At 65.3% G+C, this 55069-nt stretch carries 55 protein-coding genes and 2 tRNA genes (1 of these 57 cut by a window edge); 26 read left to right on the top strand and 31 right to left on the bottom strand.

What is annotated here, in order from left to right; all coding sequences use genetic code 11:
- Window positions 1–599: the 5' portion of a zinc-ribbon domain-containing protein gene (locus AC4FIJ_RS09215; protein ID WP_490336421.1), read on the bottom strand. It extends 328 nt beyond the left edge of the window; 599 of the gene's 927 nt are visible here — the first part of the coding sequence; its start codon is at window positions 597–599; its stop codon lies off the left edge, out of view.
- A 178-nt stretch (window positions 600–777) separates the two neighbouring features.
- On the opposite strand from AC4FIJ_RS09215, the gene ftsE reads away from it, so the two are divergent.
- From ftsE to AC4FIJ_RS09195, 4 genes are all read left to right on the top strand, one after another.
- Window positions 778–1623, top strand: a complete 846-nt coding sequence (gene ftsE / locus AC4FIJ_RS09210) for a cell division ATP-binding protein FtsE (RefSeq protein ID WP_490336420.1) — start codon at window positions 778–780, stop codon at window positions 1621–1623.
- A complete protein-coding gene (locus AC4FIJ_RS09205) occupies window positions 1617–2591 on the top strand; it encodes a cell division protein FtsX (RefSeq protein ID WP_490336419.1) in 975 nt (324 codons plus the stop codon). Before ftsE ends, AC4FIJ_RS09205 begins: the two co-directional genes overlap by 7 nt.
- A gap of 115 nt (window positions 2592–2706) precedes the next feature.
- Window positions 2707–3237, top strand: a complete 531-nt coding sequence (locus tag AC4FIJ_RS09200) for a YdcF family protein (RefSeq protein ID WP_490336418.1) — start codon at window positions 2707–2709, stop codon at window positions 3235–3237.
- Window positions 3238–3246: 9 nt separating this feature from the next.
- Entirely contained in the window at window positions 3247–3942 is a 696-nt protein-coding gene (locus AC4FIJ_RS09195) for a lysophospholipid acyltransferase family protein (RefSeq protein ID WP_490336417.1), read from the top strand.
- Here AC4FIJ_RS09195 and AC4FIJ_RS09190 read toward each other — a convergent pair.
- A complete protein-coding gene (locus AC4FIJ_RS09190; RefSeq protein ID WP_490336416.1) occupies window positions 3930–4886 on the bottom strand; it encodes a prephenate/arogenate dehydrogenase family protein in 957 nt (318 codons plus the stop codon). The two genes, AC4FIJ_RS09195 and AC4FIJ_RS09190, sit on opposite strands and share 13 nt — an antisense overlap.
- Window positions 4883–6007, bottom strand: coding sequence for a pyridoxal phosphate-dependent aminotransferase (locus AC4FIJ_RS09185; RefSeq protein ID WP_490336415.1), 1125 nt, complete (start codon window positions 6005–6007; stop codon window positions 4883–4885). Before AC4FIJ_RS09185 ends, AC4FIJ_RS09190 begins: the two co-directional genes overlap by 4 nt.
- A gap of 115 nt (window positions 6008–6122) precedes the next feature.
- On the opposite strand from AC4FIJ_RS09185, the gene metX reads away from it, so the two are divergent.
- The 3 genes from metX to AC4FIJ_RS09170 all read left to right on the top strand — a co-directional run bounded on the left by metX (window position 6123) and on the right by AC4FIJ_RS09170 (window position 9505).
- Window positions 6123–7262 (top strand): homoserine O-acetyltransferase MetX, encoded by a 1140-nt coding sequence (gene metX, locus AC4FIJ_RS09180; RefSeq protein WP_490336414.1) that lies wholly within the window; start codon window positions 6123–6125, stop codon window positions 7260–7262.
- Between the two features lie 16 nt (window positions 7263–7278).
- Window positions 7279–7869, top strand: coding sequence for a methionine biosynthesis protein MetW (gene metW / locus AC4FIJ_RS09175; protein WP_490336413.1), 591 nt, complete (start codon window positions 7279–7281; stop codon window positions 7867–7869).
- Between the two features lie 115 nt (window positions 7870–7984).
- The gene (locus AC4FIJ_RS09170; protein ID WP_490336412.1) at window positions 7985–9505 is read left to right on the top strand and encodes a replicative DNA helicase; all 1521 of its coding nucleotides are present in this window, start codon (window positions 7985–7987) and stop codon (window positions 9503–9505) included.
- A 9-nt stretch (window positions 9506–9514) separates the two neighbouring features.
- On the opposite strand, the gene AC4FIJ_RS09165 is transcribed toward AC4FIJ_RS09170, so the two are convergent.
- The 9 genes from AC4FIJ_RS09165 to AC4FIJ_RS09125 all read right to left on the bottom strand — a co-directional run bounded on the left by AC4FIJ_RS09165 (window position 9515) and on the right by AC4FIJ_RS09125 (window position 20186).
- Window positions 9515–10297 (bottom strand): acid phosphatase, encoded by a 783-nt coding sequence (locus AC4FIJ_RS09165; RefSeq protein WP_490336411.1) that lies wholly within the window; start codon window positions 10295–10297, stop codon window positions 9515–9517.
- Window positions 10298–10385: 88 nt separating this feature from the next.
- Complete coding sequence (locus AC4FIJ_RS09160; RefSeq protein WP_490336458.1) at window positions 10386–10580, bottom strand: hypothetical protein; 195 nt, start codon at window positions 10578–10580, stop codon at window positions 10386–10388.
- A gap of 149 nt (window positions 10581–10729) precedes the next feature.
- Window positions 10730–11980: an N-succinylarginine dihydrolase gene (locus AC4FIJ_RS09155; protein ID WP_490336457.1), complete on the bottom strand. Its 1251-nt coding sequence runs from the start codon at window positions 11978–11980 to the stop codon at window positions 10730–10732.
- Window positions 11981–11987: 7 nt separating this feature from the next.
- Window positions 11988–13007 (bottom strand): arginine N-succinyltransferase, encoded by a 1020-nt coding sequence (locus tag AC4FIJ_RS09150; protein WP_490336410.1) that lies wholly within the window; start codon window positions 13005–13007, stop codon window positions 11988–11990.
- Complete coding sequence (locus AC4FIJ_RS09145; protein ID WP_490336456.1) at window positions 13004–14260, bottom strand: hydrolase; 1257 nt, start codon at window positions 14258–14260, stop codon at window positions 13004–13006. The genes AC4FIJ_RS09150 and AC4FIJ_RS09145 overlap by 4 nt, the downstream gene beginning before the upstream one ends.
- A gap of 57 nt (window positions 14261–14317) precedes the next feature.
- Window positions 14318–15148: a 16S rRNA (adenine(1518)-N(6)/adenine(1519)-N(6))-dimethyltransferase RsmA gene (gene rsmA, locus AC4FIJ_RS09140; RefSeq protein ID WP_490336409.1), complete on the bottom strand. Its 831-nt coding sequence runs from the start codon at window positions 15146–15148 to the stop codon at window positions 14318–14320.
- Entirely contained in the window at window positions 15145–16161 is a 1017-nt protein-coding gene (gene pdxA / locus AC4FIJ_RS09135; protein WP_490336408.1) for a 4-hydroxythreonine-4-phosphate dehydrogenase PdxA, read from the bottom strand. Before pdxA ends, rsmA begins: the two co-directional genes overlap by 4 nt.
- Before the next feature lie 17 nt (window positions 16162–16178).
- A complete protein-coding gene (locus AC4FIJ_RS09130) occupies window positions 16179–17522 on the bottom strand; it encodes a peptidylprolyl isomerase (RefSeq protein WP_490336407.1) in 1344 nt (447 codons plus the stop codon).
- Window positions 17523–17759: 237 nt separating this feature from the next.
- Window positions 17760–20186 (bottom strand): LPS-assembly protein LptD, encoded by a 2427-nt coding sequence (locus tag AC4FIJ_RS09125; RefSeq protein ID WP_490336406.1) that lies wholly within the window; start codon window positions 20184–20186, stop codon window positions 17760–17762.
- A gap of 258 nt (window positions 20187–20444) precedes the next feature.
- Between AC4FIJ_RS09125 and AC4FIJ_RS09120 the strand changes: the two genes are divergently transcribed.
- The 3 genes from AC4FIJ_RS09120 to AC4FIJ_RS09110 are packed head-to-tail and all read left to right on the top strand — an operon-like array spanning window position 20445 to window position 22886.
- Entirely contained in the window at window positions 20445–21905 is a 1461-nt protein-coding gene (locus tag AC4FIJ_RS09120) for a leucyl aminopeptidase (RefSeq protein WP_490336405.1), read from the top strand.
- An 18-nt stretch (window positions 21906–21923) separates the two neighbouring features.
- Complete coding sequence (locus AC4FIJ_RS09115; RefSeq protein WP_490336404.1) at window positions 21924–22361, top strand: DNA polymerase III subunit chi; 438 nt, start codon at window positions 21924–21926, stop codon at window positions 22359–22361.
- Between the two features lie 30 nt (window positions 22362–22391).
- Entirely contained in the window at window positions 22392–22886 is a 495-nt protein-coding gene (locus AC4FIJ_RS09110) for a hypothetical protein (protein ID WP_490336403.1), read from the top strand.
- Between the two features lie 22 nt (window positions 22887–22908).
- Here AC4FIJ_RS09110 and AC4FIJ_RS09105 read toward each other — a convergent pair whose 3' ends face one another.
- Entirely contained in the window at window positions 22909–23229 is a 321-nt protein-coding gene (locus AC4FIJ_RS09105; RefSeq protein ID WP_490336402.1) for a DMT family transporter, read from the bottom strand.
- 257 nt (window positions 23230–23486) lie between these two features.
- On the opposite strand from AC4FIJ_RS09105, the gene ndk reads away from it, so the two are divergent.
- Both ndk and AC4FIJ_RS09095 read left to right on the top strand, forming a co-directional pair.
- Window positions 23487–23909 carry a nucleoside-diphosphate kinase gene (gene ndk / locus AC4FIJ_RS09100; RefSeq protein WP_490336401.1) on the top strand — a complete coding sequence of 141 codons (423 nt, stop codon included), beginning with the start codon at window positions 23487–23489 and terminating at the stop codon, window positions 23907–23909.
- A 132-nt stretch (window positions 23910–24041) separates the two neighbouring features.
- The gene (locus AC4FIJ_RS09095) at window positions 24042–24302 is read left to right on the top strand and encodes a hypothetical protein (RefSeq protein WP_490336400.1); all 261 of its coding nucleotides are present in this window, start codon (window positions 24042–24044) and stop codon (window positions 24300–24302) included.
- A 7-nt stretch (window positions 24303–24309) separates the two neighbouring features.
- Here AC4FIJ_RS09095 and purN read toward each other — a convergent pair whose 3' ends face one another.
- Window positions 24310–25287, bottom strand: coding sequence for a phosphoribosylglycinamide formyltransferase (purN, locus tag AC4FIJ_RS09090; protein ID WP_490336399.1), 978 nt, complete (start codon window positions 25285–25287; stop codon window positions 24310–24312).
- Between the two features lie 169 nt (window positions 25288–25456).
- Between purN and AC4FIJ_RS09085 the strand changes: the two genes are divergently transcribed.
- Both AC4FIJ_RS09085 and AC4FIJ_RS09080 read left to right on the top strand, forming a co-directional pair.
- Window positions 25457–26524 carry an AI-2E family transporter gene (locus AC4FIJ_RS09085; protein WP_490336398.1) on the top strand — a complete coding sequence of 356 codons (1068 nt, stop codon included), beginning with the start codon at window positions 25457–25459 and terminating at the stop codon, window positions 26522–26524.
- A 116-nt stretch (window positions 26525–26640) separates the two neighbouring features.
- Window positions 26641–27111 (top strand): hypothetical protein, encoded by a 471-nt coding sequence (locus tag AC4FIJ_RS09080; protein WP_490336397.1) that lies wholly within the window; start codon window positions 26641–26643, stop codon window positions 27109–27111.
- Window positions 27112–27117: 6 nt separating this feature from the next.
- Here AC4FIJ_RS09080 and purM read toward each other — a convergent pair whose 3' ends face one another.
- Window positions 27118–28236 (bottom strand): phosphoribosylformylglycinamidine cyclo-ligase, encoded by a 1119-nt coding sequence (purM, locus tag AC4FIJ_RS09075; protein WP_490336396.1) that lies wholly within the window; start codon window positions 28234–28236, stop codon window positions 27118–27120.
- Window positions 28237–28413: 177 nt separating this feature from the next.
- On the opposite strand from purM, the gene AC4FIJ_RS09070 reads away from it, so the two are divergent.
- The 5 genes from AC4FIJ_RS09070 to AC4FIJ_RS09050 all read left to right on the top strand — a co-directional run bounded on the left by AC4FIJ_RS09070 (window position 28414) and on the right by AC4FIJ_RS09050 (window position 32701).
- The gene (locus AC4FIJ_RS09070; protein WP_490336395.1) at window positions 28414–29697 is read left to right on the top strand and encodes a heavy-metal-associated domain-containing protein; all 1284 of its coding nucleotides are present in this window, start codon (window positions 28414–28416) and stop codon (window positions 29695–29697) included.
- A gap of 10 nt (window positions 29698–29707) precedes the next feature.
- A complete protein-coding gene (locus AC4FIJ_RS09065; RefSeq protein WP_490336394.1) occupies window positions 29708–30349 on the top strand; it encodes a P-loop NTPase family protein in 642 nt (213 codons plus the stop codon).
- A gap of 70 nt (window positions 30350–30419) precedes the next feature.
- Window positions 30420–31184: a serine O-acetyltransferase EpsC gene (gene epsC, locus AC4FIJ_RS09060; RefSeq protein WP_490336393.1), complete on the top strand. Its 765-nt coding sequence runs from the start codon at window positions 30420–30422 to the stop codon at window positions 31182–31184.
- A gap of 37 nt (window positions 31185–31221) precedes the next feature.
- Window positions 31222–31560 carry a DUF2794 domain-containing protein gene (locus tag AC4FIJ_RS09055; protein WP_490336392.1) on the top strand — a complete coding sequence of 113 codons (339 nt, stop codon included), beginning with the start codon at window positions 31222–31224 and terminating at the stop codon, window positions 31558–31560.
- A gap of 172 nt (window positions 31561–31732) precedes the next feature.
- A complete protein-coding gene (locus AC4FIJ_RS09050) occupies window positions 31733–32701 on the top strand; it encodes an LOG family protein (protein WP_490336391.1) in 969 nt (322 codons plus the stop codon).
- Here the strand turns inward: AC4FIJ_RS09050 and thiD are convergent.
- The 3 genes from thiD to glmM are packed head-to-tail and all read right to left on the bottom strand — an operon-like array spanning window position 32698 to window position 34992.
- Window positions 32698–33447 carry a bifunctional hydroxymethylpyrimidine kinase/phosphomethylpyrimidine kinase gene (gene thiD, locus AC4FIJ_RS09045; protein WP_490336390.1) on the bottom strand — a complete coding sequence of 250 codons (750 nt, stop codon included), beginning with the start codon at window positions 33445–33447 and terminating at the stop codon, window positions 32698–32700. The genes AC4FIJ_RS09050 and thiD overlap by 4 nt on opposite strands.
- A 10-nt stretch (window positions 33448–33457) precedes the next feature.
- A complete protein-coding gene (locus tag AC4FIJ_RS09040) occupies window positions 33458–33661 on the bottom strand; it encodes a DUF1272 domain-containing protein (RefSeq protein ID WP_490336389.1) in 204 nt (67 codons plus the stop codon).
- Window positions 33661–34992, bottom strand: coding sequence for a phosphoglucosamine mutase (gene glmM, locus AC4FIJ_RS09035; protein WP_490336388.1), 1332 nt, complete (start codon window positions 34990–34992; stop codon window positions 33661–33663). Before glmM ends, AC4FIJ_RS09040 begins: the two co-directional genes overlap by 1 nt.
- A 196-nt stretch (window positions 34993–35188) precedes the next feature.
- Between glmM and AC4FIJ_RS09030 the strand changes: the two genes are divergently transcribed.
- Together AC4FIJ_RS09030 and AC4FIJ_RS09025 are read left to right on the top strand one after the other, a co-directional pair.
- Window positions 35189–36421 carry a dicarboxylate/amino acid:cation symporter gene (locus AC4FIJ_RS09030; protein ID WP_490336387.1) on the top strand — a complete coding sequence of 411 codons (1233 nt, stop codon included), beginning with the start codon at window positions 35189–35191 and terminating at the stop codon, window positions 36419–36421.
- A gap of 108 nt (window positions 36422–36529) precedes the next feature.
- Window positions 36530–37150 carry a superoxide dismutase gene (locus tag AC4FIJ_RS09025; RefSeq protein ID WP_490336386.1) on the top strand — a complete coding sequence of 207 codons (621 nt, stop codon included), beginning with the start codon at window positions 36530–36532 and terminating at the stop codon, window positions 37148–37150.
- Between the two features lie 51 nt (window positions 37151–37201).
- Here the strand turns inward: AC4FIJ_RS09025 and AC4FIJ_RS09020 are convergent, their stop codons facing one another.
- From AC4FIJ_RS09020 to AC4FIJ_RS09010, 3 genes are read right to left on the bottom strand one after another with little or no spacing between them, the layout of a single operon-like run.
- Window positions 37202–38395: an AI-2E family transporter gene (locus AC4FIJ_RS09020; protein ID WP_490336385.1), complete on the bottom strand. Its 1194-nt coding sequence runs from the start codon at window positions 38393–38395 to the stop codon at window positions 37202–37204.
- Between the two features lie 22 nt (window positions 38396–38417).
- Complete coding sequence (locus AC4FIJ_RS09015) at window positions 38418–39011, bottom strand: sigma-70 family RNA polymerase sigma factor (protein WP_490336455.1); 594 nt, start codon at window positions 39009–39011, stop codon at window positions 38418–38420.
- 56 nt (window positions 39012–39067) lie between these two features.
- The gene (locus AC4FIJ_RS09010) at window positions 39068–39268 is read right to left on the bottom strand and encodes a NepR family anti-sigma factor (protein WP_490336384.1); all 201 of its coding nucleotides are present in this window, start codon (window positions 39266–39268) and stop codon (window positions 39068–39070) included.
- Between the two features lie 467 nt (window positions 39269–39735).
- Between AC4FIJ_RS09010 and AC4FIJ_RS09005 the strand changes: the two genes are divergently transcribed.
- Window positions 39736–41415, top strand: a complete 1680-nt coding sequence (locus AC4FIJ_RS09005; RefSeq protein WP_490336383.1) for a CHASE domain-containing protein — start codon at window positions 39736–39738, stop codon at window positions 41413–41415.
- Window positions 41416–41523: 108 nt separating this feature from the next.
- On the opposite strand, the gene AC4FIJ_RS09000 is transcribed toward AC4FIJ_RS09005, so the two are convergent.
- Window positions 41524–42321: a response regulator gene (locus AC4FIJ_RS09000; protein ID WP_490336382.1), complete on the bottom strand. Its 798-nt coding sequence runs from the start codon at window positions 42319–42321 to the stop codon at window positions 41524–41526.
- Window positions 42322–42509: 188 nt separating this feature from the next.
- Between AC4FIJ_RS09000 and AC4FIJ_RS08995 the strand changes: the two genes are divergently transcribed.
- Complete coding sequence (locus AC4FIJ_RS08995; protein WP_490336381.1) at window positions 42510–43286, top strand: Crp/Fnr family transcriptional regulator; 777 nt, start codon at window positions 42510–42512, stop codon at window positions 43284–43286.
- A gap of 303 nt (window positions 43287–43589) precedes the next feature.
- Here the strand turns inward: AC4FIJ_RS08995 and AC4FIJ_RS08990 are convergent, their stop codons facing one another.
- The 9 genes from AC4FIJ_RS08990 to AC4FIJ_RS08950 all read right to left on the bottom strand — a co-directional run bounded on the left by AC4FIJ_RS08990 (window position 43590) and on the right by AC4FIJ_RS08950 (window position 53318).
- Window positions 43590–44024, bottom strand: coding sequence for a response regulator (locus tag AC4FIJ_RS08990; protein WP_490336380.1), 435 nt, complete (start codon window positions 44022–44024; stop codon window positions 43590–43592).
- Between the two features lie 155 nt (window positions 44025–44179).
- The gene (locus AC4FIJ_RS08985) at window positions 44180–45337 is read right to left on the bottom strand and encodes an N-acetyltransferase (protein ID WP_490336379.1); all 1158 of its coding nucleotides are present in this window, start codon (window positions 45335–45337) and stop codon (window positions 44180–44182) included.
- A gap of 13 nt (window positions 45338–45350) precedes the next feature.
- Window positions 45351–46187 (bottom strand): sterol desaturase family protein, encoded by an 837-nt coding sequence (locus tag AC4FIJ_RS08980; RefSeq protein ID WP_490336378.1) that lies wholly within the window; start codon window positions 46185–46187, stop codon window positions 45351–45353.
- Between the two features lie 262 nt (window positions 46188–46449).
- Window positions 46450–46737, bottom strand: a complete 288-nt coding sequence (locus AC4FIJ_RS08975; protein ID WP_490336377.1) for a hypothetical protein — start codon at window positions 46735–46737, stop codon at window positions 46450–46452.
- Window positions 46738–46819: 82 nt separating this feature from the next.
- The gene (lptG, locus tag AC4FIJ_RS08970; RefSeq protein WP_490336376.1) at window positions 46820–47917 is read right to left on the bottom strand and encodes an LPS export ABC transporter permease LptG; all 1098 of its coding nucleotides are present in this window, start codon (window positions 47915–47917) and stop codon (window positions 46820–46822) included.
- Window positions 47907–49202, bottom strand: a complete 1296-nt coding sequence (locus tag AC4FIJ_RS08965; RefSeq protein WP_490336375.1) for an LptF/LptG family permease — start codon at window positions 49200–49202, stop codon at window positions 47907–47909. Before AC4FIJ_RS08965 ends, lptG begins: the two co-directional genes overlap by 11 nt.
- A gap of 110 nt (window positions 49203–49312) precedes the next feature.
- Entirely contained in the window at window positions 49313–49762 is a 450-nt protein-coding gene (gene clpS, locus AC4FIJ_RS08960) for an ATP-dependent Clp protease adapter ClpS (protein WP_490336454.1), read from the bottom strand.
- Window positions 49763–49978: 216 nt separating this feature from the next.
- The gene (locus AC4FIJ_RS08955; protein WP_490336374.1) at window positions 49979–51097 is read right to left on the bottom strand and encodes a phasin family protein; all 1119 of its coding nucleotides are present in this window, start codon (window positions 51095–51097) and stop codon (window positions 49979–49981) included.
- Window positions 51098–51311: 214 nt separating this feature from the next.
- Complete coding sequence (locus tag AC4FIJ_RS08950; RefSeq protein WP_490336373.1) at window positions 51312–53318, bottom strand: PHA/PHB synthase family protein; 2007 nt, start codon at window positions 53316–53318, stop codon at window positions 51312–51314.
- A gap of 211 nt (window positions 53319–53529) precedes the next feature.
- Between AC4FIJ_RS08950 and AC4FIJ_RS08945 the strand changes: the two genes are divergently transcribed.
- From AC4FIJ_RS08945 to AC4FIJ_RS08935, 3 genes are all read left to right on the top strand, one after another.
- Window positions 53530–54720 (top strand): LL-diaminopimelate aminotransferase, encoded by a 1191-nt coding sequence (locus AC4FIJ_RS08945; RefSeq protein ID WP_490336372.1) that lies wholly within the window; start codon window positions 53530–53532, stop codon window positions 54718–54720.
- Window positions 54721–54822: 102 nt separating this feature from the next.
- Window positions 54823–54896 (top strand) — tRNA-Cys (locus AC4FIJ_RS08940).
- A 65-nt stretch (window positions 54897–54961) separates the two neighbouring features.
- Window positions 54962–55037, top strand: a tRNA-Thr gene (locus AC4FIJ_RS08935).
- The last annotated feature ends 32 nt before the right edge of the window (window positions 55038–55069 follow it).

Raw genomic sequence — 55069 nt, 5'->3', positions numbered from 1 at the left:
CATGCAGGCGCGCCGAAATAGCGTACCGCGCCATAGATCAGGGCCGCGGCCAGCACGAGCAATATGCCGCAGATGATCAGCAGGCGCTTCCACCGGGATGTTTCGGCCGGGCGGTCCAGATCCTCGTATTCCGCGTCGATCGGTTCGGCGCCCGGTGCGGCGAAGGCGGGCGCGCGGTGTGCAACCGGCTCATCCTCGATCACGGGTTCGGGTTCGACCGTCTCATCCACCGGGCTCGCGGCGACGGGATCGGGGGTCTGCGTGTCGGCGTAATCGGGCGCGTCGGCATGATCGGCCCATCCGCGCGGCGCGGGCGGCGAGGCGTGCCAGTCGCCATCGGCAGCGACCGTTTCGGCCACCTTCTCGCGCGCGGCAACCGGCTCGGCCGCAGGTTCCGCCTCGGCAGGCTGCGCCGCCGCCGTCTGCTCGGATCTGTTTGCTACTTCGTCGCCCGCCAGTTCATCTTCGACCACCTCGTCGTGACCGGGCTGATACCAGCTGTGCCGACATTTGGCGCAGCGAACGGTGCGGCCATGGGCGCCTATTGCGGTGTCGGGAACCGTATAGCGCGTGTGACAGGCGGGACATGCGATCTGCATAAGGGGAATCTAAGCCCTAGAAGCGAATCAGGGCAAGTGTTGCGCGCCTCACGGTTAACGATCCCCTTGTGTTATCCACATTAACGGTCTGGCATGGCCTCGATTGCGCGTGTCAGATGCTATTGAAGGCGCGAAGGCTTGGCCAGAAACCCGCGCGAACGCGCTGACGAGTGGAACAATGCAGGCAGCAGGCAGCGGATCGTCTCCGCCCGACCCCACAAGCGAAGGCGCTTTCGGCGCGGCCTTGCCGCCTGGAGCCTCCCCGCAGGCACAGGCTGCTCGCCCGCAATCCGCGCGTGAGCCGATCGTGCGGTTCGAGAATGTCGGCCTGCGTTACGGGACCGAGCGCGAGGTGCTGTCCGACATTTCGTTCCAGCTGCATCGCGGGCGGTTTTATTTCCTGACCGGCCCGTCGGGCGCGGGCAAGACCTCGCTGCTGCGGCTGCTCTATCTCGCGCAGAGCCCTTCGCGCGGGGAGATGAGCCTGTTCGGCGAGGATGCGGCGCATCTGGAGCGTGCGGCGCGGCCTGCGCTGCGCCGCCGGATCGGCGTGGTGTTCCAGGATTTCCGGCTGGTCCCGCATCTTACCGTCTATGACAATATCGCCCTGCCGCTGCGGCTGGCCGGGGTGAGCGAGGACGAGATGAACGGCCCGGTCGACGACATGATCGACTGGGTCGGGCTGGGCGCCAGCCGCGATGCGCGGCCCGAGACGCTGTCGGGCGGCGAGCAGCAGCGCGTCGCCATCGCGCGCGCCGTCATCACCCGGCCCGACCTGCTGGTCGCGGACGAGCCCACGGGCAATGTCGATCCCGACATGGCGGTGCGCCTGCTGCGCCTGTTCGGGGCGATGAACCGGCTGGGCACCACGGTCGTTCTGGCGACACATGACATGACGCTGATGGGGCGGATGAAGGATGCCGCGGTGATGCGGCTGGAGCGGGGGCGGCTGACCGATCCCACGGGTGCGCTGCGCAATCCGCCGCACAGCTGGTCGCCGCAGCGGAACGGCGATCCATGGTAGGGGGCGTGTTTTCGCCGGGGCGGAACCCGTGGCGCACGCGGCTGTCGTCGATGAACGTCAATCCGGCGCGCTGGTCGCTGCGCGCCGGATCGGACCCGATCATAAAGCAGCGCGCCATCGCGGGGCCGGTGCCATGGGTGATCGCGATCATGACCGCGCTGACCGTGATCGCGGCGGCGGGCGGGCTGGCGCTCGGCTCTATCGCGGCGGCTGCGGGCAGCGAGCTGGCGGGCGGGGTGACCGTCCAGATCGCCGGACCGCCCGAGGCCGAGGCGGACCGGCAGGCGAACGCGGTCGTCGCCGCCCTGTCGGACAGCGATAACGTGCAATCGCTGCGCCGGCTGGAGGCCGAAGAGCGCGAGGCTTTGCTGGCGCCGTGGCTGGGCGACGCGTCGCTGGAGCGCGAAGGGGAGGGCGGCCTGCTCGTCCTGCCCGAACTGATCGAGGTCCAGCTGGCCGGCCCGGCGGACGATGCCGCGATCCGGCGGCTGCAGGCGCGGCTGGAGCCGGTTGCGCCCGACGCGCTGGTCAATGCCGATACCGACTGGCTGAAACCCGTGGGGCAGGCGATCGAGGCGATGCAATGGCTGGCGCTGGCGCTGGTCGGTGTGCTGGCGCTGGCGACATTGGCGGCGGTCCTGCTGGCCAGCCGCAGCGCGCTGTCCGCCAATCGCGAGATCATCGAGCTGATGCATTTGCTGGGCGCGGCGGACCGGCAGGTGGCGCAATTGTTCCAGCGCGCGGCGGCGGTGGGCGCGGGCGCGGGCAGCGTGACCGGTTTCGCCGTGGCGGTCGCGGTGGCGCTGGCGCTGGCGGGTCGGTTCTCGGCGCTGGGGCCTGGCGAGGTCGGGAGCGGATTGCATGCGCTGCACTGGGTGTTGCTGGCCCTGATCCCGGTGATGGTGACGGTATTGGCGGCGGTCACCGCGCGGCTGACGGTGCTGGCAACGCTGCGCAGAATGGTGTGATGGGCCGGATCTGATGGCGGCAAGGCGCGAAACCGCGTGCATTTGCGGGACGATTCACGACATTTGCAGTCATGCGATTGCCCAGCCGCTTTCCGCGTCCTAAAGCCCGCTTGTCATGATCCGCCGCATCCTGTCCTTTCTGCTGCTTGTCTGGGCGATCGGCTTCATCTGGTTCGCGGCCATTCCGCCCGGCCCAGCGGACGATCGCAAGACCGACGGCATCGTCGTGCTGACGGGCGGCGCGGGCCGGATCGAGCGCGGGGTCGAAGCGCTGCAGCAGGGCTGGAGCGAGGCCATGCTGGTGTCGGGCGTCGGGCGCGAGGTGAAGGATGCAGAGCTTGCCGCGCAATTCGACATTCCCTCGGGCCTGATGAACTGCTGCATCACGCTGGGTTATGACGCGGTCGACACGCGCAGCAACGCGGCCGAGACGGCGGCCTGGATCAAGGCGAACGACGTGCGCAGCATCCGCCTTGTCACCGCCGATTACCACATGCGCCGCGCGGCATCCGACCTGCGCCGCCAGATCGGCCCGGATGTCGAGATCGTGCGCGATGCGGTGCGGACCGAACCGTCGCTGGCGATGCTGTTCCTCGAATATCACAAGCTGCTGATCGGCTGGGTCGCGGCGCTGTTCAACCTGTAGGGCGGCGGCATGGCGTGGCTTCGCACGATCCTGTTCGGAGGCGTTTTCTACAGCGGATCGCTGTTGTTTGTGCTGGGCGCGATGGTGGCAGGCGTCTTTTCTCACGGCGCATTGCTGCGCGCGGCCGCGGGATGGTCGCGCTTCCACCGCTGGTGCGTCACAAACCTGCTGGGCATTCGCATCCGGATCGAGGGTGAACGCCCGGCAGGCCAGGTCTTCTACGTGATGCGGCACGAAAGCTTTTTCGAAGCGATCGATCTGCCGACCTTCCTCGCCCCGTTCCCGGTGGTTTTCGCCAAGATCGAGCTGATCCGCATCCCGCTATGGGGCGCTCTGGCGGCGCGCTATGGCGTGGTGCCGGTGGACCGGTCGCGCGGCGCGTCGGCGCTGCGCGGCATGAAGCGCGCGGCGGATACGCTGAAACCCAGCGGACGGGATTTTGCGCTGTTTCCCGAAGGAACGCGGGTCGATGTCGGAAGCTCGCCGGAGATGCAATCGGGCCTTTATGGCATCTACCGCCTGCTGGGTCTGCCGATGGTGCCGGTCGCGGTGGACAGCGGCCGGCTGTATCATCGCATGCCCAAGCAGCGCGGCACGATCACCTATCGGATCGGCGACGTGATCCCGCCCGGTCTGGAACGGCTTGAGGTGCAGACGCGCGTGCGCGACGCGATCAATGCGCTGAACGTCAATTACCGGGGCTGATCGCCGGACTTTTTATCTTCCGCATCGGCGACATGATCGCGGCGCCCGAAATCGGGGCGCGCATCGTCCTGACCTTCCTCGATGATCGAGCGGCGCACCGCGCGGGTCTGGGTGAAATGGTCGAACAGCACATCGCCGTCGCCCCAGCGTATCGCGCGTTGAAGCGCCGACAGATCCTCGCTGAAACGCTGCAGCACTTCCAGCACCGCTTCCCTGTTCGACAGGAACACGTCGCGCCACATCGTCGGGTCTGACGCCGCGATGCGGGTGAAGTCGCGGAAGCCGCCCGCCGAATATTTAATCACCTCGCTGCGGGTCACATCTTCCAGGTCGGAGGCGGTGCCGACAATGGTATAGGCGATCAGATGGGGAACATGGCTGGTGATCGCGAGCACCAGATCGTGATGGCGCGCGTCCATGATCTCGACATTGGCGCCAAGCGCGGTCCAGAAATCGGCGGTCTGGCGAGCCGCGTCGGCAGGTGTGCCTTCCGCCGGGGTCAGGATGCACCAGCGGTTGCGGAACAACTCGGCAAAGCCCGCGTCCGGCCCCGAATGCTCGGTCCCCGCGACGGGATGGGCGGGGACGATGGGCTGGCCGGGGAGCGCGTCGGCGATCGCGTCGGCGACCGATTGCTTGCACGAACCGACATCGCTGATCACCGCATCGGTTTTCAGCGCGCCCTTGAGCGCCGCCGCCGCTTCGCCCATGGCGCGCACCGGAACGCAGAGCACCACCAGATCGGCGTCGGCCACGGCACCGTGAGGGTCGTCGAACACCTCATGCGCAAGGCCGCGTTCGCGCGCGCGGATGCGCACCGCCTCGTCCGCGTCATAGGCGGTGACGCGCAAGCCGGGCAGGGCGGCCTGCGCGGCAAGGCCGATCGAGCCACCGATGAGGCCCAGCCCGATGATCGCGACCTGTTCGAAAGCACTCTCGCTCACGAGGCGGCCTTTGCGGCGCGGCGCAGCGCATCGGCGATATCGTCCATCTGCGCGTCGGTACCGATGGTGATGCGCAGCGCATGGGGCAGGCCCTGTCCCGGCAGGTGCCGCACGGCATAACCGGCCTGTGCAATCGCCTCCTGCGCGGCCTCGGCCGTCAGCGCGCCTTCGAACAGGACGAGCACGAAATTGGCCTCGCTCTCGACGGCGGACAGGCCGTGATTGCCCAGCGCCTCCACCGCCGCGACGAAACGCGCGCGGCTGGCGGCATTAGCCTCGCGCGAACGGGCCACAAAATCCTGATCGTCCAGCGCCGCCAGGGCCGCCGCCTGACCCGACAGGGTGACGTTGAACGGCCCGCGAATCCGGTTCAGCGCATCGACGATGCCGGGTGCGCCGAATCCCCAGCCGATACGCTCGCCCGCAAGTCCGTAGATCTTGGAAAAGGTCCGCGTGACCAGCACATTGCCATGCGCCTTGGCGAGCGCGATGCCGCCGTCGTTCTCGCCCTCTTCCAGATATTCGCCGTAGGCCTGATCGACCACCAGCAGCACGTCCGCGGGCAATCCGGCATGCAGCCGCGCCATTTCGTCCGCGCCGATATAGCGGCCAGTGGGATTATTGGGATTGGCGACGAACACGACCCTCGTGTTCGGCGTCACGCAGGCGAGCAGCGCATCGACATCGGTGCCGTAATCGCGGTCGGGCGCAACCACGGGGGTCGCGCCGCAGCGGCGTGTGGCGATGTCGTATACGGCAAAGCCATAGCGGACATGAATGATCTCGTCCCCCGGACCCGCGAAGGCTTGCGCCGCGAGGTTCAGGATCTCGTCGCTGCCGGTGCCGCAAACGATCTGGGCGGGGTTCAGGCCATGAAGCTCGCCGATCTTCGCGCGCAGCGCCTTGCAATCGGGATCGGGATAGATCGCGGGGCCAGCCGCGCCGCCGCGCGCCGCCAGCGCCCTTTCGGATGTGCCGAGCGGATTTTCATTGGCCGACAGCTTCACCAGCGGCTTGCCATCCGCGCCCGCGGACTTTCCGGGAACATAGGCATGGATCGCCTCGATCCACGGCTTCATCCTTGGGCCCCTGGCGGCGGTTTCGCTGGTGTCGCTGGTCATGGGGGTGCGCATTAGCTTCCCGCGCCGCTTTCGCCAATCGCGCATTTGACGATTTCGGCCATGGCGCTGTGCCGCTATCGTTGACACGGCCTGCGCTTCGATCCAATCGCGCCCGATGGCAGACGCTGGCATCATCCATACCGAAGGCCATGTGCTGACACTGGCGCAGCCGCTGCTGCTCGACAGCGGACGCAGCCTTGCGCCCGTCGAGATCGCGTATCAGACTTATGGGCGGCTGAACGCGGCCAAGGATAACGCCATCCTCGTCTGCCATGCGCTGACGGGCGACCAGCATCTTGCCAGCCCGCATCCCAAGACCGGCAAGCCGGGCTGGTGGCAGCGCGTGGTGGGACCGGGGCTGCCGATCGACACCGACCGGTTCTTCGTCATCTGCTCTAACGTGATCGGCAGCTGCATGGGATCGTCCGGTCCGTCGAGCGCGGCGGAGGACGGCGCGCCCTTCGCGATGCGCTTTCCCGTCATCACCATCCGCGACATGGTGCGCGCGCAGGTGGCGCTGATCGATCATCTCGGCATCGACCGGCTGCATGGGCTGGTCGGGGGATCCATGGGGGGGATGCAGGTGCTGAGCTGGGCGGCGAACTGGCCCGAGCGTTTCGGCGCGGCGCTGGTGCTGGCCTCCGCCGCGCGGCATTCGGCGCAGAATATCGCATTCCACGAGGTCGGACGTCAGGCGATCATGGCCGATCCCGAATGGAAGGGCGGCGATTATTACTCGGCCAGCGTCGATGATCCGCGCAAGGTCGGCCCCGAAAGCGGCCTCGCCGTGGCGCGCATGGCGGCGCATATCACCTATCTGTCGGAACAGGGCCTGACCGAGAAATTCGGCCGCCGCCTGCAGGACCGCGAGGCGAAGACATTCGGCTTCGATGCGGATTTCCAGGTGGAAAGCTATCTGCGCTATCAGGGGCTGGCGTTTACCGACCGGTTCGATGCCAACTCGTACCTCTATATCACGCGCGCGATGGATTATTTCGATCTGGCCGAGGAGCACGGCGCCAATGGGAAACCCGGCAGTCTGGCAGAAGCCTTTGCGGGGCTGAAGGCGCGCATGTGCCTCGTCAGCTTCGATACCGACTGGCTTTATCCCACCAGCGAATCGCGGCGAATCGCCTATGCGGTGAACGCCGCGGGCGCGCCGGTCAGCTTCGTCGAATTGTCCGCGCCGTTCGGGCATGACAGCTTCCTGCTGGATGTGCCGGCGCTTGACCGCGTGATTGCCGGATTCTTGTGATGGGGCGCTTTCTCTGATGGCGACACTGCGTCCCGACCTTGCCGTCATTGCGCGGCACGTCGCGTCCGGCAGCCGTGTGCTGGATGTCGGCTGCGGTGACGGCGAACTGATGGCCGCGCTGGCTGCGGACGGATGCGATGCGCGCGGGCTTGAGATCGATGCGGCCAATGTCGCGACCTGTGTCTCGCGCGGGCTGTCGGTGCTGCAGGGCGATGCCGACAGCGATCTGTCGTACTATCCCGACAACAGCGTCGATGTGGCGATCCTGTCGCAGACGCTGCAGACGACCCGCCGCCCCGATCTGGTGATCGAGCAATTGCTGCGGATCGCGCCGCTGGGTTTCGTGTCGTTTCCCAATTTCGCGCATTGGCGGGTGCGTGCCAGCCTGATGTTCGGCGGTCATATGCCGGTGACGCGGCTGCTGCCCGAGACATGGTACGACACGCCCAATATCCACCACGTGACGATCGACGATTTCCGCGCGCTGGTGGACCGTCTTGGGCTGGCGGTGGAACGCAGCTGGTTCCTGAAGGGCGGGCGGGTGACGTCGCCGGCAGCTGCGAATCTGCGCGCCGAACATGCGGTGTTTCAGCTGGCGCGAAAATAATTCGGCGCCCCGGCAAGCGCTTCACATGCGGTTCCACGCTTCCCCACAGGGGGTGGATAAATCGCATCTCGCGGCCGCTTGATGCTTCGGGGTCTGATAGGCATTACGCTGCGCTATGAATCAGTACGATCCCGTTCCCCTGCACCCGATCCCGTCAGACCGTGACGCCACGCCGCGCGCTTTGCCCTCGAACGTAGAGGCGGAGGCCGCCTTTCTGGGCGCGGTGCTGATCGACAACCGGGTGCTTGAGGAGCTGCCGGTCAATCTGACCCCGGATCATTTTTTCGAACCGCTGCACGCGCGAATTCTCGAACGCATCATGGTGCTCATCGACCGCAAGGCGGTGGTGACGCCGGTGACGCTCAAGCCCTATTTCGAGGAGGACGAGGCGCTCAAGGAACTGGGCGGCATTTCCTATCTCGCGCGGTTGACCGCCGATCCGCATGCGCTGCTTGCGCCCAAGGAACTGGCGCAGCAGGTGTTCGATCTGGCGCTGCTGCGCGAACTGGTTTCGGTCGGCCGACAGCTGGTGACCGACGCGATGGACACGTCCGACACGGTCGAGCCGATGCAGCAGATCGAGCGGGCCGAAAGCTCGCTGTTCAAGGTCGCCGAAGGCGCGTCGACCGGCAGCGAGACGCAGAGCTTCGCCGACGCAACGCGGACCTCGATCAAGATGATCGAGCAGGCGCTGAATTCCGGGGGCCATGTCTCGGGCACCACCACCGGCTTCACCTCGATCAACGAGAAGACGGGCGGGCTGCATAATTCCGACCTTATCATCCTTGCCGGACGTCCCGGCATGGGCAAGTCGTCGCTGGCGACCAATATCGCGTTCAACACCGCGAACCGGCTGCGCCGCGATTTGGCCGACGGCATTTCCGAAGAGGAATCGGTCGGCGCGGCGGTCGCGCTGTTCAGCCTTGAGATGAGCGCGGACCAGCTCGCCACGCGTATCCTGGCCGAAAATTCGGGCATCAGCTCGCACAACCTCCGCATGGGCAAGATCAGCCGCGAGGATTTTCAGGCCCTGTCGCGCGCGTCGCAGGAGCTGAACGAGCTGCCTTTGTTCATCGACGATTCGCCGGGCCTTTCGATCGCGGCCCTGCGCGCGCGTGCGAGGCGGCTCAAGCGGCGGCACAATATCGGGCTGGTCGTGGTCGACTATCTGCAACTGCTGCAGGGATCGGGCCGCGCCAACGACAACCGCGTGAACGAGATTTCCGAGATTTCGCGCGGCCTCAAGACGCTGGCCAAGGAAATCCAGGTGCCGGTGATCGCGCTGTCGCAGTTGTCGCGCGCGGTCGAACAGCGCGACGACAAGCGCCCGATGCTGTCGGACCTACGCGAATCGGGCTCGATCGAGCAGGATGCCGACATGGTCTGGTTCATCTACCGCGAGGATTACTATGTCGCCTCGCGCGAGCCGAAGCGCCCGCTGGAAACCGACGAGGCCAAGGTGCATGAGGCCCACGCATCTTGGGCGGCGGAAATGGAGCGTGTGTTCGGCCTGGCCGAGCTGATCGTCGCCAAACAGCGCCATGGTTCGACCGGTAAGGTGCGGCTGCGGTTCGAACCGCGCATCACGCGGTTCAGCGATTTGGCCGAAGACGACTACAACAGCGACTACGAGTAAACCGCGGGATCAGCGCGCGGCCGCGATCTCCTGCCGCGCCAGATCTGCCTGCATTCTGAATGTCGGATCCGCTTGAAGACGCGCGAATGTGGCAGAGGCGATGTTCCGGCCCGACACGGTGTCGCTGTACCAGTGGACCCGGCAGACGACCCGGCTCTGCCCGAAATCGTATCCACGCTTGAGGAGAGCGTCCTGCTGCGCCGGGACCAGTTCGGTCAGGACCAGCGCCAGCATCCAGCCTATCGCCGTGTGACCCGACGGATAGGACCCATCGCCGCGCAATGCCGCTTCCTCCGCGGGCGTGCAGCTGCCGGCGTTGTTCTCCACGAAGGGGCGTACGCGCTGGTAATGGTTCTTGGCGCGATAGGTGGAAAGCCCAGCGTCGGTCATCGCGCGGCGCAGCAGCATTTCGGTATGCGGCTTCGACCCGTCGGACAGTGACATGCCTACGATCGGCTCGAAGGACGAGATGACGTTCGGCCAGCCGAGATCCGCATCCGAAGCAGCCAATGCCTGACGGTCGGCCGACGCGGAAAGTGCCTCCACATACGCCTGCTGGTCCGCCGCTTTCAGCGCAGAACCTGCGGTAGGCGGCGGCGGTAACAAGGCGAGGCTGTCGGGCGCGGCGGCAGGGTCGAGGTAACCCTTCGGCAGGGGAATCTGCTGGCTGATCACCCCGACCGCGTCCACGCTGGTGGGCGGGACCATCGCCGTTTCCGATGGCATGGTGGCGCAGGCGGCCGGCAGCCATGCCGCCGCGATGATCAAAGTCGTCTTGAAAAACCTGTCCACGGCAAGCCCCCGATGAAAAGCTGTCGGGGCATGGGCTAATTCGGGCGGAACAGTCTGCCCATCGGTATTTATCCCGATCGCGTGCGCGTTATTCGGCGGCGACGGCTGCCGCCGCCTCTTCCTTTTCGCGCTCCATCCTCACGCAATCGAGCATCTTGGCCCCTGCGAGGAACACCGATCCGGTACAGGCTAGAAACAGCAGATAGCCGCCATAGCCGGGGTATTGTTCGAGGTAATGCGTCCCCCGCTCCGCCGCGCCGAGGCCCAGCGCGTAAATGACCATATAGGCCTCTACCCGCGTCTTGATGACAAACAGCCGGCCCAGCTTCTTGAGTTTGGCGGCGAACAAGATCTAGCATCTCCTCTTCGGCTGTCGGGCGAATCCTTGCGTTAAGAACTTGGTAACCTTTGCTCCGGTTCCCGGCAAAAGCGTTAACCAAGTTCCTTAAGATTCAGCGCCTCGCACAGCGCCGTACGGGCGTCCGCAACCTGTCCGGCCAAGGCCTCGCTACCGATTTCGGGGGAGGAGATTTTTTCAGGCCAATGCTTTGAAATCACGCGTTCCAGCAGATCGGCCTTGTCCTCGTCGAGCATGAAGCGCGGGTCCACCGCCGCCGGGTCCGCGACCACGCGAAGGCGCAGGCAGGCAGGGCCTCCGCCATTGGCCATAGACTGGCGCACATCCACCGGCAGCACCTTGCGGATCGGTCCGTTGCCCTCGATCATCGCGTCGAGGAAAGTGCGTACCGGCTTGTTTTCCCACGCTTCGGTGGGAACGATCAGGGCCTGCACACCCTCGGGCAAAGTGACCAGCTGCGCATTGAAGAGGTAGCTCGAAATCGCATCCTCAAGGCTGACGGCGCTGGCCGGAACCTCGACGATCTGCGCTTCGGGCAGCTTGCCGCGGATCGCTTCGTGAAGCCCTTCGCGGTCGGCGAAGGCCTGTTCGTGGCAGAACAGCACATGCTCGTTCGCGACGGCGACGACGTCATTGTGGAACGCGCCAGCCTCGATCGCTTCGGGTGCCTGCTCGGCGAAGATGCAGCGCGCCGGGTCCAGCCCGTGGCGGCGCGCGATGGCGCGAAACGCCTGTTCGTGCTGGCGCGCGGGGAAGCGGCCGCCGGGACGGCCATAGATGAAGATCTCGACCCCGGGCCGGTCATGCGAAGCGCCCATGCGCATGTGATTGGCCGCGCCCTCGTCGCCGAAGGTCGGCGGCACGGGGCCGTGCACCGCGAAATGATCCTGATCGGCGAATACGGTGCGAAGCTGGCGCAGCGTATCGGGCCATTCGATCGAGCGGTGCGGCATGGTGACCAGATTGGCCACCGTCAGGTGGCACCGCCCGTCCGCCGTGTCGGGCGCGGGCGAGACGGTGGCGGCATTGGCGGTCCACATAGAACTGGCCGACCAGGCCATCGCCGTCAGCGCCGGATCGAAGTCGCCGGTCGCGCCGACATCGGCAAGAAAGCCTTGATTGGGGCGCGGCAGCGGCAGGAAGAAGCCTTGCGCCAGACCCAGCCGCATGTTGTGCCGCATCTTGGCGACGCCTTGCAACGCGGCCTCACGCGGGAAGGCGGTGTCGCCTGCGTGGCGCGTCGCAGCCAGATTGCCCAGGCTCAGGCCTGCGTAATTATGCGAAGGGCCGACAATCCCGTCGAAATTGATCTCGCGCAGCATGATTGGTCCTTTATCGGGGTGCCCAGCACAGGCGGTCGCCAGGGTTCAGCTTCAAGGCCGAGGCCGCCTCGGCGTCAACCGCCAGCGCGCCGTCATCCAGCGTTTCGACGCGCGCCACGGCGCAGCGGAAATCCCGCAATTCGCCTGCCGCGACGAGCGCTCGCTGTCCCTTGCTGGCGGGAGAGGCGGCCAGCGTCGCGGGTTGAGTTTCAGCGATGGTCTTCACCTGATCGGTCCGCGCGATCATGGTGGGGCCCGCGTCGAAGATGTCGACGTAGTTCTCGAACCGAAAACCCTCCGCCTCGAGCATGCGGCGGGCGGGGCGGCCGCTTTCGTGGGTCACGGCAATGGCCTCGCGCGCCTCGTCGCTGATCATGTTCACATAGATCGGGTTCTTGGGCATCAGGTCGGCGATGAACTGGTTGCCATGCAGCGCGTTGAACTCGTCGGCGTCGCGAAAGCTCATCCCGAAGAAGCGGCCCGCCACGCCGTCCCAGAAAGGCGCGTTGCCCTGCGCGTCGACCACGCCGCGCAATTCGGCCAGCAGGCGTTCGCCGAAACGCGCGCGGTGCATGGCGATAAACAGGTAACGGCTGCGCGCCAGCAGCATGCCGAGCCCGCCTGCGCGCGCACCCGGATGCAGGAACAGCCCGCCCACCTCGCTCGACCCTTCCAGATCGGTGACGAGGTTGAGCATCTGATTGCGGAAGGTGCGATCAAGCTCGCGGCTGTGGGTCGTCAGCGTGGTCAGGCGATAGGAATAGAACGGCAAATCGCCGCCGATCCGGCTGAAGATCTGGCAGGTGCCGAGGATGCGGCCGGTCTCGACATCCTCCAGCATCAGCACGAACAAATCGTTCCCGATCTCGGCATCGGCGGGGCGCGCAAAGGCACGCGCGCTGGCGCTGAGCTTGGCGGTCAGCGCGGCGCGGTCGGGCGGAAGATTGGTGAAACCGCCCCCCGTCAGCTTGGCCATTTCGTACAGGGCCTCAAGGTCGTCGGGGCGGGACGGACGGATGATATGGGTCATCGATTCTCCGAGATATCGAACGCGGCGCCATCCAGATCGCCGGAGGCCAGCCGGTGCAGCACGAGCGCGGACAGCCGCGCCCGCTCTGCCAGCGATTCGACGATGAGATATTCGTCCGGCGAATGGATAGATCCGCCGCGCACGCCCATGGTGTCGACCACCGGCACGCCGCAGGCCGCGATATTATTGCCGTCGCACACCCCGCCTGTATCGCGCCGCGCCGCGACCAGCCCCAGTGCGCGCGAGCTGTCGTCGACCAGCGCGAACAGCCGCGCCGCCTTTGGATCGATCGGCTTGGGCGGGCGTGATATCGCGCCGTGGAGATGGGTCTGCACCTCATGCTGCGCAGCAATTTCGGCCAGCAGCGCAGGCAGCGCCGCCTCGAATTGCTGCGCCACTTCACGCGACTTGGGCCTTATGTTGAAGCGCAGCACGGCGTGGTCGGGCACGACATTGTTGGCGCTGCCGCCCTCGATTTTCGCGGGATTGATCGGCAATTCGTCGTTCTGCATCGCCTTCAGCCGCAGCACCAGGTCGCTGGCCGCGACGATGGCGTTGCGCCCGTCCTGCGGATTGCGCCCGGCATGGGCCGACTTGCCGGTGAAAATCACCGAATAATTGCCCGACCCGCCGCGCGCGCCCGCCATGGTGCCGTCGGGCATGGTCGCGGGCTCATAGGTCAGCGCGGCCAGCTTGCCCGCGGCCAGACGCTCGATCAGCGGGGCGGAGGACTGGCTGCCCACTTCCTCGTCCGAATTGATCATTACGTCATAGCCAAGCGATGCGGCCATCGAACTGCTCTCGAACGCCATCAGCGCCTCGGCGATGACGGCGATGCCACCCTTCATGTCGGCAAGGCCGGGGCCGTTGAGGACGCCGGGTTCAAGTTCGCGGATCGACTGGAACGGGTGGTCGGAGGGGAACACCGTGTCCATGTGCCCGGTCAGCAGCACGCGCTGCGGCGCATCGGGCCTGACCGAAAGGACAAGATGCTTGCCGCGCTCCAGCGCGATCTCCTCGCCCGCCGCGTCGATGGCGCTGACGGTGGCGGGATCTTCCAGCTGCACTTCGCCCGGCAACTGGCCGAAACAGTCCGCCAGCAATTGCGCCTGCCGCGCCAGCCCGTCCAGATTGCCGGTGCCGGTGTTGACGCTGCTCCATTCCAGCGTCCGGTCCAGCATGCGCGCGGGATCGATGCGGTCCAGCATGGCGGCCTGTTCGGCGCCGATCGGTGATGTGTCCTCTCGTTTCATATGCAACAAGAGGTAGATCAGGCGGCGGCGGAATACCACCCATCAGGCCATGGAGAATCAGGAAAGAGCGCGGGCGACGGCGCAGAATTCGGCGATCGAAATTGTCTCGGCGCGGCGCGCGGGATTGATGCCCAGCGTTTCCAGCGCGTCCAGCGCGCCCGGCACGCCCTTGAGCGACTGACGCAGCATCTTGCGGCGCTGGCCGAACGCCGCCTCGGTCACGCGGGCCAGCACGCGCATCGATATGCCTTCGGGTGCGGCGGCGGGGGTGACATGGACGATCGCGCTCATCACCTTGGGCGGCGGGGTAAAGGCGCTGCGGTGCACCTTCATCGCGATTTTCGCATCTGAGCGCCACTGGCCCAGCACCGCCAGCCTGCCATAGGCACCCGTATCGGGCTGGGCGACGATGCGCTGCGCCACTTCCTGCTGGAACATCAAGGTCAGCGATGTCCAGCGCGGCGGCCAGTTTTCCGATCCCATCCAGCGGGTGAACAAGGCGGTGCCGACATTATAGGGCAGGTTCGCGGCGACCGCGTAGGGACCGTCGAACAGGCTGTCATGGTCGATGGCCATGGCATCGCCCTCGATCACTTTCAGCTGACCCGGAAATGCCTCGCCCAGTTCGGCCAGCGCGGGCAGGCAGCGGCGGTCCATCTCGATCGCGGTGACATTGGCGCCAGCCCGCAGCAGGGCGCGGGTGAGGCCGCCGGGGCCGGGGCCGATTTCCAGCACGTCCTGTCCGGCGAGCGGACCCGGACCAAGCTTTTCGGGAAGCGCGGCGATGCGGTCCAGCAATTGCTCGTCCAGCAGGAAGTTCTGGCCCAGCGCTTTGGATGCAGAAAGGCCGTGCCGCGCGATGACTTCGCGCAAGGGGGGCAGGTTCATGCCGCGACCTTTCGCCGTTCGGCGCAGCGGGCGGCCATGCGGATCGCGGCGAGCATGGGGCCGACATGCGCCGTGCCGGTGCCCGCGATGTCGAAGGCCGTTCCGTGATCGGGCGAGGTGCGGATGATCGGCAGGCCCAGCGTGACATTGACGCCCTGATCGAAGTCCAGCGCCTTCAGCGGGATCAGCGCCTGATCGTGATACATGCACACCGCCAGATCGTATTTCGCGCGCGCGGCGGCGTGGAACATGGTGTCGGCAGGCAGTGGGCCGCGCACGTCGAGGCCATCGGCGCGCAGCCGCTCCACGGCAGGGGCGATGATCGCGGCATCCTCGCCGCCCATGCGTCCGTCTTCGCCCGCATGGGGATTGAGGCCGGCGATGGCGATGCGCGGCTGCGCGATGCCGAAATCGCGCATCAGGGCCTGCGCGGCAATCGCCGTGCGGCGGTAAATAAGGCCGGCGCTGAGCAGCGTGGGCACGCGGGCGAGGGCGACATGCACCGTCACCGGCACCACCCGCAGCGAGGGGCCTGCCAGCATCATTACCGCATCATCGGGCGCGATGCCGCAGGACGCGGCGACGAATTCGGTCTGGCCGGGATGGTTGAAACCGACCTTGGCCATTTCCGCCTTGGCGATGGGCGCGGTGACCAGCGCCCCCGCTTTGCCGGAAACCGCAATAGCGGCGGCGCGGTCGAGACTGTCCAGGCCCAGCCGCGCGCCCCGTTCGGATGGCGCGCCCGGTTCGTAAGGCACATCGCCCAGATCGATGACGGGAAGCGCGTCCGCAAAGGGTTCGGCCGCTTCGGACAGTTCCGTGATACGGCGCACCGGCAGATCGATACTGGCGCTGCGGGCCGCCTGTTGCAGCAAGGCGGCGCTGCCGACGCAGGCAAAGACCGGAACATCCTCGCTCTCGCGCAGGCTCCACGCGCGCGCGATCAGTTCGGGGCCGACGCCCGCCGGATCGCCGATCGACATGGCAAGCGGTGCCGGCACGGGGTCAGCCATCCGCCCGCCCATGCGGATCAGTTATACTCGACGATGGCGTCGCGGCGCAGGTCGCGCAGGTAGTTCTGGGCGCGGCGCTCGATACGCTCGTTCTCGATCTGGTCCATGACCTGGTCGAAGGTCGGGCCGTTCAGCATCGGCGGATCCGACCGCCCGCACACCATCATCGCGCGCAGCGGCTGGCTCGCGTCGCTGGCGGCGACGCCATAGGGCCGGGTCACGCCGCCGTCGGGCGTGCTGAGGACCATTTCCTGCAGCTGGCTGGGCAGCTGCCTGATCGACACCTGATTGACCAGCACCGCCTCGGCCCCGATCTTCGCAGCCTCGGCCTCGACATTGGCGCAGCCGCCGCTGAAAGCCTGCGTCTGCTGGCCGAACTGCGCGGCGAACTGGTTCATCTCGTTCATCGACAGGCCCGCGGGCATGTTGATGGTGATCTGCGCCAGCGCGACCTGACCGTCGCGCGGGTCGGCGACCATCACCTGCCGCTTGTCGCGCATATACAGGATCGAATAGCCGCCGCAGCAGGGGATCGGGCCCTGCAACTGGCCCACTTCCATTTGCGGAACGACCGAGGCGAGTTCGGGCGGCAGCCGGTCGAGCCGCACGAAGCCGAGATCGCCGCCGCGCGCCGCGGTGGAGGCCTGCGAATATTGCGCGGCGGTCGCGGCGAAGTCGCCGGTTTCCTTCAGCTGCTCCATGATCGCCTGCATGCGCTGTTCGACCTGCGCATCGCCGCCCGCGGGGGCCGCGACATAGATTTCGCCCAAGCGGTATTCGTTCGTGCCCTTGTCGGCCTTCATCCGCTCGATCTGCTCGTTCACCTCGCGCGCGGAGACATTGACCATCGGCGCGACATTGCGGCGCAGCAATTGCTGCCACGCGGCCTGTGCCAGCAGCAGGCGGTGCAGCGACTGAGGGCTGGACCCGACCGAACGGGTCAGGTCGTCCAGCTCTTTCGCCGTCACGCCCAGTTCGCGCTGGGCATAGCGGTCGTACATCTGGGTTACTTCCTCGGCGGTGATCGTGATCTCCGCCTCGCGTGCGTTCTGGATCTGGATCAGCTCATCCACCAGCTGCTGGACCACCTGCTCGCGCTCTTGCGGCGTCAGGGTGCGCTGGGTGGTCGCCTCGATCCAGGCCACGCGGTGGTCGATGTCGGTCTGGGTGATGATCTCGCCATTGACCTTGGCGCTGGCGGTGCGGACGTCCGAATCGGCTTGCGCCGCATCGTCCATGCCGATCGAGGGCGCGGCGCTTTGCGCATGGGTCGCGGCCGGTACGGCGGCGACCAGCGCGGCGGCGCAAAGGCCGGTCGCGGCGCGCTGCAGATTGGCAATCATCACACTCTTCGTCATCATCAGCATCCCTTGCCGCGATGCGCCCGCAAGGGTCGCCGTCGCGCAAAAATCCGTATCAAATGTCACTCCCCGGCCCGCCGCCTGCCGGATATGCGGCACGGGCGATCCCGGACATGGCCCGCTCCATGTCCTGTCCCGGCTGAACAATCGCTGAGCCGCATGGCCGTTTAGGGCCGCCACGGCGCAAGGGCAATGGTGCGATTCCCGAGCGGAAAGCCGCCCTCAAAAGCCAAGGCGTCAGAAGCCGAGCCCTTTCAGGCGGACGCGCAGTAGAAACGTGTCGCCCGCCTGTGCGTCGCCGGTCGTGCGGGTGTCGCGCCGCCACGTCAGGCCAAGCTCGATGCATTCATCCTCATACGCGACGCCCAGCCGCGTGCGCAGCGGATCGAACCCGTCCGAGGTGTTGCGCGGGTCCTCTGCCCGGTCGGTGAGGTTGATGACGGTCGATCCGAATACCGACATGTGGTCGAGAAAGGCGACGCGGCCCGCAAGGCGGATTTCCTCGCGGTCGCGCAGATCTTCCAGCACCGCGGGAATGTCGCGGTTGAGCCTGAGATAGCCGGCCTCCAGATAGGTCTGGCGCGATCCGATCGCGACGTCCCACTCGTTGCGGCGAACGGCCAGCGTGTCCTTGTCGACCCGGAAGCGATGGGCGAATTTCACAAATTCACGCCAGCGCACGTCGACGCGTCCGACGATATCCGAAGTGCGCCCGGTCAGGCCGGTGCCGTCCGGGAACAGCGCCGGCGCATCGGTCAGGCGATAGCTTTGCCCAAGACTGGCATCGACGCGCCATCCGGGCGCCGTCCAGCGCCAGTCGAACCCATAGGTAAAGCGCAGCCCTTCCTCGAACCGGTCGTATCCGGGGAAGCGGTTGAGCGAGAACAGGTTCGTGTCCTCCAGGTCGATGGCGCGCGAATCCTCGTTCGGGAGGGCAAGGTTCTTGATGTCGGGCGTGCCGACTAGCTGTACATGCGGGGTGAGCACCTGCGTCCCGCCGAGGAAGGTGCCGGTCAGCGGATAGGTTACATCCACCGCGCCCAGCGCGATGCCGCGGCCCTGCCAGCCCGACTGTCCGCGATAGCGGTCGACGCTGGTCAGGAAGTTCTCGTCCGAATGATAGGCGTCGCCGCGGGCCAGCGCGGTCAGTTCGACGACCTGTCCCCACGGCGTCAGGCGGCGCAGGCTCCATTCCGCCTTGGCGAAGGCGCGCTGCGTGTCCTGTCCGTCGGTGCGGAACAGCGCCATGCTGTTCGCCTGCAGCATGATCTGCCCGCCCAGCAGCGGATCGGCGACGCGGCGGCGATAGTCCACGGCGGGCAGGGCATAGGGCACGAGGCCCTGATCCTCGTCCCGGCGCAGCGTCTGCGTCGCCCAGCCCGCGAAGGACAGGTAGGAATCGTCGTCGATCCGCTCGACATTGACCATCGAGCGCAGCCGGTCGTCGCGGCTGATGTCATAGCGGCGCAGGAAGGTGCGGTCGGTGGTGACGCGGATCGAGCTGGTGACGCTCCAGTTCGGGTCGAGCTGGAAGCGCCCGTTGGCATCGAAATAGCCGCGCAGGTCGCGCTGCGATTCGGCGACGCTGGCCGACGGATCGCCGATCGGCACGCGCGAGGACGAGGTGATGTAACCGGTCAGCTGATAGGCGCCGTTCCCGGTCAGCGCCGCATAGCGGGCCGACGCCATCGGCAGAACCTCGGTATAGACGGTGCCCTTCAGCGTCAGCTCGCGATTGGCCGCAATGCGCCAGTAATACCCGCCTTCCATTTCGAGCCCGTTCGACGCGGACACGCGCAGATCGGGCGTGACGACGCCCGACACGGGCTGGCCGTCGGCGCGAATCTCCATGAAGGGCAGCGGCACCAGCGACAGGCCGAACAGTTCCAGCCGCGCGCCGCGAAAACGGATCAGCTGCGTATCGGGATCATAGGACACGCGCCGGGCGGTGATCCGCCAGCTGGGATCCTGCGCGCAGCCCTCGGCGCTTTCGACAGGGCAGGGGCTGTAGGCGCTGTCGATCAGCGCGACCTGTCCGCCCTCCGTCCGCTCGCCGCGGCGGGCCGCCATGCGGCCGCCCTGCGCCAGCACCAGCAGCATGTTCTGCATCGCGCCCGCGCGCAGCTCGTCGGTCAGTTCCAGTCGGTCGGTGTAGAGGATATTGCCCGCGTCATCGACCAGCCGGATGTCGCCCGTCGCCACGATCTGGCCGGTCGCGCGGTTCCAGCGCACCTCGTCCGCGCGCAATTGCTGGTCCTGCCGGCGCAGCATGACATTGCCCGATGCGACCACCGTCTCGTCGTCGGTGCCATAGCCAAGCTCGTCCGCCTCGAACGCGATCTGGTTCTCGTCCACCGGCGCTTCGATCGCGAAGGGCGATTCCGGGGTTCCGGCGGGCGGCGGGGGCACCTCCTCGATCTGTTCGGGATAGAGCGCCTCGTCGATCTCGTCCCAGAACTGCGGGCCTTCGGGCACGCCCGGATCCGCGTCCTCCAGCTCTGGCGGCGTTTCCTGCTGGCCCTGCAGCTGCATGGCACCGGGCCGGTCCTGCGCCAGCGCGCTGTCCGCAAACGCGGATGCGGCGGCCACCGTCAGCGCGGCGCAGGCCAGCAGCCGAGCCGCCAATGTCATGTCGTGGGCCGAACCGGTCGCAGGGATTCGCATGGGACGCTGATGCTCGATCTAGTCTTTTATGTGCAGGGTGGACATTCGCATGAACATGCGCTGCGAAGGGTTCGATACGCGGCACCGCCGGATCTGTCGGCGCGCACCGGGGCGGCATGGCTTGCCTATCGCATCGCCGCTCCCTAACTGCAATCGCGTAAAAACAACCCTTGCCGGACCCGCGCGCCGGTTCGTCCCGCCGCGACGCCGCCCCGGCATCGCCCGATCGCAAAAATTGCAGGATAAAGGCCCAGCCTCATGAAGATCAGTTTCACCGAAACGCTCGCATCCGACATCACCACCATCGTTCTGCCCGTGAACGAAGGCGCGATGCCCGATTCCGTTCCCGCGGTGCTGCGCGAAGGAGCCGGAGCCAGCCGGTTCAAGGGCAAGACCGGGCAGATCTTCGACGGCTTTGCCGAGGTGGACGGCAAAGCGCATCATTTCGTGCTGGTCGGCGCGGGCAAGCCCGATGCGGCAACGCGTCCTGCCGCGCTTGAAAAGGCGGGCGCAGCCGTTGCGGCCAAGTTCCTGACTTCGGGCAAGACGGCGCTGGGCGTCGATTTCGCGGGTTCGAATGTCGACGCGGCGGGCGCGGCGGCCTTTCTGCTGGGCCTGCGCCTGCGTTCGTGGCGGATCGACACCTATCGCACCAGGCTGAAGGACGAGCAGAAGCCGTCGCTGAAAGACATCGTCGTCACCGGCGCGCCTGCGGGCACCGATGCGGCATGGACCGATGCCGCCGCGGTCGCAACCGGCGTCGAATTCACGCGCGAACTGGTGAGCGAGCCTGCCAACAAGATCTATCCCGAAAGCTTCGTCGAACGCTGCAAGGCGCGGCTGGAAGGCACGGGGATCGAGATTACCGTGCTGACGGTCGAGGAAATGACCGAACTGGGCATGGGCGCGCTGCTGGGCGTGGCGCAGGGCAGCGCCGACCGCCCCGCGCGCATCATCGCAATGCACTGGAAGGGCGGCGGTGACGAGGCTCCGCTGGCGTTCGTCGGCAAGGGCGTGACCTTCGATTCGGGCGGCATCAGCATCAAGCCCGCCGCCGGCATGGAAGAGATGAAGTGGGACATGGGCGGCGCGGGCGCGGTCGCGGGCACGATGCTGGCGCTGGCCACGCGCAAGGCCAAGGCGAATGTCGTGGGCATCTGCGGCCTGACCGAGAACATGCCCGACGCCAATGCCCAGCGCCCCGGCGACGTGGTGACGTCGATGTCGGGCCAGACGATAGAGGTGATCAACACCGACGCAGAAGGCCGGCTGGTGCTGTGCGACGCGCTGACCTGGGTGCAGCAGACATACAAGCCTGCGCGGATCGTCGACCTTGCCACGCTGACCGGCGCGATCCTCGTCTCGCTGGGCAAGGAGCATGGCGGGCTGTTCTCGAACAATGACGAGCTGTCCGATGCGCTGACCAAGGCGGGCAAGACCGTGGGCGAGAAGCTGTGGCGTTTCCCGCTGGCCGCCGAATACGACAAGCTGCTCGATTCGCAGATCGCCGACATGAAGAACGTGGGGCCGCGTTACGGCGGTTCGATCACCGCGGCGCAGTTCCTGCAGCGCTTTATCGAGAACGATACGCCGTGGGCGCATCTCGACATCGCGGGCATGGTCTGGGCCGACAAGCCCGGCGCGACATGGGACAAGGGCGCGACCGGCTATGGCGTGCGCCTGCTCGACCGGCTGGTGCGCGACACGCTGAACGGATGAACGGCTGAGCTGGCGCTCGTGGCGCGGGTCGATTTCTATCATTTGACGCGCGACAGCGCCGAGGGCGCGCTCGCCATGCTGGCGGGCAAGGCCCTCGGCGCGGGTCAGCGCATGATGGTGGTGAGCAGCGACCCCGCCCAGCGAACGGCGGTTTCGCGCAGCCTGTGGGAAGCGCCCGGCTTTCTGGCCAATGGCGAAGCCGGCGGCGGAGACGACGCGCGCCAGCCGGTGCTGATCGGCGAAACCCCCGCCAAGGCCAATGAGGCCAGCATTATCGCGCTTGTCGATGGTAAATGGCGCGACGAAGCGCTGTCCTTCGACCGGGCGCTTCTGCTATTCTCCGAATCGACGATCGCCGACGCGCGCAATTGCTGGCGCGCCCTGGGCCAGAACGCCGAGGTGGCGCGTCATTACTGGAGCCAGGACGCATCGGGACGCTGGCGCGAGGGGCCCTGATGCCGATGGCTTGACGCACGGGGGCAAGCCATGACCAGATTTCCGATGACTGCATTGTCCGTTCTGGCGCTGACCGCTTGCGGCGGCAGCGACGATAATTCCACCACCATCGCCCCCGCCGACGGCACCATGACCATCGACAATGACGACGACGGGACGATGACGATCTTCGGCGACGACGCGCAGGCGGTGGTGAAGACCGGCGCTGCGGCAAATGGCGGGACGGCCGACAATCTGCCCGACGGATTCACCGCCTATCCGGGCGCGAAGATCGTGCTTAGCGTCGAGGGGAGCGAGGGTGAAGGCAAGCAAGGCGGCATGATCGCGATGGAAACTTCTGCCCCGCCCGGCAAGGTCATCGCATTCTATCGCAAGCAGGCCGAGAATGCGGGCATGGAGATCGAGAGCGAGGGCAGGTTCTCGGGCAGCGAGGTGATGGGTGCGCGCGGCGACGGGCTGGGCGTCAATGTCGTCGCCAACGGCGGGGACGACGGCACCCAAGTGCAAATCGCCTATGGCGACTAGCCGGGGAGAGTGGCCAGGATGATCAGGCCGGTGAGGACAGCTTCATCAGCACCAGCCCGCCGACGATCAGCATGGCCGCCGCGATCCGCGCGGCGCTGAGCGCCTCTCCCAGCCATATGATGCCCACGACGAATGCGCCCACGGCGCCGATGCCCGACCAGATCATATAGGCGGTGCCCAGCGGCAGCGATTTCATCGACCATGCCAGCATCGCAAAGCTCAGCACCAGTGCGGCCAGCATCACGATGGTCGGCAGCGGGCGCGAGAACCCGTCGGACTGCTTCATCGAAGTCGCCCAGACGATTTCGAAAAGACCGGCAAGAAACAGGATGATCCACGGCATGGCAGCCTCCACAAGAGCCGCCGGGCCGTCCCGGACTTGAATGACCGATGGCGGGAACGTGGTCGCCGCGCCCGTCTGATAGATGCGGGGTCATCAAGGGTCAAGCCGCGCCCCGATCGCGCGCGCCATTCGGCCCGCCCGCCGCAGCCGCGAATTTCGACCTTGTGCCTGCGCGCCCGCGCGGCTAGGGGCGCTCGCGTCATGCGCCCGATGCAACTGGCCGGGCGCGCAGCGATTTCACGCAAAGGATATATGTCATGGCGGCCACCCGCACCTTTTCGATCATCAAGCCCGATGCCACGCGCCGCAACCTGACCGGCGCCGTCACCAAGATGCTTGAGGAAGCCGGCCTTCGCGTCGTCGCGTCCAAGCGCATCCAGATGACGCGCGAGCAGGCCGAGGGCTTTTACGCGGTCCACAAGGAACGCCCCTTCTTCGGCGATCTGGTCGAGTTCATGATCAGCGGCCCCGTCGTCGTGCAGGTGCTGGAAGGCGAAGACGCCGTGAAGCGCAACCGCGACGTGATGGGCGCGACCAACCCGTCGGACGCCGCCGAGGGCACGATCCGCAAGGCCTATGCCGAATCGATCGAGGCCAACTCGGTCCACGGCAGCGACAGCGACGAGAATGCTAAGATCGAGATCGACTATTTCTTCAAGCCCGAAGAGATCGTCGGCTGATCTTCCCGTTTCGGGACAATTGACCGAACAACAGGCCGCCTGATTTTCATACGGTCTTTGTAATTTCGCACGGCCCCTCGATTTGCTATCGTTTTTACCGGAGACGGGACGATAGGATCGGGGGGCTTTGTCGTGTTGCGCACATTGGCGCTGATCTATCTGGTCGTCGGGATCGCGCTGGCCACCGCGCTGGGCCTGCACTTGATCGGTACGCTGGTCTGGACGGACCCGCTGGTTCCCGAAGTGCTTCACGCGATGACCGTGCCGCTGTCGCTGCTGACAGGGTTTACCGCGCCCGACCAGAAATGGATGCACCTGCTGGTCTGGGTGGGATCGCTTCTGATCAATTTCGGGCTGCTGAGCTGGCTCGCCGATAATGTGGGCAGCCGCTAGCGGCGCTTCAGAATTCGTCCGCCGCGGATCGCAAGGCAGACAGGCGTTTGGGCGCCACCGCGTGCCAGCTGCGCTCTACCCATTCGGCGACGTGGTCCCAGTCGACGCCGGGCCGGTTGAGGATCAGGCCCGCCCAGCCGCTGGCGCCGTAATAGGCGGGGCGGAACCAGATATCGGGATCGCGCGCCACCATCGCGGCCAGCTCGTCCGGGCCGGAGGTTTTCACCAGCACGGCGACATGCGGCTCGCCATGATGCTGGTCGTTGAAATAGGCGAAGAATTTCCCGCTCTTGCCGCCGGTGTGCCAGCCGGGCGCGCCATGCGATTCGCGGGCCTCGGCCTCGGGCAGGGCCAGTGCGATTTCGCTCACCCGTTCCAGCAGCCAGTCGGCGCAGTAGGGGCGGGTCACCAGCTCCTCCAGCGCGCGGGCATACAGCTGGTGTTCGGCAAACAGCACCCGTGCCGCCAGCGTGTCGGGCGTGTCGTGTGGCAGGATCGCGACCGGGATCTGGCCAAGGATCGGCCCGTCATCCAGCTCTGCGGTGACGAGGTGGACCGAACAGCCGCCATGCGCATCGCCTGCCTCGATCGCGCGGGCATGGGTGTCCAGCCCCTTGTATTTCGGCAGCAGCGAGGGGTGGATATTGACCATGCGGCCTTCCCATCCGGCCACGAAGTCGCCCGTCAATATGCGCATGTAACCCGCCAGCGCGACATATTCCGCGCCCGCCTTGCGGATCGCGGCGTCCATTGCCGCATCGTGATCGGGGCGCTTCATGCCCCTGTGCGGCAGTGCAAAGGTCGCCACGCCCTCGGCCTCTGCCAGCGCCAGCCCCTTCGCGTCGGGATTGTTCGACGCGACCAGCACGATCTCATACGGGCAACCCTCGCGCCTGCTGGCATAGAGCAGCGCCGCCATGTTGCTGCCCGTGCCGCTGATCAGCACCGCGACGCGCGCCTTGCGGGGCGGGGAAAGCGCCGTCATCGGCCCGATTGCAGGAACGGCCTGCCCCCAAAGATCATTCCGTGATGCAATGCCATCGCCCGAACCCGATTTTCACGCCCCTTGCGCTGGCTCTCCCTATTGTCTTGGATATGGCTGGGCAAGCCGGACCGACCGGGTTCGCGCCGGCACACGGGGGTAGCGCATAAAAATGACCAGACCGATTTTCCGCCCCCGTCCCGAGGATTACGCCTTTCTGCGGCGGCTCGCCTATACGATCACGATTGCCGCGCTGCTGATCATCTTCTGGCGCGCGGGGCATCTGCTGATGCTGGCCTTCGGATCGGTGCTGGGCGCGGTGGCGTTCCGGGCGACCGCGGGACTTTATCGCCGGTTGGGGGTGCGTCACAAGGGACTGTCGCTGGGGCTGGGTATTGCGACCTGCCTCGGCGTATTGGGCGTGCTGGGCTATCTGCTGACGGTGCAATTCGGCACACAGCTGGCCGACATGGTCGAACATCTGCCCGAGACGATCGAGGCAATAGAAGCGGCCTTGTCGCGAACCCCTGTCGGTGAGGCGATCGTCAGCGCCGCCCGCGCGGCGCTTGCAGGCAGCACCATCGCCCACCGACTGGGCGATCTTGCGCAGGGCGCGGGCGAGGTGGCGCTGAACTTCGTGATCGTGCTGGTGGGCGCGATCTTTATCGCGACCGACACCGGACCCTATCGCCGGGGCATATTGCTGCTGACCCCGCCGGGCGCGCGGCCCGCGATGCAGCGCGCCATCGGTGAAATGAGCATGGCGCTGCGCCTGTGGCTCAAGGCCAAGCTGGTGACGATGAGCGTGATGGCGGTGCTGATCGGCGGATCGCTGTGGGCGGCAGGCGTGGACCAGTATATCGCGCTGGGCCTGCTCGGCGGGCTCAGCGAATTCGTGCCCTATGTCGGACCGGCACTGGCGATGGTGCCCGCCATCGGCATCGCGGCTTCGCAGGGCGGCGACGTACTGGCCTATGCGCTGCTGGCCTTCGTCTTCGTTCGCGTGCTCGAGGCATGGCTGATCACCCCGCTCGTCAACCGCGAGGTCGTCAGCATTCCGCCCGCGCTGACGCTGTTCGTGATCCTTGGCGCGGGCGCGGTGTTCGGCGTCTATGGGCTGTTCTTCGCCGGCGCGCTGCTGGTGGTGCTGTTCGTCGGCGTGCGCGAGATCTATCTGCGCGACACGCTGGGAGAGGATGTCGAGGGCGTTCCAAAACCGCTGAAGGAGCGGGCGGAATAGGCGGCGCCTCAGGGTTTCCCCCGCCGCAAGCAGGGTGCGGGCCCGATGCTGCGTGCGGACGATTGCTCTAGGTCTGGTCGAAACGCCGCAGACGCAGGCGTTCACCGGAGGTAATCATGATGCGTGGCACAGGACTGGCAATCGCCGCCCTTTCGCTCGGTTTCGCTGGCCCCGTTCTTGCGCAAGAGGGAGAAGGGGACGCCGAAGGGCCGCATCATCTGTCGCTCGTCGTCGCGGCGACCGATATCAGGGACGAGGACGAGACTGCCTTCACCCTTGGCGTCGATTACGAATACCGGGTCAGCGAATTGCTGGGGGTCGGATTTGTCGCGGAGCATGCGTTCGGGGATGTCGATTCGACCACGCTGATCGCGGCGGCGGACATCCATCTGTGGCAGGGCTTTGCCATACAGCTCGGCCCCGGCGTCGAATTCGCCGAGGGCGAGGAATTCCTGATGGGCCGCATCGGCACGATCTACGAATTCGAACTGGGGGGCGGCTTCACGCTCGCCCCGCAGGTGCACTACGACTTTTCGGACGGCGAGGACGCCTTCGTGTTCGGCGCGGCGTTCGGGCGCGCCTTTTAGCAGTGCCTATTGCGTGTGCGTGGCCGACCAGTCCGCCTTGGCCGACCATTCGCCCGCCTTGCCCGATACGGTGCAGCCGCGCGTGCCTGCGCGGATGTCGCCGATACGGAATACGCTTTCGCCCGCGGCTTCCAGATCGGCGGTCAGCGATTCGGCTTCGCCAGCGGACACCGCCAGCACCATGCCGATGCCGCAATTGAAGGTGCGCGCCATTTCCTCTGGCTCGATATGCCCCTGCGCCTGCAGGAATGCCATCAGCCCCGGCTGCTCCCACGCGCCTGCGTCGATATGGGCGTGGAGTCCTTCGGGCAGTACGCGCGGCACGTTTTCAAGCAGGCCGCCGCCGGTGATATGTGCAAGGGCATGGATGCGCCCCGCGCGGATCGGGCCCAGCAGCGTCTTCACATAGATCTTCGTCGGCGCGATCAGCGCATCGATCAGCAGCGTTTCGTGATCGAACAGGGCAGGGCGGTCGAGCTTCCACCCCTTGTCCGCCGCCAGCCGCCGGACCAGGGAATAGCCGTTGGAATGCACCCCGGAACTGGCGAGGCCCAGCAGCACGTCGCCTTCCGCGACCTTGTCGCCGGTCAGCTGCTCGCCGCGTTCGACCGCGCCGACGCAGAAACCGGCCAGGTCGTAATCGCCCGCCGCATACATGCCCGGCATCTCGGCGGTCTCGCCCCCGATCAACGCGCAGCCAGCGATCTTGCAGCCCTCGGCGATGCCGGCGACCACGCGGGTCGCGACGCCGTTCTCCAGCTTGCCGGTTGCGAAATAGTCGAGGAAGAACAGAGGCTCCGCGCCCTGCACGATCAGGTCGTTGACGCACATGGCGACAAGATCGATGCCGATATGGTCGTGCCGGTCGTGATCTATGGCCAGCTTGACCTTGGTGCCCACGCCGTCGTTCGCCGCCACCAGCAGCGGATCGGTGTAGCCTGCCGCCCGGGGATCGAAGAACCCGCCGAACCCGCCCAGTTCGCTGGTCGCGCCGGGGCGCGCGGTCGATTTCGCCAGCGGCGCGATCGCCTTGACCAGCGCATTGCCCGCGGCGATCGATACGCCTGCCTGTTCGTAACTATAGCTCTTCGGCCTGTCGTCCGGCCCGTCGCTCTTGTCGTTCATCGCAAATCCCAGATCGTCGTCCGCGGTGCGCCAGGATGACGGTCATGCACCGGTGAAGCGGCAGCGCCTATCGCTTTCCGGCTTGGATTTCCACGGCCATTTCGGCAAAGAAGCGGGCATGACCTCCAACATGCTTCTTGTGCGCTGCCGCTAGGCCGCCCTAAGCCCTTTCCCGATATGTCGATTTCGCTTTCGAATCCTGTCCGCGCCGCCATGCCGCCGCGCGCCATTTTCACGGCGCTGGTGCTGGCCGCGCTGGCGCTGGCGGGCTGGCGCGTCGCCGCGCAGGTCGAAGGCGACCGCGGCATCGCCCCCATTGCGAGCAGCGGCGATTTCGAGGTCGACGGGATCAGCGTTAACGCCACCGGCAAGACGGCAGAGGAAGCGCGCACCAACGGTTGGCTGCAGGCGCAGCGCAAGGCGTGGGACGTGCTTTATGCGCGAACCCATGGCGGCGCCGAAGCGCCCGAAGTGCCCGATTCGCGCCTGTCGCAGATGGTCAGCGCCGTGGTGGTGGAGCGTGAGGAGATCGGTCCGCGCCGCTATGTCGCCAGGCTGGGCGTGATCTTCGACCGCGCGCGCGCAGGCGAATTGTTCGGGCAGAGCGACGCGATGGTTCGTTCCGCCCCGATGCTGGTGCTGCCGGTGACCTATTCGGGCGGGGTCGCGCAGCTTTACGAACATCGCACCCCGTGGCAGCGCGCATGGGCGCAGTTCCGCACCGGTTCCAGCCCCATCGATTACGTGCGCCCCTTCGGTGCGGGCGGCGAATCGCTGCTGCTCAATGCAGGACAGGCGAATCGCCGCAGCCGCAGCTGGTGGCGCAACATTCTCGACGAATTCGGCGCGGCCGACGTGCTGATCCCGATTGCGCGGCTGGAACGGCAGTGGCCGGGCGGGCCCGTCGTGGGCACCTTCACTGCGCGCCACGGGCCCGACAATCAATTCCTCGGCAGCTTTACCATGACGGCGGCGGACGATTCCGAATTGCCCGCCATGCTGGAACGCGCGGTGGACAGGATCGACGCGATCTATGCCGCCGCCATGGCCAGCGGCCGCCTGCGAGTCGACAACACGCTGAATGTCGAGGAAGCGACCATCGATCCCGAATTGCTGGAAGCCCTGACGCGCGAGGCCGCACCGGCCGAGCCCGCGGCCCCGGCACCCCAGCCGGGCACGGCCACGCCGACCACCAGTCCCACTGCGCCGCCGCCCGCAACCGCCGCGTCGCGCTTCACGGTGCAGGTGGCGACGCCCGATCCGGCGGCGCTGGATGCCGCGCTGACCGGGATAAACGGTACGCCCGGCGTATCCGGGACCACGGTGGGCAGCCTGGCGATCGGCGGCACCTCGGTTCTCTCGGTCGGCTATGCGGGCGATCTCGACGCCTTGGCCGAGGCTTTGCGCGCACGCGGCTGGCAAGTGACCCAAGGGGCCGACGCGCTGCGCATTTCGCGCTAGTATCGGCGCCATGTCCCCGCCGTCCAAACCATTCGCAGGCCAGATCCCGCTGCCGCTGACGAGGGCGGGCGGATCGACGCGCATCGTCGTCGGCCCCGCGAACGAGGGCGTGTTCGACGCCTGCCGCCACGCCGACGGCTGGCCGTTCCGCACCGCGCTGCTGTGGGGCCAGCCGCGCTCGGGCAAATCGCTGGTGGCGCGCTGGTTCACCGAAAGCGGGCTTGGCGATGCCATCGACGATGCGCAGGCATTGGACGAGGATGCGATCTTTCACCGCTGGAACCGGGCGCAGGAAGCGCGCCGGCCATTGCTGATCGTCGGTCCGCCGGTGCCCGATGGCTGGAAGGTGACGCTGCCCGATCTTGGGTCACGGCTGGGCGCGGCGCTGAACCTGCGGATCGACGCACCGGGCGACGCGATGATCGAGGGGCTGATCGAGGCGCATGCCGAAACGCGCGGTCTTGCATTGGCGGACGGCGCCACCACCTATCTTGTGCCGCGCGCGCCGCGCAGCTTTGCAGGGGTAGAGGCCCTTGTGGCCGAGATCGACCGCATCAGCCTTGAACGCAAGATCCCCGCGACACTGGCCGTCTGGCGCGAGGCGCTGGACGTACTGGGCGGCGGTACGGGCGAGCAGGGCGATCTGCTGTAGATCGGCCTGCCGCAAGGGGACATGACCGGCCCTTCTTGCGATAGGGCGCTGCAAATGCGAGTATACAGCGATGTTTGAACGGCTGATCGCCTATCTCGATTCCGTGGCGGATCGCGATCCGTCCCCCCGCTCGCGCTGGGAAGTGCTGCTGTATCCGGGCGTGCTGGCGCTGGGGATGCACCGCATCGCGCACTGGCTGTATGGCGGCGGCTTGTTCTTCCTGGCGCGCGTGGTCAACCACACCGCGCGTTTCCTGACCGCCATCGACATTCATCCGGGCGCGCAGATCGGCCGCAATTTCTTTATCGACCACGGTTTTTCGGTCATCGGCGAGACGGCGGAGATCGGTGACAATGTCACCATCTATCAATGCGTCACGCTGGGCGGCACCAATCCGACCAACGGCATTCCCGGCAAGCGCCACCCGACGCTGCTGGACGGGGTGATCGTGGGATCGGGCGCACAGATCATCGGCCCCGTCACCATTGGCGAGCGTGCGCGCATCGGCGCGGCGGCGGTGGTGATCGAGGATGTGCCCGCGGGCGCGACCATGATCGGGCAGAAGGCGCGCTCGACGCTGGTGCCGGCGGAAACCTATCAAAGGCAATTCATGCCCTATGGCACGCCGTGCAAGGACCCGTGCGAACCGGTCATGCCGCGCGTGGACGAGCTGGAGGAACAGATCGCCGCGCTCAAGGCCGAGATCGACCGCCTGCGTGCGGGCGAGGGGCAGGGGCCGCTAGTCCTGCCGCGCCGCAAGGAAGAGGCCGGGCACCTGGACGACACCGCCGGCAGCCCCGACGATACGCTGAGAGACGAGGTCGGAAACGGATGATGGCAGGCCATTCGCGCTCCGTATGGGGGAGCGTTCTGTGAGCAATGTCGTCCCCATTCCGCGCCGCGGCGCGCAGCAGATCGGTTTCGACCGGATCGAGCTCAATCGCATTCTCGACCTGTATGGCCGCATGGTCGCTGCGGGCCAGTGGCGCGACTATGCGATGGATTTCGGCAAGGATGCCGCCAGCTTCTCCGCCTTTCGCCGCGCCGCCGAACGCCCGCAGGTCCGGATCGAGAAATGCCCGGCGCTGCGCAACCGGCAGGGCATGTGGACCCTGTTCGGCGAGGCGGGGCAGGTGCTGAAGCGCGGACAGGAACTCGGCGGCGTGCTGTCCCTGCTGGAACGGCGCTTGATGAAGGTGGTCGAGGACTAGGACCGCAAACGGATCTGCGCATCACCGCCGATCCGGCCCGGCAATAACTTCCTCTGCCCGTCCCTTGCGGCCAGCACGGTTCGCCCCCCATATCGGTCTTGCAGGCAGGGGTCGGCGGCGTCACGGCATGATGGCGCATGGTTCCCCCTGCGCAAGGTTTGATGGAGATGGAATGACCGATCGCAAGGAACCGCCGGTGGAGCCGGGCAAACCCGGCCCCCACGGCAAGCCCGAAGACGCCGACCGCGCACTGACCCCGCGCAAATTCTATAAGGCAGAGGACGAGGCCGCGTTCAGCGAGGCATCGCCGCGCGACACGGTGCAGACCCGGCATCCCGCCTATCGGCTGGCATTCCAGGACACCGATTTCCTGCTGCGCGAGGATCTGCGGCCCGTGCGGTTCCAGCTGGAACTGCTGAAGGCCGAGACCATGCTGGAGGAAGCGGGCGTCGGTTCGACGCTCGTCATCTATGGCTCTGCCCGCATTCCCGCGCCAGACATGGTCGAAGACATGCTGGCCAAGGCCGACAGCGATCCGCGCGGGCGCAAGGTGATCGAGAATCTTGCCGCCAAGGCCAGGTACTATGACGAAGCGCGGCGCTTGGCCTATATGGCCAGTTCCTGCGCGGTGATCGAGGATGGGCAGCGCCAGTTCGTCGTCACATCCGGCGGCGGCCCGGCCATCATGGAGGCCGCCAATCGCGGCGCGGGCGAGGCGGGGGCGGAGAGCATCGGACTCAACATCGTGCTGCCGCACGAGCAGGCGCCCAATGAATATGTCACCCCGCGCCTGTCGTTCCAGTTCCATTATTTCGCATTGCGCAAGATGCATTTCCTGCTCCGCGCCCGTGCGGTGGCGGTGTTTCCCGGCGGTTTCGGCACGTTCGACGAATTCTTCGAGCTGATCACGCTGATCCAGACCGGCAAGATGAAGCCGATCCCGATCTTCCTGTTCGGCAAGGATTTCTGGAGCAAGGTCGTCAACTTCGACGCGCTGGCCGACGAGGGCGTGATCAGCCGCGAGGACCTCGAATTGTTCCGCATCGTCGAGACGGCGGAGGAAGCGTGGGAGCGGATTGTCGGCTTCTATAAGCTGTCCTGCCCGGTGAAAGTGCCGATCCCCGAGAAGATGGCGGTCTAGAGCCGCACCGCCTGTTGGCCCAGCGGGCCGCTGCCCTGCCCAAGGCCGGGCGCGGCCAGCATGGCGGCACGGGTGAAGGCGCGCGCCTGTTCGATCGCGGCGACAAGATCGAGGCCCGCGCCCAGACCCGTTGCGATCGCGCTGGCCAGCGTGCAGCCGGTGCCATGGGTATGGCGCGTGTCGATGCGCGGGCTTTGCCACGGCAGCGGATCGTGGCCGGGCCGGTAAAGCGTGTCGGTGACCGGATCGTCCGGCGCATCGCCGCCCTTGGCAAGGAAGGCGATGCCCTTGCCCGACAATGCCTCTGGCCCGCCCAGCGCGGCGAGTTCAGGCACGTTGGGGGTGGTCAGCGCGGCCAGCGCCATCAGTCTCTGAAAAGCCGCGACGGTCGCCTCGTCCGCCAGCACCGATCCGCTTGTCGCCACCATCACCGGATCGAATACCGCCGGCGCGTCCATATCCTGCAGCAGATCGGCAACCGCTTCGGCAATCGCGGGCGAGCCCAGCATGCCGATCTTGACCGCGTCCACGCCAATATCGTCGATGCAGCTGCGCGCCTGCGCCAGCACCATGTCGGGCGGCAGGACTTCCACCGCCTGAACGCCCAGCGTGTTCTGCGCGGTGATGGCGGTGATCGCGGTCATCGCATGGCCGCCCAGCATGGTGATCGTTTTGATGTCGGCCTGAATGCCCGCTCCGCCCGAACTGTCGGACCCGGCGATGACCAAAATACGCGGGGTTTTCATTCGGGAATGCTCATTTGCGGGCCAGATGCTCCTGCACGTGCTTGCTGCGCGTGGGGCGGTCGGTGAGCTCGCCGTCGCAATTGGGACAGCTGTCGTCCAGCGCCTCGGCACAGGCTGCGCAGAAGGTGCATTCCAGGCTGCAGATAAAGGCGCCATGCGCCTCGGCAGGCAGTGCCTCGCCGCAGCGTTCGCAGGATACGCGCATTTCCAGCATCAGTTCGCTCCTACCGCGTCGCAGATCGCGTCGACGACGCTGTTGACTTCGCCCTCGTCGTCGCCTTCGGCCATGACGCGGATGACTGGTTCGGTGCCCGATTTGCGGATCACCAGCCGCCCGCGGCCTGCCAGCTGCGCCTCGGCATCGGCGATCAGTTTCCGGACCGCATCGCTCTCCAGCGGATTACCTGCGAAGCGCACGTTCTTCAGCACCTGCGGCACCGGGTCGAACAGGTGCAGCATTTCGCTTGCCCGCTTGCCCGATCCGACCAGTGCGGCCAGCACCTGCAGCGCTGCGACCGTGCCGTCGCCGGTGGTCGCATGGTCGAGCAAGATCATGTGGCCCGACTGCTCGCCGCCCACGTTGAAGCCGCCGCTGCGCATTTTCTCAAGCACATAGCGGTCGCCGACAGCGGTGCGGATCAGCGAGAGGCCTTCGCCCTCGAGAAAGCGTTCGAGCCCCAGATTGCTCATCACCGTGGCCACCACGCCGCCGCCGCGCAGCCGCCCGTCGCGGTTCCAGTCGCGCCCGATCAGCGCCATGATCTGGTCGCCGTCGACCGTGCGGCCCTTTTCGTCGACCACGATCAGCCGGTCGGCATCGCCGTCGAGCGCGATGCCGATATCCGCGCCTTCGGCCACCACGCGTTCCTGCAAGGCCTTTGGGCTGGTCGAGCCCACGCCGTCATTGATGTTGAGGCCATCCGGCTCCACGCCCATGGACACGACTTCCGCGCCCAGTTCCCAGAGGGCAGGGGGCGTCACGTCATAGGCCGCGCCATTCGCGCAATCGACGACGATCTTCAGCCCGTCGAGCCGGATATCGGTCGCCAGCGAGTTCTTGACCGCATGGATATAGCGCCCGCGCGCATCGTCGATCCGCCGGGCGCGCCCGATGTCCTTGGATGGCACGAGCAATTGCTCCTGGTCCAGCATGATCTCGACCGCCATCTCGTCCTCGTCCGACAGCTTGAAGCCGTCGGGACCGAACAGCTTGATGCCGTTATCCTCGAACGGGTTGTGACTGGCCGAGATCATGACGCCCAGATCGGCGCGCATCGACCGTGCGAGCAGCGCCACCGCAGGCGTGGGCATCGGGCCCAGCAGCACCACGTCCATGCCCACGCTGGTAAAGCCCGCGACCATCGCGCTTTCCATCATGTAACCCGACAGGCGGGTGTCCTTGCCGATCACCACGCGGTGCTTGTGATCGCCGCGCAGGAAATAGGTGCCCGCGGCCTGACCCACCTTCATCGCCATGCTGGCGGTCATGTTGCCGGTGTTGGTGCGGCCGCGAATGCCGTCGGTGCCGAAATATTTACGTCCCAAGTCGAATGCCTTCAGATCGGATCAAGCGTCTTGCACGCGGGGCCGCGCGCCTGCATGGAAAACCTCCCATGAAATCGCTTCATGTCACCTGCGGGCAGCGCAGGAAAGGGGGACCATCATTCCGGACGACATCGCGCAGCACGAGTCAGGTGCGAAACCGCGCCATTCGGCCACGCTGGAGACGCCCGATATTCGCATGCCCACCTGGCTGACGCTGGGCGGGCTGCTGGGCGGCATCGTGCTGGGCGCCTATGCGCGGCGTGCGGGGGGAGAGGGCTGGATCGAGCAGGTGCTGAGCCCCATCGGCACATTATGGCTCAATGCGCTCCAGATCACGATCGTGCCGCTGGTCGCCTCGCTGGTGATCACCGGCATGATGCACATGGCCCGCGCGGCGCAGGCGGGCCGCATGGCTGCGCTGACATTGGGCACATTCGCCGCGATCCTGGTGGGGGGCGCGGTGATGGCCGCCTTCCTGACGCCCGCGATCCTGGCGGCCTTTCCCGTGCCCGAAGGGGTGGCGGAAGGCTTCGCCGCCGATCTCGCCAATGTCGAGGCGGGGCCGCTGCCCGCGTTCGGCGATTTCGTGACTTCGTTCATTCCCACCAACATCTTCGCCGCCGCGGCGGAAACCGCGATGATACCGGTGGTGATCTTCGCTGCCGCGCTTGCCGTCGCGGCGACGCGGCTGGGGCCGATCCAGCGCGATGCCATTGCCCTGTTTTTCGCCAGCATCGCCAATGCCATGCTGGTGATCATCGGCTGGGTGCTGAAGGTCGCGCCCATCGGCGTGTTTGCGCTGGGCGCGCGTCTGGGCGCGAACGTCGGGCTGAGCGCGGTGGCTACGCTGGGGCATTACATTCTGGTCGTGTCGGCCATCGGCGTGGCGGTGTTCGCGGCCGCCTATCTGATTGCCGCGGTCAAGGCGAAGGCGGGTTTGCCTGCCTTCGTGCGCGCGATCCTGCCCTCGCAGGCCGTCGCGCTGTCGACGCAGAGCTCGCTCGCCAGCCTGCCGCCTATGCTGGCGGCGGCGCGTCGGCTGGGCATAGCCGAGGATACGGCGGATTTCGTGCTGCCGATGGCGGTCACCGTGTTCCGCGCAACGGGCCCCGCGATGAATCTGGCGGTCGCGATCTATACCGCGCATTTGCTGGACATCGAACTGGGCGCCACGGCGATCTTTGCGGGGATCGTCGTCGCCTCGCTGACCACGCTGGGATCGGCGTCGCTGCCGGGTTCGATCAGCTTCGTATCCGCCATCGGTCCCATTTCAATCGCGATGGGCCTGCCGGTCGCACCGCTGGCGATCCTGGTCGCGGTCGAGGTGCTGCCCGACATCGTGCGGACCATCGCGAACGTCACGATGAATGTTGCGGTAACTGGCGCGATAGATCGCCATGCGCCCGCCGGAGCCCCCGATCACGCATGATGATTTCAAAAACTTGCCAGAAAACCCTTTCTCGCAACTCAATCGGCCCTTGTGGATTGGTATAACGAGCCCCAAGTCCCTCCCCGCGAGATCAACAGGAGAAAACACATGGCAATTGCCTTTCCCGACCTTCCCTATTCCCACGATGCGCTGAGCCCGGCGATTTCCGACGAGACGCTGAAGACGCACCACGGCAAGCATCACAAGGCCTATGTCGACAAGACCAATGCCGCGATCGAAGGCACCGACATGGCCGATGCCTCGCTGGAAGAGATCATCGCCAGCGCCGATTCCAAGGGGGACAAGGGCCTGTTCAACAATTCGGCGCAGAGCTGGAACCACGCGTTCTACTGGCATTCGATGGCACCCAGCGGCGGCAAGCCGTCGGGCGATCTGGCTTCGGCCATCGACAGCGCCTTCGGTTCGCTCGACGCTCTGGTCGAGAAGCTGCAGTCGGCAGGTGCCGGCCACTTCGCCAGCGGCTGGGTCTGGCTCGCCGCCGATTCCAGCGGCAAGCTGTCGATCGAGGAAACGCATGACGCGGGCACGCTCGCCATCGGCGACAAGAACCCGCTGCTCACGCTCGACGTGTGGGAGCATGCCTATTACCTCGACCACAAGAACGTGCGCCCGGATTATCTGAAGGCGGTCACGACCGGCCATATCAACTGGGACTTCGCGGCCGAGAACATGGCTCGCGGCAGTACCTGGACATATCCTTCGGCCTGACGCCGGGATCTGGAACCGAGGAAAAGGCCGGGTGGAAACGCCCGGCCTTTTTCAGTTGGTTTCGTCCTCGCTCGGCTGGATGAACAGCGACTCTCCGAACAGGAAGCCGACGATGTTCGGATGGCCAAGGTGCTGGAAGATCGCGATGAGCGTGATCAGGATCGGCACCGACAGCAGCGCGCCCAGCGCGCCCCAGATCCATGTGAAATAGCTGATCGCGATCAGGATCAGCACCGGATTGACGGTAAAGCGCTTGCCCAGAATGGCCGGGGTGACGACATTCGCCTCCACCGCATGCAGCCCGAGATAGGCGCCTGCGGGCACAAGGCCCAGCAGCAGGGTCTCTGCCGTGCCCATGCCGACAAGCAGCAGGATGCCTGTCATGATCAGCGGGCCGACATAGGGCAGGAAGTTGAGCATGGCGGCAAGCCCGCCCCACATCACCGGCGCATCGAGGCCAAGCGCCCATGCGCCCAGCGCGGCGACCACGCCGACGCCCAGATTGATGAGCCCGACCGTCAGAATATAGCTCGCCACCCGGTCCTGCACGTCGCGGATTGCCCGTGCCGCGCGCAGCGAAGAGGTGAATTCGGCGCGTTCGAGCAGCAGCCGGCGGCGCAGGCGCACGCGCGCCTCGATCATGAAGAACGCCATCAGCAGGGTCAGCAGCGTCTCCAGCACCAGCAGCGGGGTCGCCAGTGCGACGCGCTCGACCATCGACGGCGTCGCAAGCACGACTTCCCTGCCCGTGGTACGGCCCGCCAGATTGCCGATCCGCTGGTTCAGCTCGTTGATCCAGTCGAGCTGGCCGCGAAACTGGGTGAAGGTTTCATCGATCGAGGCGACGAGAACCGGGATCCTGTCGAACAATGCGATGGCGGGATTCAATATGGTCGCCAGTGCCAGCACGACGATGGCGATGAACAGGATCACCGCCATGAAAGAGGCGATGATATTGGGCACGCCCATGCGCGCCAGCCGGTCCGCCAGCGGAGAGAGAACGATCGTCAGTACAAGGGCGGTGACCAGCGGCAGGAACAGCACCGCGCCGATCGACAACACGAAGGGCAGGGCCAGAAACAGGCCCAGCCCAAGGATCAGCAACAGCGCGGAGGCCAGCCGGTTGAGATCGCGCGACACCCGGATGACGGTCCGGCTCGGCTCGTCATCAAAGCGGTCGATCACGATGGCTTCGGTGCCGTCGTCTGCCTGTCTTTCGGTTTTCGGTTCAACGGAATCGTCCATGGCGGCCCCCGGCCCGCGCGAATCAACTGTTTCCGTTTACCTGCGGTTCGGCCATCGCGTCGAGTTCGCCCATGATTGCGTTGTGCGCAACTGCATCGTCGGTCGAGCGCTGGGGGATGTCGCCGTCGTCCAGCATGGAATTGAGCGCTGCGCGCGCGCGTCCCACACGGCTCTTGATCGTGCCGACCGCACAGCCGCAGATCTCCGCCGCTTCCTCATAGCTGAAGCCGCCTGCGCCGACGAGAAGCAAGGCCTCGCGCCGTTCGGGCGGAAGAGTGAGGAGAGCGCGGTGCATGTCCGACAGATGCAACGGTCCTTCCTGTCCGGCCGGGGCCGTCAGGATGCGTTCTGCCACCGTCTCGTCGTAATCGGCGCGGAACCGGTTGCGGCGCATGTCGGTGAGGTAAGCGTTGCGCAGGATCACGAAGGTCCATGCGCGCATCGACGTGCCGGGCTGGAAACGCTCCTGCGCGGCCCATGCCTTCATCAGCGCTTCCTGCACCAAGTCGTCGGCAAGGTCGGGCCGTCCACAGAGGCCGCGAGCAAATGCACGAAGATGGGGGATAACGTCTGTCAATTCGCGTTTGAATTCGCGCTGACGCTCTGCCTCGCTCATCACGGGGCCTTCGCCGGCATCATTGCCGCCAGCAGCGGCATCGGACTTGTAAGCCATCAGGCGCCTTTACCCTTCGACCGGGCGTCACCCTTCTTGCTCGGATCGGCCGCGGATGCTTCGCCGCCTGCGTCGTCGAACTGAGATAGAAGATCGCTGAAAGTGTCCGGCAAGGGTTCTTCGACAACCGAATCGTATAGCTGCCGCAGTCCAGCCGCCCATTCCGGGCGTTTGCGACTGCGCGTCGGTTCATCTGGCATATGTTCCTGTTTCACCCTGCTCTGACCTGTCATTTCATTCAGTTATGGACGGCGCCCGTCCGGCGCCCTCCGCATTCGGTTCAAAAACTGCGCCCCGCACGAGATGGATCCACCTGATCGCGGTCCCATCGCAATCGCCCCGGGCCTCCCGTTTCCGCGATATGTTCCGGAGGCGAAAGACCGCCGCGGAGCGCCCTTATGCGATTGTGGCTAACCCGAGGAACGAAAGCGGACGAGGATGGTTCCCGCCGGAACATAAGTTTATGGCAACCGTTCACAATGCGAGAGACAACCGGGACCCAATCTGGGGCCGGTAAATCGGTTTCATCGAGAATTCCCGGGCGTTGGCGTAACCGGTGAGAAAGCTTGACCGGATAAAACCGGAATTAAGGGGCGGGCAAATCGCCAATGGAATGAAAATGGGGTTGGGCCGGCAAGGAACGCGATTGCCGCGAATGGACCGGAGAATGGGCAAGACCCTGCGCTGGTTCTCGCGCTTTCCGCGCGCTCTTCCCCTCGCGATTTTCCTGACGATATTCGCCATGACGCTGATGGGTGTGTGGGCGATCGAAAACGCCGAAAGCGACGCGCGCCGCGCCGATCTCGAACAGCTGGCGGTAGAGGCGAGCGCCGCGCTGGAACGGCGGGCAAATGCGAATGCCGCCTATCTGCGTTCGGGCGCCGCGCTGTTCGCCAGCCAGCAGAGTGTGCCCGCTCCGCTGTTCCAGACATTCATCGGCCAGTTGCGGCTCGATTCCGATTTCCGCGGGGCGGACGGCATCGGCTGGGCGGCACGCGTCGATGCGAATGACATCCACGACTTCGAGCAATCCATGATCGAATCGGGCGCGTCCGGCTTTGAGGTTCATCCGCTTCCGCGCCGCGACCAAGTCTATGCGGTGCCGGTCACCAATCTTCAGCCTGAGACCGACCGCAATCGGCGGGCCATCGGATATAACATGTTTTCCGAACCGGTACGCCGCAGCGCGATGATGGAGGCGGAGGAAACCGCGCGGCCGACCGCTTCGGGGCGTGTCGTCCTGATGCAGGAAGGCGGCAAGGATGCGGCGGGCTTCCTCGTCTACATGCCGGTATTCGACATGGGGCCAGACGGTCGGCGGGCTCTCAAGGGCTATATCTACAGCCCGTTCAATGCGCAGGACTTCGTCAATTCCGCGCTGGAAGGGCTTGAAAACCGGCAAGTCCGAATGAGCATCTATGACGAGGTCGTCGCACCCGACCGCCTGATGGCCGAAATGGTGTCGGGCGACGCCGGGGGCGAAAAGGTGAGCAAGACGGTGCATATCGCCAATCGCGATTGGGTGCTGGTGCTGCAATCCATACGGCCCGCAGCCCTCAGCCGTCTTTCGATGATCGCGCTGATCGCGGGACTGGTCTGCTCGACACTGGCGCTTGCCATCGCATGGCTTCTGACGCGGCAGGCGGTCGAGGCGCGGCAGGTCATCGAATTGCTGGAGGAGCAGGCGGCGATCCGCAATTCGCTGACCCGCGAGCTGAACCACCGCGTCAAGAACACGCTCGCCAATGTGCTTTCGATCGTGTCGCTGACCCGCCGCCGTGCCGATTCGATAGACAGCTTTGCCGAATCGCTTGATGGGCGCATTCGCGCGCTATCCGCGACGCACGATCTGCTAACGCAGTCGGAGTGGGGGACGACGCCGGTGCGGTCGGTGATCGAGGTCGAAATGGCGCCCTATGCACAGGGGCGCGATTCTGTCGTCGAGATGGACGGCCCCCATGTCGAACTGGCGCCCAACGATGCGCTGTCGATGGGGCTTGCCATTCACGAACTGGCGACCAATGCGGCGAAATATGGCGCACTCTCCGCCGCCGAGGGCAAGGTTGAGGTCAATTGGGACCTCGTCTCGGACAATCTGGTGCGGGTGCAGTGGCGCGAATCGGGCGGGCCGCCGGTTCCGCAGGACCGCAAGCGCGGCTTTGGCACCGACCTCATCGAAAAGATCGTGGCACACGAATTGCGCAATCCCGTCGAACTGATCTTCGAGCAGTCGGGCGTGCGCTGCACCATGCTGATCCCCGTCCGTTCGCCGGGCGAGTTCATGTTGCGCGCCAAGGCGATGAAGCAGCGGATCGACCGGGCGAAGAAGGACGTGGCGCCGGACTGACGCCTTCTGACGATCAGCCCGGCGCGGCACCGATCGATCAGACAGTCACACGCAAAAACGCCCGAAACCGAAGTTCCGGGCGTTCGGGCGTAGATCAGTTTGAAACGATCAGGGCAGCGGTCGGCTCGATCCGAAGAACAGCGCCTGGCTGATCGCGGCGCGCACCGTGCTTTCTTGGAACGGCTTGGTGACGAGATAGGTCGGTTCCGGCCGGTCGCCCGTCAGCAGGCGCTCCGGATAGGCGGTGATGAAGATCACCGGTACCGAATCGATGGCAAGAATATCGTCGACCGCGTCCAGACCCGACGAACCGTCGGCAAGCTGGATGTCGGCCAGTACGAGGCCGGGCATGTTTTCGGCAATGACGTCCTGCGCCTGCGTCCGCGTCGCCGCGGTGCCGCAGATTTCGTGACCCAGCGAACGGACCAGATCCTCAAGCTGCATCGAAATCAGCGGCTCATCCTCGATGATGAGGACGGTGGTCGACGATTCGCGATCGATCTCGCTCACCGCTTCCTGCACCAGACCTTCGACATCGCCTTCGGACAGATCCATGATCTCGGCCGCCTGCGCGATCGAGAAATCCTCGAGCGTGGTGAGCAGCAGCGCCTGGCGGTTCAGCGGCGTGATAACCGCCAGCCTCTCCTGCGCGGCGGTTTCGTGATCGCCGATCATATCGTCGCCATCCGCAACCTGCAGGAATGCGCTTGACCAAAGCTTGCTGAACGCCCGGTACAGCGGAACGCGGCCGCCCTCAGCAAGGCTTTCCTTCAGTTCGGCATCGGCAAGGATCGCTTCCAGCGTGGCGCGCACGAAGGCGTCCCCCGTGCTCTGCGATCCGGACAGTGCGCGCGCGTAGCGGCGCAGATATGGGAGATTGGCGGCGATCTTGGCCCCAAGTGACATGAAAACCCTTCCCTATTTGGCAGTTCCGGCATCAACGAACGCCTCATGCTTCGGTTCCCGAAGCAATGTCGTCAACGATCGCTTTCCCATATGTTATTGCGGTTAAGCATGGAAACAATAAGGAGATAAGGCAAAATTCGCGAATGCGCCGATTGGGCGGCGCCGAGATAGGCTTGGGACGGGCGGTAATGGGGACTGACAGCGAAACGAACGGACGCGGCGTGAAGGTTGGCGCCGCGATGACGCCCTGTACGGATTGTCCACTGCTCGACTGCCCGGGGCTGCGCCAGATGGAGCCGGAGAGGCGCCGGGAGGTCGAGGCGTTCAAGCAAGGCGAGATTTCGCTGGAACGCGGCGGTCAGGTATTGACGCAGGGCATGCGAAGCAACGAGATCTATACGGTGCTGTCGGGCGTGCTGATCCGTTTTCGCCTGATGGAGGACGGGCGCCGCCAGATCATCAATTTCCTGTTCCCCGGGGACCTCGTCGGCCTGCAGTCCATGCTGGACGAACCGATGACGCATGGGGTCGAGGCGCTGACCCCGGCCCAGCTGTGCGTTTTTCCGCGCGACCGGTTCATCGACTTCGTCGGCCAGAACCCGGATATGGGCTATGACGTGATCTGGCTCGCCGCCAAGGAAGAGTCCGCGCTGGAAGAGCATCTCGTCGCCCTGGGCCAGCGTAATGCGAAGGAGCGGATCGCCTATCTCGCGCTGTTCATCCTCAGACGCGCGGAAGGAACCTGCCTGGCAGCGAACGGACGCGTCGAACTGTCGATCACGCAGGGCCAGATCGCGGACATGCTGGGCCTGTCGCTCGTCCATACCAACCGGTCGATGCAGGCGCTTCGCCGTGACGGGCTGGTGCGCTGGTCTCTCAACGCGATCGAGATCCCCGATCCCGAGGCGGTCAGCCAGTTCGTGCGTTACGATCCCCATTTGTCGAACCCGCGGCCCTATCTTTAATCGCCCTTAAAAACAGCGGGTTGGGCCGAAAACGACCGGCGGCGCAAATTTTTTCGATCCCGCAGGAACCGCATCGCGGGCCGTTCATTATAGGCTTGTCACCCACCGAGACCCCCTCCCGTCCAAAGCGGTTGGTGATACGATCCCGAAAGGCCTTCGCCCCACCCAAGGGGGCGGAGGCCTTTTTAATTGCCCCATTTTTAACTGTCCCGTTGCGGATGACGAAAACGGACCCATAGGCGGGCCCGCCGCATGCGCGGTCACCGACCTGTCGGCCTAAACCGTCAAGTCCTCAAAAATATCTCAGTCGTGAGAGATGGCGCCGCGAAGCCGCTGGAACAGGCCGGTGCGGCGCGTGTCCCTGACCGCTTCCAGCAGCGCCTCGGGGGCGTAGGGCTTGACCAGCACCTTGCCCATTTCCTTGATCCCGTCGGGTATGGCCTGCGGGTTGCCCGTCGAAAAGACGATACGCGGAACCTGCGGGCCCAGTTCCGTGACCAGTTCGGCCACGGCCCAGCCGTCGTCCCGATCGACCAAGTGGACATCGAGAACGAGGACTTCGGGACGCTTGCGTTCCAGCGCGGCCAGTGCCTGCCGCGTGCTGGAACAGACGGTCACTTCGGGCGATCCGCCGCCCAGCAGGATATCCTCGATCGACAGGGCCAGAATGGGATCGTCCTCGACAACCAAGGCCGTGCCGATCCGGTAATCGGCCTCCTTGGCGGGCGTGTTCGACATTGGTGGCGGATCCCTGAACATGGTCTTTGCGACCTGTGACTATCGCGCCGCTATCGGACCCCCGTGCAGATCGGGAACTGGTCTTGCCCAGCTACGCTCTCGCTCAACGCGTTGCCGCCCGCCGAAGTTCCCGATTCAAAGGAGGAAATATGGGTTCAGCGGGACAGCGCCTTGCCATAGATGGTGTATTCGCGATTGACCTTCGCATCGATCGCCTCGGCAATGGCGTTCATGCCCTGGTTGTCGTCGAGGATCCAGCCGATCTCGCCGCGTATGGCGGCATAATCCTCGACCGCGGCGCGGCGGATATATTCGATCATCATGAAGGCCAGCTGGCTGGCAAGCCGCGAACCCTGCAGACGCTTGCGTACCCCCATCAGCGGCACGCGCATGTCGGCGGGATAGGGCCTGCGCAGCCAGCGCAACAGCTTGAACCAGCCGAAGGGGAACAGCCTTCCGCCCACTTCCTTGATCGGGCGGTTGAGGTTGGGCAGCGTCATCATGAAGGCCACCGGCTCACCCTCATATTCGGCGACACGGATCAGATCCTCGAACACCAGCGGCTTCAGCTTCTTGCCTGTATGCGCGACTTCCGCATCGGTGATCGGCACGAAGCCCCAATTGTCCGACCATGCGTCGTTCAATATGTCGAGGATAAGGGCCGCTTCCTCGTCGAAACGGCTCTTGTCCACCTTGCGGATGCGGATCTTCTCGTTCTTTTCGCCCGAGGCGATGACGCGCTGGATCAGCCGTGGATATTCGACCCGCACATCCAGATCGAAGGTGCGCAGCATCTTCGCCGCTTCATAGCCCAGCGCTTCGATCCAGCCCTGATAGTGCGGGTTGTGGTGACCCATCATCACCATGGGCGGGTGATCGTGGCCCATGGTCAGCAGGCCCGGCTCTTCCCAGATCGACAGCGAGATCGGCGCGAGTACGCGGTCCATGCCCTTGTCGCGCAGCCATTGCTCGGCGCGCGCGATCAATGCGTGGCAGACGGCTTCGTCTTCGGCCTCCATCAGGCCCCACTGGCCGCAGCCCGGACCGAACCCCTGTTCGACCGGCATGGACAGCGCCAGCCGGTCGATATGCGCCGAAATGCGTCCGACGATGCGGCCATCGCGACGGGCAAGGAACAATTGCACGTCGGCATGCTGGAAGAACGGGTTCTTCGCCGGATCGACCATTTCCGCCGCTTCGGCGCGAAGCGGCGGCACCCAGTTGGGATCGCCTGCGTTCAACCTGTAGGCGAGATCGACGAATTGCTTGCGCTCGGCACGATTGCCCACCGGCGCGACGGTGATCTCACCCATGTAACGGCAGTCCTCAGGCGACGGTATTCTTGGAGGCGTTCGGATCGAACCCTTCCTTGCCGCGAACACGGCGGCGCGGATGGCCCGAGGCGATGCCGCCTGACAGGTCCTTCACATAGGGCCACTGCGCCGCAACCGTTTCGTCATAACCGAGGTTGAAGACGGTCGGCGAGCGCTTGGGACGGTCCTTCTTTTCGTAATAGGTGCCCAGCATGCGGTCCCAGAAATAGTTCGTGATGCCGTAATTGCCGTCCTCGTCGAAATAGTGATGCTCGACGTGGCGCTGCTTCATCGTCTGCACCCATTTCCACTTCGGCTTGAAGGCAAGGTGCTGGATGCAGTGCATGAATTCGTAATAGCAGGTCGTCAGCAGGCCGCCCGCAAACGCCGCCGCGGCCCCGCCGATGCCGCCGATCGCATAACCGATGGGCGCGGTGGCAAGGAAGATCGTCGGCACGGTGGTGTGCAGCGCGCCGAACAGCACTTCCAGATGGTTGGGATCCTGGTGGTGATCGTAATGGATCCGCTTCCACGTCGCGGCCAACGGCTTTATCTTGTACATCCATTGCCCGTGCAGGACATATTGATGCAGCAGATGCCAGACGAGCGGATAGACGACCAGCGCCACGGCAAATGACGCCGCGGCGCGCAGGGCCGTCGTGGGATAGATCGCGAACGCCACGACGCACAAAGCGGTCAGGCCCAGATAGGCGATGATGGTGTAGTGCTGGAAATAGGCGAAAACCAGCTGCCGCAAACTCATCCGGTCAAGGTAGTGCGACCTTTTCCAGAAGGGGAGCTTTTCGGTATCGCCCTGCGAAGCGGCGATGGTGGTGTTGCTGTTTGCCATGTCTAAAATGCTTTGTGACGGACTTGCGCAATCGAAACGCTTTCGTCCTGGAACGCGCGGCCCTTAGCACAGGGGACGCGGCACTGGCCAGCAAGGCCCGGCACCGCCCCGATGCAAGAGATGCCGGGCGTAACTAAGATGCAACGCCTGAATATCAACTGACCTTTGGGCCATGGATCAGAAAGGGGCCATGCGAACCGGCAATGCAAAAAGGGCCGCCCGCATGGTGCGGACGGCCCCTTCATCTCGTTGTTCGAGGCGATCAGTCGCTTTCGACGCTCATCGACGGGTTGTCGTCGACATCGACGGTCGTGGTGGTGCCGCCATCGGTAATGGTCGCGTCCAGGCCGTTCTCGTCGATGCTCATGCTGTCCCCGTCGACCGTGTCGGCCGACGGGCCGGGGACGACGGGTTCGGTCATCGCCGGATCGGTCATGGCGGGTTCTTCCATCATCGCCTCCTCCTCGGCAACCGGATCGGCCGGTTCGCTGCAGGCGGCGAGGCCAAGCATGGTCAGGCCGGCGAGGGCGGGCAGGGCAATCTTCTTCATCGTGCGTCTCCAACAATATGGCGTAATTGTGGCAAGGGACGCACTAATGACGGATTGGTTCCGCGGCCTGCGACGAAGCGTTTTATTCCTCGGTCTTCAAAAGCACCGTTTCGCCGATCAGCAGAAACAGCAGGAACGGCGCCCAGGCGGCCAGAAACGGCGGATAACCGCCAAAATTGCCGATTGCGATGGCCGCGTTATCGACCACGAAATAGGCGAAACCCAGCCCCATGCCGATCACCGCGCGCACGAACAGCTGGCCCGACCGGGCAAGGCCGAACGCGGCGACGGCCCCCAGCAGCGGCATCAGCAAGGCCGACAGCGGGCCCGAGATCTTGTGCCACCATTCGCCCTTGATCTCCTGGGTCCGGCGGCCAGCCGCCTCCAGCGCATCGATCGATTCGGTCAGATCGATCAGGTTCTGCGACTGCGCATCGACCTTGCTGATCGCGATCTCGCGCGGGGTGATGCCTTCCGCCACAACGGCCGATGCGAAGCGTTCCTGCGTCGCGGTGGCGATGTTGAAACGGACCGGATTTTCCAGTCTCCAGCCCGGATTGGCATAGGTCGCGCGGTCGGCGCGCCATTGTTCGGCCAGCATCAGCTGCGGATCGCGGCGATACCAGGTGACCCCGACCAGCTGCATCGCATTGCCGGTGCCGACGGCGGATCGCGCCGCAAGGATGGCGTCCCCTTCGGCAAGGTAGATATTGCTGCGCGTCTGCTCGCCGCTGGGGATCGCGCCCCATTCGGCGTCCTCCCACGCGGACAATGTGGCGGTGGCGCGGGTCACGACCCGTTCGTTGAATATGAAGCTGCCGACTGAAACGAGCGCGGCGGTTGCGACCAGCGGAGCGAGGATCTGATGCGCCGACAGCCCCGCGGCCTTCATGGCGATGACCTCGCTGTTCTGGTTCAGCGTCGCCAGCGTGATGATCGTCGCCAGCAGCACCGAATAGGGCAGAAAACGCGCCACCAACTGCGGCGCGCGCAGCGAGACATAGGTCCAAAGCTCTCCCTGACCGTTGCCGGGGGCGGCCAGAATGTCGCCGCTGGTGCCCAGCAGGTCCAGCATCTGCAGCACCAATACCAGCATCGCCAGCACCGCGAAGATGCGTACCGAGAACATCTTGGCGAGATAGATCGTCAGCCGCTTCGACGGGAAGAAATCAAGACGCATGCGGTTGCTCCGCATTGCGGGCGTCGGCGGCGCGGGCCTCGGCTTCGGCGGCGCGGGCCTTGGCGGCCAGTTCGCGGTTGCCGGTGAAGCGCAGCAATCTGAACAGCACCATGAACCGCTTCGACACCCATGCCGCGCCCTTTTCCAGCCAGGCGATGGCCTGTCCGCCGGGCACATAGGCGACCCGCCAGTACATCCAGATGATCAGCGCCGCGAACAGCACGAAGGGCACCCACAGCGACAGGATCGGGCTGACCAGCCCAAGCGCCGCCACGTCTTCTCCGTACTGGTTCACCTTGTGATAGGCGACCACCATCACGATCGACACGAAAACGCCCAGCGTCGAACTGGACCGTTTGGGCGGAATGGCGAGCGACACCGCCAGCAGCGGCAGCAGCAGCATCATCACCACCTCGACCAGCCGGAAATTCAGGCTGGCCAGCGTCTGGTTGCGCATCTCCTCCGACACGCTGTCGTTCCAGCCGAAATAGAGCAATTCGGGCAGGATATATTCCTTCTCCGCTCCGCCGCGGGTGCGGAAACGCTCGATCTCCGGCAGGTCGATGGGCAGGTCATAGCTTGCGAAACTGAGCACGCGGGGGGTGGGGATCGAGGCCTGGTCCTGTACGATGGTGCCGTCGGTCAGGCGCAGGATGATCGTGTTCGGCTCTTCCTCATTGGCAAGGAACTGTCCCTGACGTGCAGAGATCGACAGCATGTCGCCGTCGGGCTGGGTGATGCGCGCGAATATGCCCGAAAGCTCGCGCCCGTTGTCGCGGCTTTCCTCGATCCTGAGCGCGGTGCGGTCCTCAAGCGTGGTGAACTCGCCCACCTTGATCGATGCGCCGAGGGCACCCGACTGCAATTCGAAGGCCAGCCGCGAATAGTCGTACCGCGCCACCGGCTGGACGAAATAGACCAGCAGGAAATTCAGCCCGACCAGCGCGATGGTGATGAGATAGGGCACGCGCAGCAGCCTTGTGTATCCCAGCCCAACGGCGCGCATCACGTCGAGTTCGGAACTGGTCGCCAGCTTGCGGAAGGCGAACAATATGCCCAGCATCAGGCCAAGCGGGATCGCAAGGCTCATATACTCGGGCAGCAGGTTCGCCAGCATGCGGAAAATGACGCCGATCGGGCCGCCTTCGTCGGCGACAACCTCGAACAGGCGCAGCATCTTGTCGAGAATCAGCAGCGAAGCCGCAAGCGCCAGCGTCCCCAGCATCGGCATCAGCACGAGCTTGAAGATGTAGCGGTCGACGTCGGTGATGAAATTCTTGAACAAGTCCGGTCGGGCTTTCGGGCGGCTGTGGTTGCGCCCGCCATAGTCGGATCAGGCAGGAAGGTCACGCCCCGTCCGGCATACCCTCTCCAAAGCGCTACCGGGGCGGGGGATCAGTCCTTTTCAAGCGTGCATTGCAGCGGATGCTGATTGGCGCGGGCGAAATCCATCACCTGGTTCACCTTGGTCTCGGCAATTTCGTAGGGATAGACGCCGCAGACACCGACGCCGCGCTGGTGCACGTGGAGCATGACGCGCGTGGCCTGTTCCATGTCCATGCGGAAGTAGCGTTTCAGAACCATCACGACGAATTCCATCGGCGTGTAGTCGTCGTTCAGCATCAGCACCTTGAACTGGCTGGGCTTCTTGGGCTTGGCGCGAGTGCGGGTGGCGATGCCGACCTGCCCTGCGCCGCCGCCGCCCTTTCCGGCGTCGTCGCCGTCCTCGTCCGCGCAGATCGGATCGGTGCGAATTGGTGCGCGCGGATCGGGCTGGCGGGAATCGCCAGCTTCGCCGCGAAACGACGTGCTTTCGGACAATACGGAATCGGAATGCTGAGCCATCATCATCACGCAGAATATCGTATCGGACCGCTGCCATACAAGAGGCGGTTGCCGAGCCGACGTCTGAGCGCGGCCATCGCCCCGTTCAGAAGCGCAAATGCAGATGGCCGAATGCGGTCTCCCGCACCCGGCCATCGCGTCATCCGGCAATCGCGACCCGCCCGCATGCCCGTTGCCGGGCACGCGAGGCTATGCCGACGAATCAGGGCCGACGAATCAGGCTGCCTTGATCTTTTCCATCGCCAGGCTCATCCGCGAGGAGAGCGGCTGCGAGGCGTCATTGGCAAGCTTGAGCATCGCTTCGGTGTTCTTCGTGGACATGGCAACGGCCTTGTCGAAGTTCTTGCGAAGCAGCGCGCTCTGAAGCTGGAAGAAGTCGGTCGGCGACTTCACCGCGGCCATTTCCTTGACTTCGGCGGTCAGCTCTTCGAACTCGGCCTTGCTGTCGGCCATCGCGCTGCGGCTCATTTCCTGCATGCCGCTGGCGAAGATCTTGCTCGATTCCATCATGGCTTCAAGGTTGCCCTTGGTGAACTCACCGGCTTCCTTGAACATTTCGGTGCTCTTCTTGTAGGCGTCCTGCGACTTTGCCGACATTTCGGCCATCGCATTCTGGAACGACTTGGTCATCATTTCAGCATCGGTCATCTTTACGAACTCCTGGGTGATTTCTTGTATTTTAGTCGCTGGCTTGAAAGGGGTCTGGACTGACTTTGCCGGCGCCTCGGGGGCCGGGGCGGTCGAGGTCTTGGCGGCCAGCGGCGCCTTTTCCTTCGACTGCGAAACTGTTTCGGGCTTGCTCGAAGCCGGCTTCGGCTCTGCCTTGGGCGCCGGTTCTGCCTTGGGCGCCGGTTTGGCTTCTGCCTTCGGTGTAGGCTTGGCCGCCGCTGCGGGCCCGTCTTCCTTGACAGGATCCGCCTTGGCAGGCGCTTCCTGCTTCGCTTGTGCCGTTTCCTTTGCAGGCGCCGGGGGCGCCGCATCGGACACGTCCGACGCCATCAAGGCCACGGTCGCGGTCGCAGGCGTCTTGCCCTCTGCCGATGCGATTGCCGGTTTCGGCAAGCCATCCTTCTTGGGGGCGGGAGTCTTGACCGGGAACTGCTTCTTGGCAGCGCGCTTCGTCGGCTTCTTGGCTGCCGGCGGCTTCGGCTTCGAAGCGGATGCCTTCGGAGCAGCGGCCTTGGCGGGCGCGGCCTTTTTGGCCGAATCGTCGGCAGGCTTCACGCCCGACGGCGTTTTGGTCTGCGCCTTTTCCGCTGTCTTTCCGGCTGCGGCCTCATAGGCCTTTGCCGCGTCGCGATCCTGTTTGTCGTCTGCCATGGCAACCACCTTCATGCGTCCTGTCCGGGCAATTTCCCGACCGGCCAATCCGGAATGGTCTCTTCCGGTAGCCGGTCTGCAACCCGCCGATTACGGTAATGTTGCAGTGCACAATACAGATTGAGGGGGTTGAGGTCAAAGCATTTTTGTGCAGTGCACAAATCGCGCGGCGCGACTGCAGCATAAAATGCGAAAGGCGATTCGGATTACGGAAATTATCGCAGGCGGATCAAGACTTTACATAGCGTCCCGGTGCATCCTCAATGACCGTGTCACCGCGCCCACCCGGTTTGCGCTTGCCTTTTGCTGCGACTTCCTCGGCGTCGATGGAGCGGATCCAGCCTGTCCAGTGGTCCCACCAGCTGCCCGGCGTCTCGACGGCGCTCTCCAGAAACTCGGCCAGCGTTTCGGGCAGGCGGCGCGACTTGTCCCCGAACTCGCCGGGAAGCGACCAGAACTGGTACTTGCGTGCCTCGGGCGGATTGACGACGCCCGCGATATGGCCCGACCCGGCCAGCATGAATTCGGTTGCGCCGGAAAAGTTCTGGGTCAGCTTCCACACGCTTTTTGCCGGCGCGATATGGTCCTCGCGCCCTGCCTGGACGAAGCACGGCGTCCTGACCTTGCTAAGGTCGATCGGCGTATCGTTCAGCGTGATCGCATCGGGCACGACCAGCAGGTTATCGTGATAGAGCTTGCGCAGATATTCGCGGTGGAAGCGGGCGGGAAGGTTGGTGCCGTGCCCGTTCCAGTAGAGCAGGTCGAACGGCTTGTAGTCCTCGCCCAGCAGGTAATTGTTGATCACATAGTTCCACAGCAGGTCCGGGCTGCGTAGCAGGTTGAACGCAAGGCTCAGATAGCGCCCGTCGAGGAAACCCTCGGTCGCCAGCGAATCGACCGCGGCCAGTTGCTGCTCGTCGATGAAGGCCTTGAGCTCGCCCGCTTCGGAAAAATCGACCTGCGCGGTGAAGAAGGTGGCAGAGGCGACCTTGTCGTCCTCCCCCCGCCGCGAAAGGCTGGCCAGCGTGGCCGCCAGCGTCGTGCCCGCCACGCAATAGCCGATGGCATGCACCGCCGGCACCTTCAGCCGTTCGCGAATGACGTCGATCGCCTCTTCCTGCGCGGCGACATAATCTTCCCACCCGATGTCCGCCATCGACGCATCGGCGGATTTCCAGCTGACCATGAATGTGCTGATCCCCTGGTCGAGGCAGTATTTCACGAAGCTTTTCTTCGGCGTCAGGTCGAGGATGTAGAAACGGTTGATCCACGGCGGGAAGATTACCAGCGGCACCGACAGCACCTTGTCCGTCGTCGGCGTATACTGGATCATCTGGAACAGCGGCGTTTCATGGACCACCTTGCCCGGCGTCGAGGCGATATTCTCGCCGATCGTGAAGGCGGCCTTGTCGGTGTGGGTCAGTTGGCCCGCCTGCAGGTCGGACAGGAAGTGCGTCATGCCCTTGACCAGATTCTCGCCCCCGGTCTCCAGCGTACGTTCGATCACGACCGGATTGGTCAGCGGGAAATGCGCGGGCGACATCGCCTCGGTCAACAGGCGGGTGAAGAAGGACAGCTGCAGCTTGCGATCGGCGGGCAGGCCTTCCGCCTTGGCGGCAGCGTCCATGATCTGCTCGGCCGCCATCAGATAGGACTGGTGCAGCATCGCGAACACGGGATTGTCGCGCCACTGCGGGGCGGCAAACCGCTTGTCGGATCGCGGCAGCTCGGCAAGCGAGGACTGGGCCTCGGCGGTGGCGGTCATGAATTGCCCGGCCATGGTTTCCCACAAGGCAAAGCTGTCGGCGAGCAGGCGGCGGCTCGCCTCGTCGTCGGGCATGAACTGCGTCATCCAGCGGCTGGTCAGTTCCATCCATTGCGCGGGATCGGCCATGCCGCTGGCGGCAAGCGCGGGATTGTCCCTGGCGAATTGCTGCCACATCGCGGTCAGCTGCGCGGCCAGCGCCTGCCACTCGTTCGCATGGCTTGACGAAGGGCTGTCTGCGGACGCGCTGCTGTCCTCGCCGGGCGAATCGCCAGCGGGCAGAAACGCGTCCATCATTTGGCGCGCTGCCGCCGATTGCATCGCCATCATTTCGCGCATCGGCCCTTCCATCATGGTCGTGAAGGGGCCCGCGAACAGGGCTGCGGGAAAGGCGGCGGCTGGCCCGCCTGCTGTCCCCGCATCGTCGCCAGACTTGCCGGTTTCGTTTCCGTTCTTCTGCTTGGTGGCCATTGCATCCCTCGGGCTTTTGCGCTCTCTCGCCTTGGGCTGGCATCGTGGTCCCGCCAAAGAAAAATGGCAACCGCATCATGGCTTTTGCGAAACATCGTGGCGTGATTTGCCTTGCGGTGGGCATTTTCTGCAAGCATGGGCGTGGTCTGCGCCGGGCAAGCGAGAATCGCGAAGGATCGCCCGCGCATCAATGCCTTTGGAAAAGAGAGAGATGAGCCAGGATTTCTACCGCATCAAACGCCTTCCCCCCTATGTCATCGCAGAGGTGAACGACATGCGGGCCGCGGCGCGTCGAGCGGGCAGGGACATCATCGACCTCGGCATGGGCAACCCCGATCTGCCGCCGCCCCAGCATGTCATCGACAAGCTGTGCGAGGTGGCGTCCAAGCCGGATGCGCACGGTTATTCGCAGTCAAAGGGCATCCCCGGACTGCGGCGCGCGCAGGCGAACTACTACGCCAAGCGCTTCAACGTCGAGCTGGACCCGGAGCGCGAGATCGTCGTGACCATGGGATCCAAGGAAGGGCTTGCCAGCCTTGCCACCGCGATCACCGCGCCCGGCGACGTCGTGCTGGCGCCCAACCCGTCCTACCCGATCCACACCTTCGGCTTCATCCTGGCCGGTGCGACCATTCGCGAAGTGCCGACCACGCCCGACGATCGCTATTGGAAGGCGCTGGAGGCCGCGATGCGCCACACCGTGCCGCGCCCGACCGTGCTGATCGTCAACTATCCGTCGAACCCGACGGCCGAAACGGTCGATATCGAATTTTACGAGCGGCTGGTGGCCTGGGCCAAGGAGAACAGCGTCTGGATCATCTCCGACCTCGCCTATTCCGAGCTGTATTATGACGGCAAGCCGACCCGTTCCATACTGGAGGTTCCGGGCACAAAGGACGTTGCGGTCGAGTTCACCTCGATGTCCAAGACCTATTCGATGGCCGGCTGGCGCATGGGCTTTGCCGTCGGCAACCGCGAGCTGATCGCGGCGCTGACGCGGGTGAAGAGCTATCTCGATTACGGCGCTTTCACGCCGATCCAGGCGGCGGCCTGCGCGGCGCTGAACGGGCCGCAGGACATCGTCGAGAAGAACCGCAATCTCTATCAGGCGCGCCGCGACGTGATGGTCGAGGCATTCGGCCGCGCCGGGTGGGAGATACCCCCGCCGCCGGCCTCCATGTTCGCATGGGCCCCGCTGCCGCCCGCTTTGCGCGAGATGGGCAGCCTCGAGTTTTCCAAGCAGCTGCTCACCCATGCCGAAGTCGCGGTGGCACCCGGCGTCGGCTATGGCGAGCAGGGCGAGGGCTATGTCCGCATCGCCATGGTCGAGAACGAGCAGCGCCTGCGGCAGGCGGCGCGCAATGTGAAGCGCTGGTTCCGTTCGATGGGCATGAACGTCTGATCGCAGGCCCGGTCCAGACAGGAAAAGCGCCGCTGCCGTCTTTTGCCCGATTGCCATGCGGGGCGAAGGGCGCTAGTGGCGCTTTCCCTACACCACATGAGGGGCCCGATGGCGGAGTGGTGACGCAGCGGACTGCAAATCCGTATACGCCGGTTCGATTCCGGCTCGGGCCTCCATCGCCGTGTAAGGCATTTTTGCGTCTTGCCGCAAACCGCACCTGCGGCTAACGGGACGCCGGATTGCCGCTTTAGCTCAGTTGGTAGAGCATCGCATTCGTAATGCGGGGGTCACAGGTTCGAGTCCTGTAAGCGGCACCAGTTTTCCTAAAATCGTTGAAAAACAGCCTTTT

The organism is Croceicoccus sp., assembly GCF_983967925.1.
The sequence above is the reverse complement of the archived record's forward strand: the minus strand, read 5'-3'. Positions and strand labels throughout refer to the sequence as shown.

What these genes read in the sequence shown, in the direction of transcription:
- AC4FIJ_RS08980 (WP_490336378.1), bottom strand. Translation starts at nt 46,187, where the DNA reads ATGGCAAACAGCAACACCACCATCGCCGCTTCGCAGGGCGATACCGAA.
- AC4FIJ_RS09000 (WP_490336382.1), bottom strand. Translation starts at nt 42,321, where the DNA reads ATGTCACTTGGGGCCAAGATCGCCGCCAATCTCCCATATCTGCGCCGC.
- ndk (WP_490336401.1), top strand. Translation starts at nt 23,487, where the DNA reads ATGGCGGCCACCCGCACCTTTTCGATCATCAAGCCCGATGCCACGCGC.
- AC4FIJ_RS09120 (WP_490336405.1), top strand. Translation starts at nt 20,445, where the DNA reads ATGAAGATCAGTTTCACCGAAACGCTCGCATCCGACATCACCACCATC.
- AC4FIJ_RS08985 (WP_490336379.1), bottom strand. Translation starts at nt 45,337, where the DNA reads ATGGGTGAGATCACCGTCGCGCCGGTGGGCAATCGTGCCGAGCGCAAG.
- AC4FIJ_RS09105 (WP_490336402.1), bottom strand. Translation starts at nt 23,229, where the DNA reads ATGCCGTGGATCATCCTGTTTCTTGCCGGTCTTTTCGAAATCGTCTGG.
- thiD (WP_490336390.1), bottom strand. Translation starts at nt 33,447, where the DNA reads ATGAAAACCCCGCGTATTTTGGTCATCGCCGGGTCCGACAGTTCGGGC.
- AC4FIJ_RS09080 (WP_490336397.1), top strand. Translation starts at nt 26,641, where the DNA reads ATGATGCGTGGCACAGGACTGGCAATCGCCGCCCTTTCGCTCGGTTTC.
- AC4FIJ_RS09050 (WP_490336391.1), top strand. Translation starts at nt 31,733, where the DNA reads ATGACCGATCGCAAGGAACCGCCGGTGGAGCCGGGCAAACCCGGCCCC.
- AC4FIJ_RS09125 (WP_490336406.1), bottom strand. Translation starts at nt 20,186, where the DNA reads ATGCGAATCCCTGCGACCGGTTCGGCCCACGACATGACATTGGCGGCT.
- clpS (WP_490336454.1), bottom strand. Translation starts at nt 49,762, where the DNA reads ATGGCTCAGCATTCCGATTCCGTATTGTCCGAAAGCACGTCGTTTCGC.
- AC4FIJ_RS09150 (WP_490336410.1), bottom strand. Translation starts at nt 13,007, where the DNA reads ATGACCCATATCATCCGTCCGTCCCGCCCCGACGACCTTGAGGCCCTG.
- AC4FIJ_RS08955 (WP_490336374.1), bottom strand. Translation starts at nt 51,097, where the DNA reads ATGAAGGTGGTTGCCATGGCAGACGACAAACAGGATCGCGACGCGGCA.
- AC4FIJ_RS09145 (WP_490336456.1), bottom strand. Translation starts at nt 14,260, where the DNA reads ATGAAACGAGAGGACACATCACCGATCGGCGCCGAACAGGCCGCCATG.
- AC4FIJ_RS09025 (WP_490336386.1), top strand. Translation starts at nt 36,530, where the DNA reads ATGGCAATTGCCTTTCCCGACCTTCCCTATTCCCACGATGCGCTGAGC.
- AC4FIJ_RS09085 (WP_490336398.1), top strand. Translation starts at nt 25,457, where the DNA reads ATGACCAGACCGATTTTCCGCCCCCGTCCCGAGGATTACGCCTTTCTG.
- AC4FIJ_RS08995 (WP_490336381.1), top strand. Translation starts at nt 42,510, where the DNA reads ATGGGGACTGACAGCGAAACGAACGGACGCGGCGTGAAGGTTGGCGCC.
- AC4FIJ_RS09205 (WP_490336419.1), top strand. Translation starts at nt 1,617, where the DNA reads ATGGTAGGGGGCGTGTTTTCGCCGGGGCGGAACCCGTGGCGCACGCGG.
- metX (WP_490336414.1), top strand. Translation starts at nt 6,123, where the DNA reads ATGGCAGACGCTGGCATCATCCATACCGAAGGCCATGTGCTGACACTG.
- AC4FIJ_RS09020 (WP_490336385.1), bottom strand. Translation starts at nt 38,395, where the DNA reads ATGGACGATTCCGTTGAACCGAAAACCGAAAGACAGGCAGACGACGGC.
- AC4FIJ_RS08975 (WP_490336377.1), bottom strand. Translation starts at nt 46,737, where the DNA reads ATGAAGAAGATTGCCCTGCCCGCCCTCGCCGGCCTGACCATGCTTGGC.
- AC4FIJ_RS09200 (WP_490336418.1), top strand. Translation starts at nt 2,707, where the DNA reads ATGATCCGCCGCATCCTGTCCTTTCTGCTGCTTGTCTGGGCGATCGGC.
- AC4FIJ_RS09195 (WP_490336417.1), top strand. Translation starts at nt 3,247, where the DNA reads ATGGCGTGGCTTCGCACGATCCTGTTCGGAGGCGTTTTCTACAGCGGA.
- lptG (WP_490336376.1), bottom strand. Translation starts at nt 47,917, where the DNA reads ATGCGTCTTGATTTCTTCCCGTCGAAGCGGCTGACGATCTATCTCGCC.
- purN (WP_490336399.1), bottom strand. Translation starts at nt 25,287, where the DNA reads ATGACGGCGCTTTCCCCGCCCCGCAAGGCGCGCGTCGCGGTGCTGATC.
- AC4FIJ_RS08990 (WP_490336380.1), bottom strand. Translation starts at nt 44,024, where the DNA reads ATGTCGAACACGCCCGCCAAGGAGGCCGATTACCGGATCGGCACGGCC.
- AC4FIJ_RS09030 (WP_490336387.1), top strand. Translation starts at nt 35,189, where the DNA reads ATGCCCACCTGGCTGACGCTGGGCGGGCTGCTGGGCGGCATCGTGCTG.
- AC4FIJ_RS09185 (WP_490336415.1), bottom strand. Translation starts at nt 6,007, where the DNA reads ATGACCAGCGACACCAGCGAAACCGCCGCCAGGGGCCCAAGGATGAAG.
- AC4FIJ_RS09005 (WP_490336383.1), top strand. Translation starts at nt 39,736, where the DNA reads ATGGGCAAGACCCTGCGCTGGTTCTCGCGCTTTCCGCGCGCTCTTCCC.
- epsC (WP_490336393.1), top strand. Translation starts at nt 30,420, where the DNA reads ATGTTTGAACGGCTGATCGCCTATCTCGATTCCGTGGCGGATCGCGAT.
- AC4FIJ_RS09015 (WP_490336455.1), bottom strand. Translation starts at nt 39,011, where the DNA reads ATGAGCGAGGCAGAGCGTCAGCGCGAATTCAAACGCGAATTGACAGAC.
- AC4FIJ_RS09065 (WP_490336394.1), top strand. Translation starts at nt 29,708, where the DNA reads ATGTCCCCGCCGTCCAAACCATTCGCAGGCCAGATCCCGCTGCCGCTG.
- metW (WP_490336413.1), top strand. Translation starts at nt 7,279, where the DNA reads ATGGCGACACTGCGTCCCGACCTTGCCGTCATTGCGCGGCACGTCGCG.
- AC4FIJ_RS09130 (WP_490336407.1), bottom strand. Translation starts at nt 17,522, where the DNA reads ATGATGACGAAGAGTGTGATGATTGCCAATCTGCAGCGCGCCGCGACC.
- ftsE (WP_490336420.1), top strand. Translation starts at nt 778, where the DNA reads ATGCAGGCAGCAGGCAGCGGATCGTCTCCGCCCGACCCCACAAGCGAA.
- AC4FIJ_RS09160 (WP_490336458.1), bottom strand. Translation starts at nt 10,580, where the DNA reads ATGGTCATTTACGCGCTGGGCCTCGGCGCGGCGGAGCGGGGGACGCAT.
- AC4FIJ_RS08950 (WP_490336373.1), bottom strand. Translation starts at nt 53,318, where the DNA reads ATGGCCACCAAGCAGAAGAACGGAAACGAAACCGGCAAGTCTGGCGAC.
- AC4FIJ_RS09070 (WP_490336395.1), top strand. Translation starts at nt 28,414, where the DNA reads ATGTCGATTTCGCTTTCGAATCCTGTCCGCGCCGCCATGCCGCCGCGC.
- pdxA (WP_490336408.1), bottom strand. Translation starts at nt 16,161, where the DNA reads ATGGCTGACCCCGTGCCGGCACCGCTTGCCATGTCGATCGGCGATCCG.
- rsmA (WP_490336409.1), bottom strand. Translation starts at nt 15,148, where the DNA reads ATGAACCTGCCCCCCTTGCGCGAAGTCATCGCGCGGCACGGCCTTTCT.
- AC4FIJ_RS09110 (WP_490336403.1), top strand. Translation starts at nt 22,392, where the DNA reads ATGACCAGATTTCCGATGACTGCATTGTCCGTTCTGGCGCTGACCGCT.
- AC4FIJ_RS09170 (WP_490336412.1), top strand. Translation starts at nt 7,985, where the DNA reads ATGAATCAGTACGATCCCGTTCCCCTGCACCCGATCCCGTCAGACCGT.
- purM (WP_490336396.1), bottom strand. Translation starts at nt 28,236, where the DNA reads ATGAACGACAAGAGCGACGGGCCGGACGACAGGCCGAAGAGCTATAGT.
- AC4FIJ_RS09040 (WP_490336389.1), bottom strand. Translation starts at nt 33,661, where the DNA reads ATGCTGGAAATGCGCGTATCCTGCGAACGCTGCGGCGAGGCACTGCCT.
- AC4FIJ_RS08945 (WP_490336372.1), top strand. Translation starts at nt 53,530, where the DNA reads ATGAGCCAGGATTTCTACCGCATCAAACGCCTTCCCCCCTATGTCATC.
- AC4FIJ_RS09010 (WP_490336384.1), bottom strand. Translation starts at nt 39,268, where the DNA reads ATGCCAGATGAACCGACGCGCAGTCGCAAACGCCCGGAATGGGCGGCT.